The organism is Limosilactobacillus coleohominis (genome assembly GCF_016901675.1).
Taxonomy (GTDB): domain Bacteria; phylum Bacillota; class Bacilli; order Lactobacillales; family Lactobacillaceae; genus Limosilactobacillus; species Limosilactobacillus intestinavium.
Window position 1 is genome coordinate 1 of the sequence record NZ_JACJKU010000002.1, and the last position, 45,729, is coordinate 45,729.

The 45,729-nt window shown below is 40.5% G+C and carries 40 protein-coding genes and 1 other RNA gene; 10 read left to right on the forward strand and 31 right to left on the reverse strand.

Annotation, left to right across the window (positions count from 1 at the left end; all coding sequences use genetic code 11):
* The first annotated feature begins 107 nt into the window (after positions 1-107).
* Complete coding sequence (locus tag H5975_RS00250; RefSeq protein WP_178661300.1) at positions 108-764, forward strand: HD domain-containing protein; 657 nt, start codon at positions 108-110, stop codon at positions 762-764.
* Between the two features lie 31 nt (positions 765-795).
* Here the strand turns inward: H5975_RS00250 and H5975_RS00255 are convergent, their stop codons facing one another.
* Both H5975_RS00255 and H5975_RS00260 read right to left on the reverse strand, forming a co-directional pair.
* Positions 796-1,323, reverse strand: a complete 528-nt coding sequence (locus H5975_RS00255; protein ID WP_204784403.1) for a hypothetical protein — start codon at positions 1,321-1,323, stop codon at positions 796-798.
* Positions 1,323-2,198 (reverse strand): DegV family protein, encoded by an 876-nt coding sequence (locus H5975_RS00260; RefSeq protein ID WP_178661296.1) that lies wholly within the window; start codon positions 2,196-2,198, stop codon positions 1,323-1,325. The genes H5975_RS00255 and H5975_RS00260 overlap by 1 nt, the downstream gene beginning before the upstream one ends.
* Positions 2,199-2,382: 184 nt before the next feature.
* Between H5975_RS00260 and H5975_RS00265 the strand changes: the two genes are divergently transcribed.
* The gene (locus H5975_RS00265; RefSeq protein WP_204784404.1) at positions 2,383-4,071 is read left to right on the forward strand and encodes an NFACT RNA binding domain-containing protein; all 1,689 of its coding nucleotides are present in this window, start codon (positions 2,383-2,385) and stop codon (positions 4,069-4,071) included.
* 122 nt (positions 4,072-4,193) lie between these two features.
* On the opposite strand, the gene H5975_RS00270 is transcribed toward H5975_RS00265, so the two are convergent.
* From H5975_RS00270 to H5975_RS00290, 5 genes are read right to left on the reverse strand one after another with little or no spacing between them, the layout of a single operon-like run.
* A complete protein-coding gene (locus H5975_RS00270; protein ID WP_239459484.1) occupies positions 4,194-6,695 on the reverse strand; it encodes an ATP-grasp domain-containing protein in 2,502 nt (833 codons plus the stop codon).
* Complete coding sequence (locus tag H5975_RS00275) at positions 6,685-7,773, reverse strand: carbamoyl phosphate synthase small subunit (protein ID WP_204784406.1); 1,089 nt, start codon at positions 7,771-7,773, stop codon at positions 6,685-6,687. Before H5975_RS00275 ends, H5975_RS00270 begins: the two co-directional genes overlap by 11 nt.
* 46 nt (positions 7,774-7,819) lie before the next feature.
* Complete coding sequence (locus tag H5975_RS00280) at positions 7,820-8,752, reverse strand: RluA family pseudouridine synthase (RefSeq protein ID WP_304134241.1); 933 nt, start codon at positions 8,750-8,752, stop codon at positions 7,820-7,822.
* A complete protein-coding gene (lspA, locus tag H5975_RS00285; RefSeq protein ID WP_204784408.1) occupies positions 8,742-9,224 on the reverse strand; it encodes a signal peptidase II in 483 nt (160 codons plus the stop codon). The genes H5975_RS00280 and lspA overlap by 11 nt, the downstream gene beginning before the upstream one ends.
* Positions 9,208-9,618: an EbsA family protein gene (locus tag H5975_RS00290; protein WP_204784409.1), complete on the reverse strand. Its 411-nt coding sequence runs from the start codon at positions 9,616-9,618 to the stop codon at positions 9,208-9,210. The genes lspA and H5975_RS00290 overlap by 17 nt, the downstream gene beginning before the upstream one ends.
* Positions 9,619-9,650: 32 nt before the next feature.
* Between H5975_RS00290 and H5975_RS00295 the strand changes: the two genes are divergently transcribed.
* Positions 9,651-10,040: a ribonuclease HI family protein gene (locus H5975_RS00295; RefSeq protein WP_178661282.1), complete on the forward strand. Its 390-nt coding sequence runs from the start codon at positions 9,651-9,653 to the stop codon at positions 10,038-10,040.
* Positions 10,041-10,242: 202 nt separating this feature from the next.
* Here H5975_RS00295 and H5975_RS00300 read toward each other — a convergent pair whose 3' ends face one another.
* The 4 genes from H5975_RS00300 to H5975_RS00315 are packed head-to-tail and all read right to left on the reverse strand — an operon-like array spanning position 10,243 to position 15,815.
* A complete protein-coding gene (locus tag H5975_RS00300; RefSeq protein WP_204784410.1) occupies positions 10,243-11,988 on the reverse strand; it encodes an ABC transporter ATP-binding protein in 1,746 nt (581 codons plus the stop codon).
* Positions 11,981-13,732, reverse strand: a complete 1,752-nt coding sequence (locus tag H5975_RS00305) for an ABC transporter ATP-binding protein (RefSeq protein ID WP_204784411.1) — start codon at positions 13,730-13,732, stop codon at positions 11,981-11,983. Before H5975_RS00305 ends, H5975_RS00300 begins: the two co-directional genes overlap by 8 nt.
* 55 nt (positions 13,733-13,787) lie before the next feature.
* Positions 13,788-14,960 (reverse strand): MalY/PatB family protein, encoded by a 1,173-nt coding sequence (locus H5975_RS00310; RefSeq protein WP_204784412.1) that lies wholly within the window; start codon positions 14,958-14,960, stop codon positions 13,788-13,790.
* 6 nt (positions 14,961-14,966) lie between these two features.
* Positions 14,967-15,815 carry a DUF3737 family protein gene (locus tag H5975_RS00315; protein WP_204784429.1) on the reverse strand — a complete coding sequence of 283 codons (849 nt, stop codon included), beginning with the start codon at positions 15,813-15,815 and terminating at the stop codon, positions 14,967-14,969.
* A gap of 189 nt (positions 15,816-16,004) precedes the next feature.
* Here H5975_RS00315 and H5975_RS00320 point away from each other — a divergent pair, with 189 nt between their 5' ends.
* Complete coding sequence (locus H5975_RS00320; RefSeq protein ID WP_239473097.1) at positions 16,005-16,832, forward strand: aldo/keto reductase; 828 nt, start codon at positions 16,005-16,007, stop codon at positions 16,830-16,832.
* An 83-nt stretch (positions 16,833-16,915) separates the two neighbouring features.
* On the opposite strand, the gene H5975_RS00325 is transcribed toward H5975_RS00320, so the two are convergent.
* The 8 genes from H5975_RS00325 to H5975_RS00360 form a co-directional block, all read right to left on the reverse strand.
* On the reverse strand, positions 16,916-18,064 hold the full coding sequence (locus H5975_RS00325) for a THUMP domain-containing class I SAM-dependent RNA methyltransferase (RefSeq protein WP_204784413.1): 1,149 nt from the start codon (positions 18,062-18,064) through the stop codon (positions 16,916-16,918).
* A gap of 42 nt (positions 18,065-18,106) precedes the next feature.
* A complete protein-coding gene (locus H5975_RS00330) occupies positions 18,107-18,574 on the reverse strand; it encodes an NUDIX hydrolase (RefSeq protein WP_204784414.1) in 468 nt (155 codons plus the stop codon).
* Positions 18,562-19,734, reverse strand: coding sequence for an ATP-binding protein (locus tag H5975_RS00335; RefSeq protein ID WP_204784415.1), 1,173 nt, complete (start codon positions 19,732-19,734; stop codon positions 18,562-18,564). Before H5975_RS00335 ends, H5975_RS00330 begins: the two co-directional genes overlap by 13 nt.
* Positions 19,735-19,816: 82 nt before the next feature.
* Positions 19,817-20,290 (reverse strand): hypothetical protein, encoded by a 474-nt coding sequence (locus tag H5975_RS00340; RefSeq protein ID WP_239459486.1) that lies wholly within the window; start codon positions 20,288-20,290, stop codon positions 19,817-19,819.
* Complete coding sequence (locus H5975_RS00345) at positions 20,290-21,318, reverse strand: LysM peptidoglycan-binding domain-containing protein (protein WP_204784416.1); 1,029 nt, start codon at positions 21,316-21,318, stop codon at positions 20,290-20,292. The genes H5975_RS00340 and H5975_RS00345 overlap by 1 nt, the downstream gene beginning before the upstream one ends.
* A gap of 200 nt (positions 21,319-21,518) precedes the next feature.
* An RNA gene (rnpB, locus tag H5975_RS00350) (RNase P RNA component class B) lies at positions 21,519-21,895 on the reverse strand.
* A 31-nt stretch (positions 21,896-21,926) separates the two neighbouring features.
* Entirely contained in the window at positions 21,927-22,289 is a 363-nt protein-coding gene (gene gpsB, locus H5975_RS00355) for a cell division regulator GpsB (RefSeq protein WP_178661598.1), read from the reverse strand.
* Between the two features lie 108 nt (positions 22,290-22,397).
* On the reverse strand, positions 22,398-22,982 hold the full coding sequence (locus H5975_RS00360) for an SLOG family protein (protein WP_204784417.1): 585 nt from the start codon (positions 22,980-22,982) through the stop codon (positions 22,398-22,400).
* A gap of 83 nt (positions 22,983-23,065) precedes the next feature.
* On the opposite strand from H5975_RS00360, the gene recU reads away from it, so the two are divergent.
* Positions 23,066-23,701 (forward strand): Holliday junction resolvase RecU, encoded by a 636-nt coding sequence (gene recU / locus H5975_RS00365; RefSeq protein ID WP_178661602.1) that lies wholly within the window; start codon positions 23,066-23,068, stop codon positions 23,699-23,701.
* Positions 23,694-25,931, forward strand: coding sequence for a PBP1A family penicillin-binding protein (locus H5975_RS00370; RefSeq protein ID WP_204784418.1), 2,238 nt, complete (start codon positions 23,694-23,696; stop codon positions 25,929-25,931). The genes recU and H5975_RS00370 overlap by 8 nt, the downstream gene beginning before the upstream one ends.
* Before the next feature lie 30 nt (positions 25,932-25,961).
* On the opposite strand, the gene H5975_RS00375 is transcribed toward H5975_RS00370, so the two are convergent.
* From H5975_RS00375 to H5975_RS00430, 12 genes are all read right to left on the reverse strand, one after another.
* Positions 25,962-27,098: a lipolytic protein G-D-S-L family protein gene (locus H5975_RS00375; RefSeq protein ID WP_204784419.1), complete on the reverse strand. Its 1,137-nt coding sequence runs from the start codon at positions 27,096-27,098 to the stop codon at positions 25,962-25,964.
* A 90-nt stretch (positions 27,099-27,188) separates the two neighbouring features.
* Complete coding sequence (locus H5975_RS00380; RefSeq protein WP_204784420.1) at positions 27,189-28,208, reverse strand: lipoate--protein ligase; 1,020 nt, start codon at positions 28,206-28,208, stop codon at positions 27,189-27,191.
* A 20-nt stretch (positions 28,209-28,228) separates the two neighbouring features.
* The gene (gene lpdA / locus H5975_RS00385; RefSeq protein WP_204784421.1) at positions 28,229-29,635 is read right to left on the reverse strand and encodes a dihydrolipoyl dehydrogenase; all 1,407 of its coding nucleotides are present in this window, start codon (positions 29,633-29,635) and stop codon (positions 28,229-28,231) included.
* Positions 29,636-29,642: 7 nt separating this feature from the next.
* Positions 29,643-31,232 (reverse strand): 2-oxo acid dehydrogenase subunit E2, encoded by a 1,590-nt coding sequence (locus tag H5975_RS00390; protein WP_204784422.1) that lies wholly within the window; start codon positions 31,230-31,232, stop codon positions 29,643-29,645.
* A gap of 15 nt (positions 31,233-31,247) precedes the next feature.
* Positions 31,248-32,225: an alpha-ketoacid dehydrogenase subunit beta gene (locus H5975_RS00395; protein WP_204784423.1), complete on the reverse strand. Its 978-nt coding sequence runs from the start codon at positions 32,223-32,225 to the stop codon at positions 31,248-31,250.
* Positions 32,226-32,227: 2 nt separating this feature from the next.
* Positions 32,228-33,319 (reverse strand): pyruvate dehydrogenase (acetyl-transferring) E1 component subunit alpha, encoded by a 1,092-nt coding sequence (gene pdhA / locus H5975_RS00400; protein WP_204784424.1) that lies wholly within the window; start codon positions 33,317-33,319, stop codon positions 32,228-32,230.
* A 241-nt stretch (positions 33,320-33,560) separates the two neighbouring features.
* Positions 33,561-34,514, reverse strand: a complete 954-nt coding sequence (locus H5975_RS00405) for a DMT family transporter (RefSeq protein WP_178661618.1) — start codon at positions 34,512-34,514, stop codon at positions 33,561-33,563.
* A 139-nt stretch (positions 34,515-34,653) separates the two neighbouring features.
* Positions 34,654-35,655, reverse strand: coding sequence for a DUF1002 domain-containing protein (locus H5975_RS00410; RefSeq protein WP_178661620.1), 1,002 nt, complete (start codon positions 35,653-35,655; stop codon positions 34,654-34,656).
* 86 nt (positions 35,656-35,741) lie between these two features.
* On the reverse strand, positions 35,742-36,470 hold the full coding sequence (locus H5975_RS00415) for a DnaD domain-containing protein (protein ID WP_178661622.1): 729 nt from the start codon (positions 36,468-36,470) through the stop codon (positions 35,742-35,744).
* 85 nt (positions 36,471-36,555) lie between these two features.
* On the reverse strand, positions 36,556-37,854 hold the full coding sequence (gene asnS, locus H5975_RS00420) for an asparagine--tRNA ligase (RefSeq protein ID WP_178661624.1): 1,299 nt from the start codon (positions 37,852-37,854) through the stop codon (positions 36,556-36,558).
* A 29-nt stretch (positions 37,855-37,883) separates the two neighbouring features.
* Positions 37,884-38,402, reverse strand: coding sequence for a DUF5590 domain-containing protein (locus tag H5975_RS00425; protein ID WP_178661626.1), 519 nt, complete (start codon positions 38,400-38,402; stop codon positions 37,884-37,886).
* A gap of 47 nt (positions 38,403-38,449) precedes the next feature.
* Positions 38,450-41,293, reverse strand: coding sequence for a helicase C-terminal domain-containing protein (locus tag H5975_RS00430; protein WP_204784425.1), 2,844 nt, complete (start codon positions 41,291-41,293; stop codon positions 38,450-38,452).
* 200 nt (positions 41,294-41,493) lie between these two features.
* On the opposite strand from H5975_RS00430, the gene mvk reads away from it, so the two are divergent.
* From mvk to fni, 4 genes are read left to right on the forward strand one after another with little or no spacing between them, the layout of a single operon-like run.
* Positions 41,494-42,441 carry a mevalonate kinase gene (gene mvk, locus H5975_RS00435; RefSeq protein WP_204784432.1) on the forward strand — a complete coding sequence of 316 codons (948 nt, stop codon included), beginning with the start codon at positions 41,494-41,496 and terminating at the stop codon, positions 42,439-42,441.
* Positions 42,438-43,406: a diphosphomevalonate decarboxylase gene (mvaD, locus tag H5975_RS00440; protein WP_204784426.1), complete on the forward strand. Its 969-nt coding sequence runs from the start codon at positions 42,438-42,440 to the stop codon at positions 43,404-43,406. Before mvk ends, mvaD begins: the two co-directional genes overlap by 4 nt.
* Before the next feature lie 24 nt (positions 43,407-43,430).
* Positions 43,431-44,534: a phosphomevalonate kinase gene (locus H5975_RS00445; RefSeq protein WP_204784427.1), complete on the forward strand. Its 1,104-nt coding sequence runs from the start codon at positions 43,431-43,433 to the stop codon at positions 44,532-44,534.
* A 19-nt stretch (positions 44,535-44,553) separates the two neighbouring features.
* Positions 44,554-45,588 (forward strand): type 2 isopentenyl-diphosphate Delta-isomerase, encoded by a 1,035-nt coding sequence (fni, locus tag H5975_RS00450; protein ID WP_204784428.1) that lies wholly within the window; start codon positions 44,554-44,556, stop codon positions 45,586-45,588.
* Positions 45,589-45,729: the final 141 nt, after the last annotated feature.

The following is a 45,729-nucleotide window of genomic DNA, read 5'->3' on the forward strand; positions in this document are numbered from 1 at the left end:
ATTCATAAGTCCCTCCTCATCAAGATAATTATACTGAAAGGCTTGCGATTAAGGAATAGATGCTTTACCCTTAATTGTAATTATTAAAGAGAGGAAAGGTTAACATCATGGAACCAGCAGCACAATTAGATGCTGTCGAACACTACACTATTCAGAAGCTTGGGTCAGACCACACCGGTCATGGACTAGATCACATTAGACGGGTCGTTAAAATGACCAAGCGACTCGCCAAAGATGAATCAATCGATGAGTTCATTGCTATTGCGGCAGCTTACCTTCATGACACAATTGATGAAAAACTCGTCATGAGTGTCAAGGAATCACAAAATGAACTGCGGGAATTTTTGCGGAAAATCGATTTTACTCAAGAACAAATTAATCAAGTTATGGATATCATTACGAAGATGTCATTTGCTGACACCCTTGATGGTCAACGTCCAGAACTATCCCCTGAAGGACAAGTGGTTCAGGATGCTGACTGGCTTGATGCCATTGGCGGAATTGGGATTGTTCGTGCCATTTACTTTGGTGGTCAACACAGTGAGAGGATTTATGATCCATCAATAGCGCCGCGCCAAAACATGAGCCGGGATGATTATCGGAATTTAAATAACGAAACCATTATCAATCATTTCTATGAAAAACTACTCAAAATTAAGTCAATGTTGAATACTGCAGCAGCCCAAAAGGTCGCCCAACATCGTCAACAAGTGATGTTGGATTTTCTAGAAGAATTTAAGAGTGAATGGAATTCAGAATGTTAGATTCTAAAAAGGAGTAACGGACAAATCACCGTTACTCCTTTTTAACGTTCTCAGTATAGTGGCGAACTAACAATGTTAATGGTGGCACTAATAAACAATCCAATAATCCATTTAAGACGGAAGCTGGGAGCGCCATCTCAATAATTGCCAGAAACTCATCCCATTGATTAGTCATCATGATTGCTTGAATCGCAATTATTAATATCATGCCAATGAACTGGACACCACCAACTACTAATCCAAAGTTAATGGCCTGTGAGTGTTCCATATGAGTATTCAACGATGTACGCCACTTCAGCATTAATGAAAGAACAAGCATTGTTAGCAAAATTGGTATAAGGGTCCACCAATTTTGCAAATTAATTACTAACATTACCAAACCAATGATTACAAACGTAAGATACGACCAGCTGACACTCAATCCGAGACAAATTCCTGCTATAGAGATGCCAGTCAACTGGACATCCAGTGTTCCAGTTGGCATCGGGTAACGCCATTCTACAAAACTAAGCGCAACCGCTAGAATAGTTAAACCGATCCACCAGTTCCATTTTTTCATTATAGCGGCTTCTTTCTTGTATCTTGCATCCAGCCGAGCGCCAATGCCCCTTGGCCAAGGTGAACGCCAATAACCGGACCAAAGTAGCTTAATTCAAAATCAATATCAGGATGACTGCTTTGCAATTCATCCAGCCATTTTTGGCCTGCTTCTTCGGCAGCGGCATGGAAAATAAATGCACGCACTGGATAATCAGTCTTCGCAAGAGTTTCATCAAAAATTTGTTCAACCCGCAACTTGGCTTTCTTCATTGAGCGTACCTTTTCAAAAGCTTCAATCGCGTGATTAGGATTATCAAAAGAAAGCAATGGTTTGATCCGGAGAATTGATCCCACAAAGGCTGAAGCGTTTGACAGACGACCACCACGAACAAGATTTTGCAAATCATCGACCACAAAATCATCGTGAATCGTTGCCCGAAGTTGCGTAAGCTTATCAATAATGGTGTCAACGTCGTCTCCCTGGTCAATTAAAGTAGCCGCCTCGATAGCTAATTGCCCCATCAATTTAACGGTAATCTGGGAATCAAAAGGAATAATTCGAATGGTATCCTTCATTTGATCCGCTAACAATTGAATATTGTCAATAAAGCCAGAAATGCTTTTGGCTAAGTGAATGCTGATTACAGCTTCATAACCTTCATCTGCAAGCTTTTGATAAAGCTCCATCATTTCACCAATTGGTGGTTGAGAAGTACTTGGAAAGGTCTTAGAAGTCTTTAATTCACGATAGAATTCATCCGTCGTGATATCGACGCCTTCTTGATAATCTTTGCCATCAATCGTAAATGGAATTGGCACCACATTAATGTGATAATCCGCAATTTCTTTTGCGGTTAAATAAGCTGTACTGTCGGTAACAACCGCAATTTTCATGATCGGTCCTCCAAATGATTAAATTATGTGTCTTTTATAATTGCTCTTAATTTCTTATTTAATAATACTTTCAAAATTACCATATATTAGTTGATATGACAATCACTATTTAGCTTACAGTGTTTTACCTGATTCGTCAAAACAGGTATAATATTTATCAAACGCTCGCAAAGGAGGAAGCAGAATGACTTTCGATGGTTTTTTCACCCACTCCATGGTGAAAGAATTAAATGATACATTAACTTCGGGCAAGGTCATGCGCGTTAACCAGCCCTATCCTGCAGAAATGATTATGGTGGTCCGTGCTCACCGCCATAACTACTCACTGCTTGTATCTGCTAACCCAACCTATCCCCGAATCCAAATTACTAATATTCCATATCAAAATCCCGCTGTGCCAAGCAATTTTGCTATGACAATGCGTAAATACCTTGAAGGCGCCATTATTGAATCAATCGAACAAATTAGCAATGACCGAATCGTTAAAATTAATTTTACCAATCGGGATGAACTTGGTGACAACCAAAAACTGGTAATTTATGTTGAAATTATGGCTCGCCACAGTAACTTGTCCTTAGTTAGTGAGCCAAGCGGGAAAATTATTGATACCATTAAGCATGTCGGTTCTGATCAAAACCGGGTTCGCATCTTACTCCCTGGCGCACCTTTTGTGATGCCGCCTAAGCAAGAGCGCACAGATCCATACCTCCCTAACCAGAAGTATTCTGACCTGGTTAAACAAGATCAAGGCGATCTCAACAAATTAACTCGTGATTTACAACAAACATATCAGGGTCTGGCTTTCGATACTGCCAAGGAATTAGCCACTGAATTGGTAAATGCCGACAACCTACCAGCAGCGTATGAAGGATTCTTAAACAAGTTTAACAACCCAGACCCAGTTATTTACACTAACGAAAAGGGACAAACCAAATTTGCCCCATTTCCATTTGATGGAATCTCTGATGGTAAGAATCAGCATTTTGCAACATTAAGTGAGATGCTCGATGCGTTCTATAACCAAAAAGTTGAGAATGATCGTACCAAGGAACTTGCCGGTCAGGTATTGAAAGTCGTCAAAAACGAGTTAAAGAAGGATCGTAGAAAGGTTAAAAAACTGCACCATCAGTTAGAAGAAGCTGCAGATGCAGATTATTACCGAATCCGTGGCGAAATTCTTACCACTTATATGGGAAAGTTAAAACCTGGGATGACGGAAATCGAGTTGCCAAACTTCTATGATGATAATAAACCACTGAAGATTAAATTATCTCCAGAATTATCTGCTTCGCGAAATACTCAGAAATACTTTACGAAGTACGACAAACTAAAAGCGTCAGTTGCTTACGTTAATGAGCAATTAAAGATCACACAAGACGAAATTGACTATTTTGAAAATATCCTGAGCCAAATTGATATTGCTTCGCCTGCCGATGTTCAAGATATTAAGGTGGAACTACAAGAGCAAGGCTATATTAAGCAGCGGAATCGTGGTAAAAAGAAACGGAAAGTACGGGCTAGTAAGCCTGAGCAATTCCATACTTCAGATGGTACCCTTGTATTAGTTGGTAAAAATAACCTGCAAAATGATCGACTGAGTTTTAAGACCGCTAACAAGAACGAAATTTGGCTACACGTAAAAGATATGCCAGGGTCTCATGTTGTCATTAGAAGTACTGACCCTTCTGAACAAACCATTTTAGAAGCCGCACAATTGGCTGCATATTTCTCTAAGGGACGCAATTCTGACCACGTTCCAGTTGATTACCTGCGTGTTAAACAGCTTCATAAACCTAATGGTGCCAAACCGGGATTCGTAATATTCCGCGGACAAACTACAATCAACGTGACTCCACAAAAATTGAATCACTAGCATATTAAAATAGGGATCCAGCGTTCATTTTTTGAACGTTAGGTCCCTATTGTTGTTATGTTGTTATATAGTGGCATTCAATGTGTTCACTTAAGTCACTTTGTTATGAAACTTATTGTTTCCTAATCAATAAACTGCATTTCCGCTCCCATCACCTTGTTAGCAGTCGGTGTTTCTTTAATCTGTAAAGCACTAAATGGAAACAGTGCCCGGTAGACTGCTGTTTGGGTTTGGTTTGCTTGCTGCTTCATCGATTTGACTAACAATTTACCACTGAATTTATTCAACGCTAATCTGGTAATTACTGCTGGCAAATCAAGCTTCAATACTTTCGAAAGGAAAGCAATATCTGTTGCTGGCAGTGGACGGCACATTTCGATTTGATAATGATCCATTTCATCCGCCCTAATCAAGACTTGATATAAACCAGGTTTTTGCAGTATACGAACCCTTTGTTCACCAAGTTCTGTCACCTGTTTAGTGGCTGCAGGTGATGAAGTTGTAGGATAGCGTTTAGCAACCGTCCGATAGTTCATGTGATCATCAATTTGTAAAGCGGCAGTTATTCCTAATGGATAGACATACTGACCGTCAAATAGCGCATTATATTCCAATAATGGTTCTGTACTTACAACGTCTTCAATCTGATCCTCTGTTGGAATTGGCATTAATGTGATCGTATCACCATAATGCTCTTTCAAACGCTCATACAGTTCACTCTCGTTGGAAGCAATCATTAGCATTGTTGGTTGTTCCACCCTGATAATATCCGTGATCGTTTCCACTACTAGCGGCTCAATATATAGCTTGTCGACATACAAAGAAGACATGGCTGGCGAACTAGGATTATCATTCACCAAAATCGTTTTATTGCCATGAACTTTCAGCTCCTGCATTACCTTGCCGACAACATAATCATTAGCATTTCCATTTCCCAAATGGCGACCACCACTACCAATTACCAAAATCGAGTGATTACTTTCCTCCACACTTTCATTTTCTAATTCAAAAGTGGAATAAAATGCATTGGTATGTTGGTCATATTCTCCGGCAGACGGATCGATTTCTTTAAATGTCCGATTAATTTGGTGCTGGTCCCTTAATTTGGCAATATCAGCGGTTTCTTCACCCCATAACTCAGCAATTTTACCATCGCCTATTCCCCAATACTTGGCTTCTTTTAGCATCACAGGACTATCCTGCAATTTTAAAATTTCACTTTGAAGATCGATTAATCTTTTTAGTTGAGCAAAGTAATAGCTATCAATTTTGGTTAATTCAGCTAATTCTTTTTCTGAATAACCCCGTCGAATCGCCTCCAATAACGAATAGAGACGGTCACCTTCAGGATGAATCAGAAGTTGGTCCAATTGATCATCACTAATCCGTTGGATCATTTTAATATAGCCGTTATGCCAACCTGACTGATAGTCGGCCACTGACTTAATAATGGCTTCAATAAGGCTTCTGCCGATTCCAATCGTGCTCCCAATAGACTTCTTTTGGGTCCCCAGTTTTAATTTATGGGTACTTAATTGATTAAAAGGAAAGACAGGCATTCGGACAGCAGTACGATCCATTACTGGTTCAGTTACCGCTGTATGTTTAGTCAACCCATGATCAAGTCGGATATTACGCAACAATTCACCAGCATATAAATGGCCAACTACTCGACTGATTGGGTAACCAGTAGCAAGTTCAGTAAATGTGGTAATTCGGTCAAAGTAAGGGCTGTTTTTAATAACGTAGTACCGATTTTGCTCAGCATCAAAAGCAAATTGAACGTGATTAACCCCAACAATTCGTAATTTTCGGGTAATTGCAAAGGCGGTATTTCGCATATCCTGAATTTCCCGATCCAACAATGTTTGCGCAGGTAAGACTGCCATTGAATCTCCGGCATGAATCCCAATCGGATCAATATCTTCAGTCATTCCCAGCTGCATCATTGTTCCTGAAGCGTCTCTCATAACCAAAACTTCAATTTCCTTCAAACCGGCTAAACTTTGTTGAACAAGAACTTGTCCGCTACGAGATAATTGTATACCAGTACTAACGGCTTCCCGTAATTCATCTGGGTCCTGGACAATTCTCCGCATCCGCAAGGACTTAGGGAACACTGCTCGTACTACCACTGGAAAGCCTACTTCCCGCGCCATTTCAAGTGCGGACTGATAATTATCAAATGTAGCGATCTTCTTTGTCGGTGCATCTAATCTCCGCAATGTTTGGTTAAGCAAAACCGGATTATTAACTTGTCGAATCGTGGCTTCGGGAACTCCTGAAATTTGAATATCTTGCTCAGTTAAAATCCCTGATTCACTGACAGTTTGCATAATTTCAAACGCCCGTCGTCCACCAAGGGTTGGCACGATTACTTGTGGATGGTACTGGTTGATCAGCTTAATCACACTACGACTCGTCAATGGCAAAACATGCCGACAGTCAATTGCTTCAGTCGTATCAAGTGAAGCAGAAAAAGGATTATCATCGACCAGTACGGTCATGAACCCGCCACGTTTCATGGTTGAAGCAATTTCAAGAGTAGCATAATCTAACTCCCCACCTTGTTGAAAGTTGTCACTGCCAGCACCGATAATTAAAGCAGTTGGTTTAGTGGTCAAGGGCTTCATCTCCTCGTTGGTTCATTAAATCCATAAACTCGTCAAATAACGGATCCGTTTCATCTGGACCCGGAGCGCCATCAGGGAAAAACTGGACAGAAAAGGCAGGATATTTACGATGACGTAATCCCTGAACACTATTATCCAGCATGTCAACGTAGGTCACAAACAAATTTGACCGGTTCACACTATCCCGTTTAACTTCATAACCTTCACTTTGACTAGCATACACAATTTGGTCTGTAATAATCTCTTTGATTGGGTGATTCATTCCATGGTGTTCTACAGGCATTCTTTTTACATCAGCACCATTAGCTAAAGCAAACAACTCGTGCCCTAAACCGATGGCAAAAATTGGGACCTCATGCTCTTGCACCTCTAAAATCATCTTCAGAACACTCTTCTTCAAACTGTGCGGGTCTCCAGGACCACTAGAAAATACCACACCATCGGGGTCTAAACGCATAATTTCATCCGCCGTCGAAGTATACGGCAAAACCGTTACGTTGCATTTCCGACGGGACAGTTCCCGTAAAATACCATTCTTCAATCCAAAGTCAACAACCACAACCGTTTTACCGACATCTGGATTTGGATATGGCTTAGGAGTAGCAACCTGGGCAACCTGCTGATTTGTTAAAACCGTTGCATGTAATTGATCAAACGCATGATCATCCGGCACCGGAACAATACTCCCCCGATTAGGCTCATTGGCAGCCCTCAGTTTGTGGACTAATGCACGGGTATCAACATTTGTAATACCCGGAATATTCATTTGTTCTAAATAATGACTTAGTCCCTGGCGATGCTGATCATCAAATGCTGCCAAATCTCTAACAATGACTCCCTTGGCGGCAGGCACAATGGATTCATAAATATTTCGATGGATCGAAACGTTACCGACATTCGGCTGCGTAAAAACAATGATTTGATTATCATAGATGGGGTTAGTAATGATTTCTTGGTAACCAGCCATACTAGTGTTGAACACTACTTCTCCAAAAGTTACCGCCGGAGCACCAAAGCCTTCTCCAGCAAAGACTGAACCATCTTCTAAAATTAAATAACGGGCTGTCATAAAACTCCCACCTCTGTCAATTAATACCGCCACTATTGTACACCATTTACTTTTGGTCTGGTGGTAAATCTGTAGCGTCCAAGTGATGTAACATCTGTTCAAACCACTCTGGTAATGGTGCTTCAAAAAGCATCTCCTTACCAGTTACTGGATGTTTAAAGCCCAGTAAACGAGCATGCAAATATTGTCCATTCCCCTTCAGGGTTTTCCTTGGGCCATACAAAGGATCACCCGCTAAAGGATGACCAATGTATTGCATATGCACGCGAATCTGGTGCGTTCGACCTGTTTCAAGCCGACATGAAACTAACGTATAATGCTGGTACCGCTTCAAGACCTTAAAGTGAGTAACAGCGTGGCGACCATCCGCAACCACTGCCTGCTTTTTACGATCTTTTGGCGACCTTCCGAGTGGTGCATCAATAGTTCCCTGGTCCTCTTTGATCACACCATGAACTAATGCTACATATTCTCTCTTATTAGTTTTCGCTTTTAGCTGAGCAGCTAACGAACGATGAGCCTGATCATTTTTAGCCACCATTAACAAACCAGATGTGTCCTTATCGATCCGATGGACTATCCCTGGGCGAAATTCTCCATTAATGTGTGATAGTGGACTGTGATACAGCAATGCATTAACCAAAGTATGATTAGGATGACCTGCTGAAGGGTGAACGACCATCCCTTGGGGTTTATTAACCACTAATACGTCATCATCTTCATAAACGATATCTAAGGGAATGTTTTCCGGTTCCAAATCGATTTTTTGGGGTTCTTCTGGAATGACTTCCACATGATCGCCAACTTGTAATTTATATTTAGGCTTCACTGTGGACCCATTAACAGTAATATTGCCATCCTCAATCCATTTTTTTAATTGTGACCTGGAAACGTCACTCATGACCGTTGCTAGTGCTTTGTCAATTCTTCCAGTGAGTTGGTCATCAACCGTAATTTTTTGTGGTTGCTTATTTGTCACTTGGATCCTCATCCTTTTCCATTAATACAATTACTATTAAAATTAATACTCCAACTGTTAAACAGGTATCTGCAATATTGAATACTGGAAAATTCACTGGTAGTAATTCAAACATATCGACGACGTAACCAAAGCGTAATCGATCAATGAAATTACCAATGGTCCCCGCAAAAATTAAGCTTAAACTGATTTCCATCCAACGCTGGTCGCTAAACCGATGCATTAAGTAAACTAACGCAATAATTGCAATGACACTCACCACCGCAAAAAACCATTGTTTACCTTCCATTAATGACCATGCAGCTCCGTTATTACGTAAATTGGTCAAAGCCACGATGCCTGGTAAAAACTGCTTAAAGCCATTTTTAGGAACATTTACTGTGACCCACCATTTAACCAATTGGTCAACACCAATCAACACAATAATGAAGGTTAAGTAGCCCCACCAGCCGCGATTATTTTTCTGAATCATTAAGCACCCCGTCTTCTTTCAAAAAATGCTTAATTAAATTTAATGACCGCTGAGTAAAAGAGAAAGTCATTACTTCTCCATGGACGGTAATCGTCAGCGTGTGCTTAGTAAAGATTGGTTGACGAATATCTTTCACGGGTACTGACAAATATTCCTTAACCAACAAACGGTTAAAAACGAAGCGACTTGGAGAAATAACAACTGTTCGGCGGAAAATTTGCAAAGCAGCAAGGATCAAAAAAATTACAATAAACAAAGCCGTAATCCATTGAAAATGAGTAATTTCAAATGCGATAATAATACCGATAATCAAAACTAACAACGTCCAACTCCAATCAATAATTGCGGTTGTGAGATCTGGTTGGTAAAAAAAACGTTTTTGTTCTTCTTCCATAATAAACTCCTTTAAATAGTGAGGTTACGATAATGATTAAAATTTATACTGATGCCGCTACCAAAAACAATCCAGGGCCTACCGGGTTGGGAGCTCTAATTGTAGCTGATCACCGTCAGATCCAGTTAACAGATCATGTTGCCGAAGCCAGTAACCATACTGGTGAATTTTTGGCAGCGCAAATGGGGTTCGAATATCTGGTTAAAAACTTTCCTCATGATGAGTTAGTCTTATTTTTCACAGACAGTCGTTTATTAAGTGATGCAGTTGGCAAGAACTATTCCAAACATTATGCTGACCTATTAAAAGACTTAAACAAGTTAATGCAACCATTCGCAACAGTTGTCACCCAGTGGATTCCAGAAGCGCAAAATCATGGTGCACATCACCTTGCTAATCAAGCACTGCATCAAATTAAATAGCCACGTCTTAGTATAACAAAAATACTATCTGAAAAAGACTAAGTTTATTAAAATTATTGAGATCTAAAAGATTTGTGGACTTAAACCATCGTTTTGACAGCCGAATACTAAATAGAATAGGGACTTAACGCTCGGTAAAACGAACGCTAAGTCCCTATTATCAATTACAAAATCGTAATCTAATTTTGTTACGTCTTTTATGTTACTGATTTTCTTGCAATGCAACTAATTTAGCATAGTAGCCCTTTTGAGCCATTAATTCTTGATGATTACCACGTTCAATGATTCTTCCATCTTTAAGGACTAGAATTTGTTGGGCATTCTGAATGGTGGAAAGGCGGTGAGCAATTGCAATGGTAGTTTGTTGGGTAGATATTTTAGCCAAACTTTTTGTAATTGTTTGTTCTGTCTGCGAATCAATATTTGCCGTTGCTTCATCCATAATTAAAATCTCAGGATGGCGATACATGGTGCGGGCAAAAGAGATTAATTGACGTTGCCCAACTGATAAGTTACTACCGTTTTCGCCAAGAAGAGTTTGATAACCATCAGGAAGTTGTTCAATAAATTGGCCTGCATCAACTAATTTTGCCGCTTGGCGAATTGCCTGGTGATCCTGGCGATGGTCAAACATGGCAATATTATGCGCGATCGTTCCATAAAACATGTATTGCTCTTGGACCACCAGTCCAATTTTGTTTCGTAATTCACTTAATGGATAATCCCGAATATCTTGTCCATCAATTAGTATCTGGCCTTCTTGGAACTCATAAAAACGCATCAATAAATTAACAATTGAACTCTTACCGCTTCCTGTGTGTCCTACTAAAGCGACCATTTCACCGGGTTGCACAGTAAAAGAAATGTCCTTTAAAACAGGATGATGAGGATCATAGCCAAAAGTGACGTGACGAAATTCAATTTTACCAGGACCAATTTTAATATTTTTATTACGTTGTTGCGGCTGATTTGACGGTTGATCAATTAAAGCAAAAATTCGCTGGCCGGCAACCATTCCTTCTTGAAAGAAAGCAAGGTTTTCCATCACACTTGTTAATGGATTAAAGAAATTTTGCTGGTATGCAATAAAGGCGTAAACGACACCAGCAGCCACCGCTGAACTTTGACTTTGCCAACCGAAATATCCTAAGGTTGCTGTTTCCGCTAAGATAAACATTAAACTGACAATCGGATACAACAAAAATGAATCAAAAACAATTAACTTAGTCCGTGATTTAAAGTACTGATTATTTACTTTATCAAAATCGTTGTTTAATCGTTTCTGCTGACCAAATTGTTGGATAATTTCAATGCCCCTCAAGGCTTCGTTTAGACGAACGTTAATTTCACTTAATGTGGACCGAACCCTTTGATAAACGGGAACACTAACGTTCTGATATAGGAAGACTAACCCAATAATAGCAACTAGCAACACTACAGTTACCCATGCTAATGGCTGACTTACCATCATCATAGCAACAAAAGCTGATACTAGTCCGGCAACTGCTACAATCAGATTTAATATCAAACTCCAGAAGTTATAAAGCGTCTTGGTATCATTGGTAACGCGTGACACAATCTCGCCCACTGGGGTTTGATCATAATATTGCATTCCCATGGTATGGAGCTTAGCAAATAACTGCGTTCTGATCCGTTCCAAAGTTGCTTCCGAACCCACTGAAAAACTATACGCCTGCAAAAATTGGAAAATTGCTTTAACGCAAGTAATCAAAAAGTAGGTCAGCACAAAGCCACCAATCAGTTGAACGGTTGCAGATGATTGCCGCAAGTAATGATCAATAAAAAATTGAACCATCCGTGGTAACAGCAAATTAACTACGCTGACTAAAATGGCCATCAACGTTGCTAGCAAAAATTGCCACCAAAATGGTTGAACGGCTTTAAATAAACGCTTTAAAACTACTTTTTGATTAAGTTTATTATTCATTTAAGTCCTCCTCCAGTTGTTGATGACGTTTTTGCAATTGCAACGTTTCCTGATACCAACCAGGCTGTTGTGAGAGCTCACCAGGAGTTCCTTGTTGAACAATCGTCCCATGGTTCAGGACAATGACCCAATCTGCATTTTGAACAGTACTCAAACGACTAGTGACCATAATTACCGACTGGTCTCGGTGGTGACGTAAGTTCTGTTCAATGGTGGTTGCCGTTTGCGCATCAACTGCAGACAAGGGATCATCTAAAATTAAAAACGGCGTTGCTTTCATTAATGCACGTCCGATTGCAATCCGTTGCTGTTGGCCCCCAGATAGTGATACCCCCTGTTGACCAACTTCGGTCTCGTACTGGTCTGGCATTTGTTGAATATCTTTATCAATGGCTGCTTCTTGTGCTGATTTTTGAACTTGAGTTAACGGAGCGTTAATATCCTGGAAACGCAGGTTATCCTGGATATTAGTTGAAAATAAAAAACTGGTTTGGGGAACATAGCTAATGTTTGCTAAATAACGATCATGAGCAATTTCGCGGATATCATGTTTCCCCAGCTTAATGCTTCCCGTATAACGATCGAAATCCCGAATTAATAACCGCATCAAAGTAGACTTGCCACCTCCAGTGGGACCAACAATTCCAACCATCTCACCTGGTTTAACCTTGAAATGAATGTCATGCAATACCGGTTCAACTGAGTCTTCATACCCAAATTGATCCACGTCAACCGTTAAGTTAGCTGGAACGGAAATTTGAAGGTGGCTCTGGGGCTTTTGCCAATGATTTTTTTCGTTTAGTAAATGACTAATCCGATCATAACTTGCTCGACCACGCTCTAACGTATTAAAGAGTGTTCCAATTGCAAAAAGCGGCCAAACAAGCTCACCAAGGTAAGTCATCATTGTGACCAATTGTCCCACTCTTAACTGCTGTTTTATAACCATCCAGCCACCAACACCGATAGCAATTATATACGACAACCCCATAATGAGTGTTGTCGCTGGATTAAACAATGCATCCCAAAAATAAGCTCGCCGATTAGCATCAAAGGTTCTTTTAACATAACGATTAAAATCTTCTTGGTCAGCTTTTTCTTGACCTAATGATTTTAATACTCGCATTCCACTGACACTTTCTTGGGTTTTATTATTGAGATCCCCAAATGAAGCTTGGGCTTTACCATAAGACTCATGAATCTTGTTTCCTAAACGATTCGCGAGTACCACCAATAGTGGTAAAGGAATCAACGTCAAAAGCGTTAACCGCCAGCTGACAAACATTCCCATCGCAATAATCATTGATCCCCCAGTAATAATGGAATCGGCCAAAGTCAGGATCCCGTAACTAGCAACTTCACGAACTGCCTCGACATCATTTGTCGCATGTGCCATAAGGTCACCGGTGCGCCATTTTTGGTAAAAAGTGGGATCCATGTTTAAATAGTGAGCAAACAGTTGTCCACGGAGTTGGCGTTCTAACACGTATGAACTGCCGTATATTAGTCTTTGCCATGCAAATCGTAATAAGTATTGAGCAGCAGCAGCGATCAGCATTACTCCTACCCAAAAGGCAAGCCATCCTGAAGTAACCCGATGATCACTAATGGCATCAACAACATTACCGATTACTCGTGCTGGAATAACATTACAGATTGCTACCAAGATCAGCGCAATTACGCCGCCCAGATATTCTCGCCATTGTTCCTTAAAGAACCAGTTTAACTGCCTAAAAATACGCATATTGTTCCTCCAAAAAAAGAGGTTGGGTTTACCAGCTCAGCCTCTTTTAATTACATTATTTTTGTTGCCATTCCGCAATTCCACGCGCTAAGCGGTCAAGACCGCTGAGGACGGTTTTGGTTGGACATGCCACATTCATCCGCAAGAAATTATGGCCGTCACCACCATAAATATTACCAGCAGATAAAATCAAGCCAGTTTTCTCTTGAATAAATTTAGCTAAAGCATCAGAATCATCAGTTAACTTACGGACGTCAAGCCAAATCAAATAGGTTGCTTGTCCAGGAACAACAGTGATTACATCCGCAAGTTGATCATTAATAAAATCACTCACAACCTTACGATTATCCTGAATAGCATCTAAAACAGCAGTTAACCATTCAGAGCCCTTTTCATAGGCAGCAATCGTTCCCGGAATAGCCATTAAGTTTGGCTCTGCCAATTCTTCACTATTCAATCCTCGGCTCACTTGGGCACGTAAATTAGCATTTGGCACAATCACAGTAGCGGCATGCAAAGCGGCTACATTAAAGGTCTTACTTGGTGAGACTGCAACTTCGAGATCTTGAATAAGCTCTTCTGGTAAACTGAACATTGGTACATAACCCTGCTCATTAAATGTGAAATCACCATGAATTTCATCACTAAAGATTTTAACATGATACTTACGGCAAAGCGTGGCTAAACGAATTAACTGATCACGCGTCCAAATAATTCCAACTGGATTATGAGGATTACACAGAATCATCAAATTAGTCAACGGATCAGCAAGTTTACTCTCCAAGTCTTCCCAATCAATTGAATAGGAATGTTGTTCAACATCATAAACCAGGTCGCTTGATACCACATGGCGACCGCTATTCACGATTGAATTGTAGAAAATGTTATAGACAGGAGCTTGTACCAGCACATTGTCACCTAACGAAGTCAGACGCCGAACAGCTGATGAAATCGCTGGCACCACCCCAGTTGTAAAAATCATCCAATCAGTTTGGGGACGGAAATGGTGTTGCTTTTCATACCAATCAGCCACCGCATTAAAGTATTCGGCTGGAATGTCTTCATATCCGAATGCTCCCAGGGTCAGCTTATCCTTCATTGCTTCGATAATTGCCGGGCTGGTCTTAAAGTCCATATCTGCAATCGTCATTGGTAATTCGCCATCTTTAACGTCCCACTTTACTGAATTAGTATGTCGACGGTCTACCGCTTCCGGATATTCAGTCATAATCAATTACTCCTTTACATCTTGAATAATCGTAGTTGCATTTGGGTCAATTTCTGGGTCATCCATAATAATTTCATCAATTTTGTGAGCGTGAATGCGGCCACTAATCGGGTTCTTAACACTCATAACATTTGTTGTAATCTCTGCATCAATGTTTTTACAGTATTCAAAAGCAAGGTCAGTCCGTAATACTTTGCAGTTTACCAACTTGATCCCATCAAGGTAACAAAGTCCCTGATCACTTTCAATTGTGCAATTAACCAACGTTAAGTTTTTAGTATTCCAGGCTAAATATTCGCCACTAATCTTAGAGTCATAAATCGTAACATTTTCACAGTTCCAAAAAGCGTCTTTGGATACAAATCTGGAATTGTGAACCTCAATATTCTTTCCACCATCAAAACAATAGTTGCCAATCAGGTCTAAATTACCAATCCGAATATTGGAACTATTCATTCCAAAGTAGTCACCACGAGCTTGAACATTTTTGATATCAACATCATCACATGTCCACAGGGTCTCGTCTGCATCCGAAAAGTAAACGTTCTTTAATGTAACTTCTTTACAACGACGGAAAAGCTTTGGAGCTTGCAAATCAGAATCGTGAATATTAATGTCATCCGTATACCAAATTCCTGACCGGGACATTGTCTCGAAAATAGTATCATTAACTTCAATATGCTTTGAATACCAGAGTGGGTATTTCCAAGTAAATACTACCCCATCCAGTTTTAGGTCGTGGGTTTCTTTAAGTGGTGATTCACCCTTACCAAAAGTAGTATCAATAATTTCAGCGTTATGTTCTTTAAATAGTGGCCGTTCACCATCAAAATAGCCTTCATTAATTTGTTTCATCATATTCCTCTTTTTCAAAGTTAAATTATTTTTAGTAAGTAAAGTTTCCAAATATAAGTATAAAACTTTTGTAATGGTTAGTGAAATACGTTTTTTTCATAGTGGTTGATTCATTTTGATTATGGAACACTTCCAATTAATTGTTTATAATAACAATGACATTAATCGGTATAAAGGGAGCAAATATATATGCATTATCTCAACATTAATGGTGAAAAGCTATCAGAAATCGGTATTGGCAGTGCAGCCCTGTCAGGAGACATCGCAGCTGAACAAAAAGCCATTCGTTATGGACTTAGTCATGGTATCAACGTGATTGACACAGCTGAAAGTTATGGTAACAGTGAGGATGTTATTGGCGATGCCTTAAAAGGAATTGACCGTGATCAGTATTTTTTGATTTCTAAATTTTTGCCCCAACATGCAACACCACGCCTTCAACGAAAAAGTTTAGAAAAAAGTCTCCAACGATTAGGAGTTGACTACCTCGATTTATACCTTTTACATTGGCGTGCTAACGCAGATTTACGATCAACAGTCGAAGGACTCGAACAATTGCAAAAGGAAGGTCTAATCCGTTATTGGGGAGTATCTAACTTTGACCTATCTGATATGGAAGATCTCATGAACGTCCCGAATGGTGATCACGTTTTCGCAAATGAAGATTTGTATAACTTGACTAGTCGCGGGGTTGAATTTGACCTTCTCCCGTGGCAGCACCAACATCATATCGGATTTCTGAGCTATTCTCCATTTCATGCGGTTGGTTGGAACTTTATTCAACCAAACAGTGTCATTAAGCAAATCAGCGAAGAACATCAAGTCACTCCACAACAAATTATGCTCGCTTGGATAACTCGTAACCATAATGTCTTGCCCCTACCAAAAGCTTGTAAAATCCAACACGTTCAAGATAACATTGATGCTTTAGATATCACTCTCACTGAAAACGATTTAAAGCGTCTCGATCGAGTTTATCCTGCACCACAGCATAAAGTGCCTCTGGACAAAATCTGATTTTTAACATTCAAATTAACAGGCCATAAGCACTCGTTTGAGATGAGTGTTTATGGCCTGTTTAGGTATTGTTGATAATCTTATTAATCCTTCTTGGCAGTTCTAATTTTCTTACCCCAGTACTGGAATAAGTCTGTCCGTAAAGCACCGTTATAAAGTTTCCGACGTTTCGTCGCTGGTGCTCCATAATACCGTTCAAACTCCAAATCAGCCGTCAAAATGTACTTACTCCACGTCGTCATTGGTCGGTATAATTCGCCCATTTGGCGGTATAACTCATGGACGGTCTCTTTATCACCAAGTCGTTCACCATATGGCGGATTGGCGACAATCACACCATTGATTTGATCAGTATGCCAATCCTTAACAGCCAACTGTTTAAAAGTAATGTCGTGGGTTAGGCCAGCTGCTTGTGAATTCCGTTGTGCAATTTCAATCATATTTTGGTCAATATCATAACCATGAATTTCCAGTTCAACATCATAGTCAGCTTTAGAATCTGCCTGGTCACGAATATCATCAGGTAACCCCTCTGGGACCAAATTGGTCCATTGTTCGCAAACAAAAGACCTATTCACGCCCGGTGCAATATTATGGCCAATTAATGCAGCCTCAATTGGAATCGTTCCTGAACCACAAACCGGGTCAACAAACGGGTTGTCGGGGAACCAGTGAGCTAGTAATACGAGCGCTGCCGCCATATTTTCCTTTAAAGGAGCGCCACCCTTATCGCGGCGGTATCCACGTTTAAAGAGACTTTCACCAGTAGTATCAAGCGTTAACAAAACATGATCCTTATTAATAGCTACTTCCAGTGGGTATAAATTACCGGTTTCGGGGAGGTTTGTCCGACGATGATAAACTGCCATCATCTTTTCGGCAATTGCCTTTTTAGTAATGGCTTGAACAGTTGGCACATTGTGTAGCTGGGAACGGTGACTTTTCCCTTCTACCGGAAAGTTGGCATCTAGCGGGAGCAGTTCATCCCATGGTAGCCGTTTAGTCTGCTCAAATAATTCATCAAATGTTTTGGCATCAAATTCGCCCACCACGATTTTGATCCGGTCAGCAGTACGTAACCAAATATTAGTGGTTAACACATCCGCCATATTCCCTTCAAAACGAACCCGACCATTTTCGACCCGAGTATCGTAACCAAGCCGGCGCAGTTCTTTCCCAACAAGCGCTTCGATTCCTGATGCTGCTGTCGCAATTAGTTGATATTGTTTCACAATTGATAACCTCGTTTTGTGTAATAAAAGTATTGTAACAATTTAATTTGAAATCGCCAAATTCAAAACATAATTTCTGATAATTTGCCACATTTTATAATGTTGCTTATTAAAAAAGGCTGGATGCTCATTAATACTGAAGTACTTGATTTCTACTGTCTCAGTTGGTTTGGTTGAAAATTGATGTGTGCTAACCAATTCTACCAAGAAGAACGCATTGATCGGTTGAACTGGATCCCCATTGGGATAGGTATATTTGTCATCATCCTGCATCGCCAACAACTTGGTTGGTTTGACTAATAACCCCGCATCTTCCTTATATTCGCGCACAACGGTTTGGCGAAATGTTTCCCCATAAGCCATATAGCCACCCGGAAATCCCCAATCTCCGGTATCTGCACGATGTTGTAGAAGAACACGGTGGTGATCATCCAATAATGCTCCTGAGGCACAAGTCATGATTAACGGCATTTTACCAACGCGATCGCGCAACTCCTTTATATATGCCATGCAGCATTCTCCTTTCGATACCATCCCGGCATGTTCACTTGGGCTTTTTTAAAGGGCTCTAATCCAATTTTTACAAAGGCTTCCCCAACTTTCAAATCGGTGGCCGTCTGCTTACCTTTTAAATTTAAAGTCCTTTCTTCCTCTGAATCAGCTAGGTGATGAATGACGAGATTAGCAAATTGTGAACGCAAGCGATTTGGTAGATCTAAAGGAGACTGCGTAGTCAATATTAATGAAAGGTTCCCCTTGCGGCCTTCACGAGCTATTTGAAATATTCCATTTTTAAATAGTCGATCTTCGTTCGGTAAATAGCGGTGAGCTTCATCAATCACTATTTTTACTGGTAGGGTTGGGTTATGATGTAACCGATAATTCAGAACTTGTTTTAGCAACATCGAAATAAGCTCGCGTTGGCAATCTTCATAGTGTTTAAGAATGGATAAGTCGATCACAAGGGTCTTGTGAAGACTTGCCTGATTCAAAAACATTTGTAACACATAGCCTAATTCTATTAATGGCTTTTTTGAAGTCCGTCGAATCCCGAATAATGTTCGAAACTCTTGTCCCATCATTTTTTCTCGAAATTGACTGATGCCAAACCAAAGGTTCCTAATCAATTGCCGATCATACTGTTGGCCCATTAGTGAATAATCTGCTCGTTCATCCGTAAATGGGATGATCATTTCTTCTATAATCTGCTGAGGTAGCAGTTGGACAGGATAGCCTTTTGACCATGTACCCAACTGAAGCAACTTTTCTTGATAATCTTTAATCGGTATGTTTATTTTGGTCATTAGTTGTTGCTTACCAATGATATTTTGCATAATTTGCAGCGATGCAATTGCCCGGTTAACAAATGGTATTAATTCATTTTGCGTTCCCGTTAAACGAACCAACTGCTCACCATTCATTCGACCAACATCAAAATATGCATTATCCCCCAACCGGTAAACTGTTGCATTTGGCAACTGAGTGTATTCACCAGTCGGATCAAAAACAATGGTAGTCACGTTTTTAGCTTGTAGTTTGCTCAATAAAGCTAGGGTCGTGGTGGTCTTACCACTTCCGGTTTGTCCGGTAATTAGCAAATGATGCTTGGTAAGTTGCTGAACAGCCACTGGCCCTTGGTGGTCAGCCAAATTAATCGCAAATTCATCCATAGTCCTACCTCCAAGTAATTATCATCATTATGAACGAAGAAAACCAGAAAGACAAATCACCATCTTTCTGGTTTCATCATTGTTATTCTACTTTTTGGAAAGTAGTGTTTTTGTGGTCAATCCCTTGCCCAGCATTGGCAATTTTATATGTAAAACTACCTGCGTACATTTTATTACCAAGGACAAGCACCCGATTATATTGCCAGCGAGAATTTTGTCCTGACTGTGTCTTAGACAAAGTCATATGACTGCCCTTTGCTAAGTACTGCCAAGTACCATTCTTAGATTCTTTATTATAAATAGACTCGAAGTTACTATCGCTCTGATTAGCTTTCAACGCTTTCGATTTATCTGCAGTAACAACTACCCGGTCTGAATCCTTTGAAAAGGCCATGTATAACTTATTGTTACCATTTACACTAGTATATTGATAAACATGTCCTGGAACCGTGCTGGCGACGCGGTGAGTACAAAAGGCGTACCCCGCAACAAGGATTAGTAAAACGACAATAATAACTCCCCAAACTGTCTTAGCTTTCCGTGTCATTGTTGTCATTAGTCATCATCCTCATCAGCATCATAGTCGTCGTTGGTATCTTGTGATTGGTTACTGCTGTTGTCACTATCACTATCATCATTTTGGCTGCTTGAGTCTTTGTCATCGCTGGATGAACTGTTCTTATCCGACTTCTTCTTAGTGTACACAGAAACTTCCCCATCTTGATAGTCAACGTAAGCTTCGTCGTCATCATCACTCAGATGACTCTTAATTAGGGATTCAGCCTTCCTGATGCTCTTCTTGGTACCCTTTTGAACTAGTGAATTGATTTCATCAGTGTCATCATCCAAATCAACCGACTTCATACTGTCGGAATCATTATCATCATAAGCATTGTAAGAAACATCGTCACCATTACTACCAGCTGCTGTCTTCAGTTGCTTAGCCAGTTTGTTTGCATCCATATCTTCGTTCGAAGTTGATGAATTGTTGGACTTGCTGTGCTTACTGTGTGATTGAGTTCCTGTTGAAGAATTATCGTCATCATTATCAGTTGTAGTATTTGTGGTGGAATTATTAGTAGTAGTTGTATCACCATTACTGCTTTGGTAATTCTTAGTCGTTACCTTGGGGCTGACTACGAATGTGACGTTCTTAGGCCCATTGTTAATCGTAGTCTTTGAGATAACAACCAGGTTTGGATCCCCTTGTGGACGATAGTTTTGTGGAACATTACCATTCTTGTTTAAAATCAAGGTTTGCCCAGCGTAAATCAAATTAATATTTTGAATATGGTTATCATAGGCAATTTTAGCGACTGAGATACCTGTTGCGGCAGAAATTCCAGACAGAGTATCACCCCATTGAACGATATATTTAGTACCATTCAAATCATTAGTATTAATGTGTTGCATTACCATGTTATTACTGATTTGCTGTGGAGTATTTGCTACCCAGTTAGTGATATCAGCTTGTTCTTCAATGCTTTGTCCAGTAGTATTAGCCAAAACCGTTGGTGTGATCATTGCTGATCCTGCTAAAGCTGCAGTCATTAGTAAGGCCGTCAGCTGTTTTTTACTATTCATTACTTATTTCCTCCCAAAGTAATTCAGTTAACAATATTAATTTTAACGCTGTTTTTTGAACCTTTCAATCATTGAATTAATAAGATAATAACTATCATTGCAAACAGTGACTTAGTAAATTGAAAATTGGTGCCAATCTCTCATTCAGATTTTTTGAACAATAAAAAAAGCCCGGCGAACCGGGCACCTGATATGCAGATTTCTGTAGGCCATGTTTTGTCAAAGCATAATTATCAGGTATTAATTATGCAGTGGTAATCATCTATCTCAGTGTCTTAAGACACTCCCCTGGAATCACTTCAATTCGTTATCCAAAGCTCCCCTACCGTAAGTTTGGGTTTACCGCTTGAGGGGTTTACCGCGTTCCATCAGCATTGTTTCCAATACTGCTTCGTCACTGTGGCACTTTTCAGGAATACTGGGGCATAGTCGAAACCTTAGCCGCTTTTTCCGCCGTCACCGGATCACCGGTGCCCCGCCTTATCGTTTCAGCGAGCACAAACACTACGGGCATCGCAGCCCGTGCGAGCATGGACCTTCCTAACACGGCATACACCGTGCTCGATTACCCAAAACCTGCAAATATTGATCAGATTTTACGGATAAAATTAAAGAAGGTGTGAATCGTCATCGCCGTTATCAAGTTGAGAACCAAATACCCGACGTTCCAAGTTAGATAATCGCTTTAAGATATCCATATTTGTAGCGTTGGAAACTGGTTGGCTATTGGATTGAGCAGGTGCACCAATTGATGAACCAACTTCAACTTGACGATTTAATTCGTCAACCTTGGACTTTAAACGTTCATTTTCGTCACGCAGACTTTGAACTTCCTTGTTAAAAGTATCGTAGTCCTTAATAACATCATCTAAGAATGAGTCAACGTCATCAACGTCGTAACCCTTACCAATGCTTTTTTCTTTAAATTGCTTATGCAAAATATCTTGTGGCGTGAAATTAATATTATCCAACTTTAACACCTCAAATTTAAAAATTATCCGACAACGTAGATATTTTACCTAAAAACCAGCAGAATTACAAGGATGCAATTGAGATTATTCCAAAATCAGCACAAATTCTTAATAATCTGGATGCTCTTGTTCTGCCAGTTCAGTGGCTGCGTCTTGTAAATCATCAAAGGTGATCGTTTGAATTTCATAATCACGATGTTCCTGATATTTTCTAGCGGCGCGATAATCCCATGAAGGCTTGCTTGTCTGCTCACCTTCTGATTCGCGGTCAGGATCAAATATAATGAGGAGACTATCAGAATGATCCAGCATAAACTGCTGATAATTTCGTAACTGTTGCGGAGATTGATAGGGTTGATTACTGACTGGAGCATGAAAATCAACATTTTTTAGTGCTGTTGCTAGCTTTACTTGATTCTGTTCATTCCAGCGTTCAGCCACTTTAAGATAGGGTTCCATAATAGAGGTCTTTAATTGCGGATAATCTTTTTTCAATGTATTGCCAACTTCGATTGCCCAACGTTCAACTCCCATTTGAGGACCAGAAATGAGCCAAAATTCATCTTCCGATGAGTCTAAACGCTGCGTAAGTTCATTTTTTAATACATTTTTAATAACCTTGATTTTCGGATCATAATCCTTAAAAACAGCTAATTCATAGGAACTGTAACCTGTTATCCATAATCTCCGCACGATTTCACCCCATAATCTCATCTGGTATTTAATCATTATTTATTTCTTTGGTATAATAACATTTAATTGAGGGAGGAGCCACAATGAGTATTCATTATCCAAGCGGTCAAGGACCCGTTCATTTTCAAAAGCCACTGGTGAATAAAAAAACATCCCGATATCAGTCGACTTATAGTAAGCGGGGAATGTCCTTGGAAAAGGAAATTAATGAAAGCAACCAATACTACCTGGCAACTCATCAGGCAGTAATCCACAAAAAGCCGACCCCAATCCAACTTGTGAAGGTCGACTATCCGAAAAGGAGTGCGGCAGTAATTAGGGAGGCCTATTTCAGACGCCCTTCTACTACGGATTACAATGGCATCTATAAAGGGTATTATATTGATTTTGATGCAAAGGAAACCCGTAATAAGCGATCGTTTCCGCTTAAAAATTTCCATCAACATCAAATTAATCATCTGATGGCCTGTGTTGCACAAGGTGGAATTTGTTTTGCTTTTATTAAATTTACTACGTTAGATCTGTTATACTTATTGCCGGCTACCAAGCTCTTTGAATATTGGCAAGACCAAAAGAATGGCGGTAAGAGTTCTATTACCCTTGCAACCATTAAAAAGGATGGCATTAAAGTCGAATACGGGCTGAATCCCCGTCTGCAATATTTACCAGCAATTGACCAATTAATTGCCATCTATGAAAAAGGAGAAAAGCATGAATAATGATGAATTCCCTAGTCGTCGTCAAGATGACTTGGCGGAAAGCGAAGGTCGCGGACCGTTAATCAAAAAGATTTTTCTATGGGTCGTCGGGATCATCGTATTGTTAATTATTAGCGGTGCCGCCCTGTTCTTCTTTTGGGCATCAAGTGCACCAAAAATTAGTCGTAATGAATTAGCAAGTCAGTCGACAACTACCATTTATGATGCAAACAATAAGGTTGTTTCTCGGCTGGGTGCTCAAAAACGACAGTACGCAAAATCAAGTAAAATCCCTGACAATTTAAAACACGCAGTTGTTTCAATTGAAGACCGGCGTTTCTATAAGAATCATGGGGTTGATCCAACCAGAATTATGGGAGCAGCCTTAAATAACGTTTTCCATCGTTCTGATGGTACCCAGGGTGGGAGTACCCTAACCCAACAATTGGTGAAATTATCCGTATTTTCTACTGCTGCTTCTGATCGTACTTTTAAGCGTAAGGCGCAAGAAGCATGGCTGGCAATTAACGTTGACCGGAACTTCTCCAAAAATGAAATTCTTGAATTTTATATTAACAAGGTCTACATGGGTAATGGTGTCTACGGGATGAAGACCGCTGCTCAGTACTATTATGGTAAAGATCTGGACGAACTATCATTAGCTCAAATGGCAATGTTGGCCGGAATTCCTCAATCCCCAACGTATTACAACCCAGACGTTAAAGATACTCAACCAGCTACCATCCGGCGTAACCAAGTGTTGAACGCAATGGTTCGGAGTAAATACATTACTCAAGCACAAGCCGATTCAGCTAAGCAAGAGTCAGTTACTAAGGGATTAGATAGTTCACACGGTAATACCAAGACTAATGACGTTAACGTAAAAGAACCAGTTGTTGATGCCTATGTCAAAGAGGTATTAGCCCAACTTGAACAAAAGGGCTATAACCCTCAAACAGACGGTTTGCAAGTTCATACCAATATGGACCTTGGCGCTCAGCAAAAGTTGTATAACGCTGCTAATAATTCTGTTTCTTTCCAAAGTGACCAAATGCAGACCGGTGTAGCCGTTACCAACCCTCACAATGGTCAAGTGGTTGCCATGCTAGGTGGTCGTCATACGGGTAACACCATTTATGGATTAAACCGGGCTGTCCAAACCAACCGTTCATCAGGTTCCACTGCAAAGCCATTAATGGATTATGGTCCTGCAATTGAATACTTAAACTGGCCTACTTTCTATACTTTAAGAGATACTAAATTTACGTGGCCAGGAACTAATACTGAACTGCATGACTTTGATAACCAAACCAAAGGGACAATGACAATGCAAGATGCACTTGTTCAATCCCGGAACATTCCAGCTATTCGTGCTTTGCAAAAAGTTGGAATTTCTAGAGCAACAACCTTCTTAAACGGATTAGGAATCTCTCAAAAGAAGGCCTTTACGTTAAACAACGGGATTGGTTTATATGTTTCCCCATTACAAGTTTCTGCTGCTTATGCCGCATTTGCTAACGGTGGTACATATTATAAGCCTTACTACATTTCTTCGATTACAACCCAGGATGGTAAGAGCATTAACTACGGTAAGAATGGTAAGCGTGCAATGAGTAAAGCAACAGCCTACATGATTACTTATATGCTCAAGGGTGTTATTGATAGCTCAGATGGTACAGGAACAGCGGCTCACATCAGCGGTGTTCACCAAGCTGGTAAGACCGGGACTACTAACTATCCTTCTGGTCATAGTCAATCTGGCGTCATGGATTCTTGGATGGCAGGTTATACTAAGAACTATTCAGTTGCTGTTTGGACCGGATACGATCAACCAATGAAGAATTCCATTTCCAGTGCCTATGAACGTTCTGCAATTATGCTGTATCGGGCAATCATGGATTATCTGGATGGTAAAAACCACGCTAGTGATTGGAAAATGCCAGATACCGTTGAAGCAGTTCGTTATCGTGGACGAAAAGGACTGGTTGTTAAGGATTCCAAGTGGGCTCTTCAATACACTGCAATTGATGATAGTGACAGTAGCAATTCGGATTCTTCTGCAAGTTCAAGTTCTGATTCAGATCTTTCGTCCTCTGTCAGTTCATTCTTTGAAAGTCGTGGTCGTGATCATGAATCATCGAGTTCCGCTTCTAGTGCATCAACCAATGCTACTAGTGAAAGTAACAATAATACGAACAGTACTACGCCACCTTCGAATTCCACCTCACCTGCTGCAGGTGGTAATCAGTAATTAATTAAAAAAGTCGTTAACGCGTTTGCGTTAACGGCTTTTTTCATCTATTTCATGCTGAATTAGCGGAATAAACAACTTAGCAATTTGTCGACCCCCAGCTGGACTCAAGTGAAGATGATCGCCAAAATCGTATTGGTATCTTAGCTGGCCGGTATCATGATCAGTTAATAAAGTTCCACCATCAACTACTCCAGGCTGTTGTAAAAGGAAATGGTTGAGCAGTTGACGTTGTCGATCAATAATCTCTTCAGATGGTTGCAAGTTTGCTGTATCAAACATTCTTAATGGAGCAATGGTGGTCGTTAATAATTTACTTTTATTGAGACGACACTGATAGCGTAAACGTTGAAATCCTAGTGCCAACTGTTGTGGAGTTACATTTTGTTCAGCAATAAGCCGACTATAGTACGGCAATAGCAGATCATTCGTCCCAATTATTGCTAATGTGAGTTTACTATTTGTTTCTTGAAGCTGGTGACGGTGCAGAAGACTAATCCCAAAGGTTTCATAAAGCGGCTCCTCAACTGGTGCATCAAGCATCAGTTGATTGCCCGCAATTCCTGTTTGATACCAAACCAGCCGATTTGGAAATTGACGATTAAAATACTGAATTAGTGGTTCTGTAACCATGCCACTTTCTACCAAAGAGTCACCCGTAATTTCAATTTGAAATACCGGACGGTCAGTTTGGACCTCAAGGCTTTCTAGTGAAAACCAGCCTTTTCGAGAGTGCCAATGATTGTTGAATGAGGGCGCAGCTGATATTCCACGTGAAATGGTCGCATTCGTTATTCCAGGGTGATACGTAGAAGCAAAATCTGCATATGTTTGTGGTCGAGTGGCTTCCATTTGGATATATAACGATTGACCAGCATGAATTGGCATCAGCACTGGATCCGTAAAAAGAAATTGCCCCCGGGGAATCACAATCTGTTCCTGGTGATGACAATATATTTGATGACTGTTTTTAAATTCTGAATTATCCGCTAAAATCACTTTATCAAAGATCAGATTTTGGCGACCATAACGGTTGGTCAGTTTTAGTCGACAACAACTGCCAGCCAGACTAGTTGTGACCTTAATGCTTTGACGCAATTCAGAATAATGGAATGGTAATGCACTAAAATCATGAGTCAACTGGTAAAATCCTGGATACCACTGCATTACTATTCCTCCTTCTGTTTCATAGTAGCTCCTCGTTCATAACATAAAACGGTGTCGAGCCTTTATAAATAGTTCAACACCGTTGATTGATTAATGCTGTTCGGCAATCAAATTAACAACATCCGCGGGATCAATTCCCATAAAGTATTTATTTAGATCAAATTGATTCAAAGCCTGACGTAATGTCTGCGGATCATATTTTAAACCTTGCAATTCATTTTCAATATCATGAACGTCACCAGTGCCAAAGAAATCACCATAAATTTTTACATTTACGATTTTTCCTTTTTCAATTAACATCCGAGCGTCAATTGTTCCAGAAGTGAAGTGGTGACGTTTCTTAATGGTGAAAGCTGGTGATTTACCGTATACCCAATCCCAGTTTTTGTATAACTCTTGCTCAATTTTATCAATTGCTGCATTGTCAGCTGACGTTAAGTGATACTCATTTTGTTGAGCGGCCTTCAGTGAGTCAGTATGATAAATTTTCTTAATTAATTCATCACGAAACTCTTCCGTTGACAAATTTTGGTATTCAGGTTTTAAGTACTGCATAATATTTGTCACCCGTGACCGAACCGACTTAATCCCCTTTGAGGCAATTTTGTCTTTGGGGACATGAAGAGCATCAGCAACAGAATCAGTATTCACATTGTACATCAAGGTACCATGAGAAAATGCTTTACCATCTCGAGTATACATCGCGTTGCCAGAAAATTTCTTACCGTCCACAACGATGTCATTGCGTCCCGTGACTTTGGCCCCCGTACACCCCATTTCATGAAGGGCGTCCACAACTGGTTTCACAAGATCCTTAAAGTCACCAAACCGAATTTGATCAGCGGGAACTACAAAGCTGAAGCAAAGGTTTCCCATATCTTGATACATAGCGCCACCACCAGATAACCTTCTAGTAACTGTCACGCCATGCTCCTCACAATACTGCTGATTAATTTCTTCAAGCGTATTTTGGTTACGACCAACAATAATACAATCCTTTTCAATGTAAAAAAGCATAAATGGTGGTTTGATTTGCTGGCTGTTCATTAAGTATTGCTCAGTTGCTAAATTACTACGAATATCATGACTCTGCATTGCTAAATATTTCATAAATCTAAACTCTTTCCAAATTAAATATTAGTCGGCATTCCTAAGCCAACATCAGCACTATCCATAATTGCTTCAGATAGTGATGGATGAGGATGAACAGTTAGAGCAATATCTTCAACTGTTGCACCAGATTCGATTGCTAAAGTTAACTCACTAATTAGGTCTGAAGCATCCGCTCCGACAATCTGCGCTCCCACAACTTGCTGTTCATCGCTAGTAAAGACTAGACGGACGAACCCATCAGGAGAGTGCATTGAAACTGCTCGTCCATTAGCAGAGAACGGGAATTTAGCGGTTTTTACACTTAAACCTTGATCTTTGGCTTGAGCAGCCGTTAACCCAGTAGTTGCGATTTCTGGATCCACATAACATACCGCTGGCATTGCACGATAATCAACAACTGACTTCTGTCCTGCAATTGCTTCAGCAGCAATTTTCCCTTCGTAACTGGCCTTGTGTGCCAATGCCGCACCAGCAACAATATCACCAATCGCATAGATATGATTAATATTAGTTCGTCCTTGGGCATCCACTTTAATTAGGCCCCGTTGGTCTGTTTGAATACCAACCTGCTCAAGTCCGATTTCCTTGGTGTTTGGTTTGCGGCCAACAGTGACGCAAACATCATCAGCCATAATTGAATGCTCGGTACCGTCAAGACTGTATGTAACCTTTACGGAACCATCACCGTCTGTAGCACTTTTGGCCATTGCATTGGTAATAATTTTAACGCCTCGTTGCTCCAAACGTTTTTGTACAATTTTAACAATATCCTTTTCGTAATTTCTTAAAATTGCATCTGTTCCTTCTAAAATGGTTACTTTAGTACCAAAGTTGGCGTAAGCAGACGCAAGTTCACATCCAATATATCCTCCACCAATGATAATGAGGTTCTTCGGTTGCTGAGATAATTCCAATAGCCCTGTTGAATCAATTACACGACCCTGAAATTTAAATCCAGGAATTTCAATTGGATGACTACCTGTGGCAATAATCAAGTTTTTAAAAGTATATGTTTGTGCGACATCTTGGTGCATGACCCGTAAACTGTTTTGATCTTTTAAAAAGGCTTTTCCATGAATGACATCAATATGATTCTTTTTAAAGAGATAAGCAACACCATTCGTCATCCGTTGAACGACCGACCCTCGATATTTTTGTACTTTGTCCCAGTCGAGTTTAACTGTGTCAGCAACTACTCCTTCGCTGGCCGACCCCAGAGCTGTCTGGTAGTCATGGGAAACCTGAATTAAAGCCTTGGATGGAATGCATCCTACTCGTAGGCAAACGCCACCAAGTTTAGCATTGTCTTCAATCACTGTAACCTTTTGGCCCAATTCAGCCGCATGAACTGCGGCAACATACCCACCAGGTCCCGATCCGATGACCACCGTATCTAAATCAATTGGAAAATCTCCTACAACCATCGTTCTATCATCCTTCCATTAATAACAATTCTGGGTCCGCTAGCAGTTCCTTCAGCCGATTCATAGCACGTTGTGCTGTGGCTCCATCAATAATCCGGTGATCAACCGCAAGAGATAATTTTAAGATCTTAGCAATTTTAACCTGGTTATTTTCTACCACTGGTTCAGGAGCAATTTTACCCATGCCAAGGATAGCAACTTCTGGCCAATTAATTAGTGGTGTAAAGAACCCACCGCCAATTGAGCCAATATTCGTAATTGACATCCCAGTGTGTCCCATATCATCTGCACTCAATTTACCATCCTTAGCTTTGGCAGTATTTTGAAAGATTTGTTTAGCAATGGCAAAGAGACTCATTGAATCTGCATGTTTAACATTTGGAACAAACAGGCCGCGATCAGTATCCGTTGCAATACCGACATTAATATAATCACGGTAGTTAATTGCATGGTTATCCATATCAACAGTTGCATTGAAAACTGGGAATTCTTTCATAATCACCGCTAAGGCTTTGGTCATATATGCCATAAATGTTAAGTGTACGCCGTGTTCCTTAGCCAATTCTTTGTACTTCTTGCGGTGATCCCATAGCTTATCCACATTCACTTCATCAAATAAGTGGATCATCGGAATTTCATTAGCTGATTTAATCATTGCTTTAGCAGTGGCTTTCCGTACTGGAGTCATTTTTTCAGTGTGTGATGGCCAATCCAAATCAGCATTTACTTTTGGCTTTGCAGTGCTTACTGGTTGTTCATTGGCTGGTTGTTGATCAGCTGACGATGCCGGCTGATTCATGAAGGCTTCAACGTCAGTCTTCAGGATCTGCCCATGACGACCCGTACCCTTAACTGCACTTAATTGAACGTCATGATCGCGCGCAAACTTTCGAACAGCAGGCATTGCTAGTACAGGAACTGAATGGTCGGCTTGTGCAAGAGAATGGTCATTCGATGGTTGCTTACTGGAAGCAGCTGTTGAATCTTGCTTAGTACTTGGTGTGGGTTGTTTACTATCAACATTGCCCTGACCTTTTGCAACCGCTAACCTTACTAATGGTTGCCCGACCTGAGCTGTTTCATCTGCTGGTACTAAAATCTTAGTAACAGTTCCATCAACTGGGGATGGTAACTCTTCAACAGATTTATCATTTTCAATTTGTACCAAGTCTTCATCTTTCTTGATGGAGTCACCTTCTTGCACATGCCATTCGCCAACTTTGCCCTCAGCAATTCCTTCACCAATATCTGGTAACTTGAATTCATAGGTATCTTGATTCTGAGAAGTGGTACTTGCTGACGAATGAACTGTTGTTTCAGCTGATTCTTTATCAGCAACATTTCCTTGTCCATCAGCAACCGCAATTTCGACAAGCGGCTGGCCGACTTGAGCCGTTTCATCCGCTGGGACCAAAATTTTAGCAATTGTACCTTCTACCGGTGACGGTAGTTCTTCAACAGATTTATCATTTTCAATTTGAACCAAATCATCATCTTTCTTGATTTGGTCGCCTTCTTTAACATGCCATTCGCCAACCGTGCCTTCGGCAATTCCTTCCCCAATATCTGGCAATTTAAATTGGTATTTTTCACTCATCCTTTGTTCACCTCATTAAAAATTAACGGTTTCCTTAACAGCATTGACGATGTCCTGTTTATTAGGCAACCATACCGTTTCACCCTGGCTAAATGGGTATGGTGTGTCAGGAGCAGCAACTCGCTTGATCGGCGCATCCAGTGACAAAATGCCCTTTTCAGCAATTAACGCAGCTACCTGGGCACTCACACCAGCCTGTTTTTGTGCCTCTTGAACCAATACTACCCTTCCAGTCTTTCGTACTGATGATAAAATAGTATCTTCATCAAGCGGAGCAATGGTTCTTAAGTCCACAACTTCAGCATTAATCCCATCCTTTGCCAGATCAGCGGCAGCTTGCAGGCTAGCTTGAACCAAGTATCCGTATGTAATGATCGAGACATCCGTTCCTTCTCGCTTAACTGCAGCTTGGTCTAACGCAACGGTATATGCTTTATCAGGGACTTCTTCTTTAACTGACCGGTACAGCTTCATGTGTTCTAGGAAAATTACAGGATCATCGGAACGAATTGATGAAATCAAAAGTCCCTTTGCATCGTAAGGGCCACTCGGTACAACCACCCGTAATCCAGGAACCTGTGCAACCAATCCTTCAAAACTGTCGGAGTGCAGTTCAGGAGTATGGACACCACCACCAAATGGCGTCCGAATCGTTACTGGGAAGTTTCGTGAGCCGCCCATTCTGAATCGTTCACGGGCCAATTGTCCTGCAATTTGATCAAATGCTTCGAAAACAAAGCCCATAAATTGAATTTCTGGAACTGGCCGAAAGCCTTGCATTGCTAACCCATTAGCTAAACCAATAATTCCCGATTCTGCTAATGGAGTATCATAAACTCGTTCTGGCCCATACTTCTTTTGTAATCCATCAGTGGCACGAAAGACACCACCATTTTTACCAACATCTTCACCAAAAATTTGAACCTTGTCATCCCGACCAAGTTCCTCATCCAGGGCGTTAGTAATTGCTTTAATCATTGTTAACTTCGCCATGATTATTTGCCCTCCTTAGTTGAAATTTCATCAATTTGCTTTTGAATGGCTGGCGGTGTCTCTACAAATTCATTTTGCAGGTATTCCGTAACTGATTCAGCAGGTTGCGATTCAACTTCCTGAATTGCCTGATTAATTTCTTTTTCAACCTCTTGTTCGTAAGCATCTTCTTGATCCTGGTTCCAAATGCCCTTATCAGTTAAGAATTTCCGCATTCTGACTAGTGGATCTTTAGCGTGCCATGCATCTTCTTCTTCCTTTGTCCGGTAACGCTTAGGATCATCACCAGATAAGGTATGAGGACCATAACGATAGGTTAGTGTCTCTAACATGACTGGCCCGTTTCCAGCGATAATATAGTCACGAGCCTGCTTAGCAGCAGAATATACTGCCAGAGCATCCATCCCATCAACAACAATCCCTGGAATACCAACTGCGACCGCTTTTTGTGCCAAAACTGGGGCCGCCGTTTGCAGTTCACGAGGAACCGAAATCGCATACTTGTTATTTTGTACTACAAATAGTGCTGGGGCTTTAAAAGCACCGGCAAAGTTCATTCCTTCATAAAAATCCCCCTGCGATGTTCCACCATCACCTGTATATGTATATGCTAGAGCCTTAGCACCTTTCTTCTTTAAGCCAAGGGCAACCCCAGCAGTTTGAACATACTGGGCACCAATGATAATTTGTGGCGGCATCGCATTCAGTTCTTTTTCATATTTGTTACCGTTAACCATTCCCTTTGACCACATGAAGGCTTTTGCCAAAGGCAAACCATGCTTGACTAATTCAGGAACATCACGGTATCCGCCAAGGAGATAATCATCTTTGGTCATTGCAAAATTAGAGGCCATCTGACTAGCTTCTTCTCCAGCAGTCGGTGCGAAAAATCCTAACCTGCCTTGACGATTAAGCTTCGTTGAACGATCATCAACAATTCTTGACCAAATCATTTGCTTAAATAATTCAACCAGTTGCTCATCTGTTAAATCCGGCATCAAATCACGATTAACGATTTCTCCATTTTCATTCAATACTTGGAGAGTTTCATATTGTGGAGTGTGCTTTAATTTTTCAAAATCTAGTTGACCCATTGTCTGCACTTCCTTATAGTTCTATTTTGTATACGCTTACATTGAACATTCTAAACTTTTTTTCATATTATTCAATTTTGTGTATTGTTTCCCCAAGTTTAAATACACGTTTTCCCTATTAAATCAGGGTTTTGATTAAACCGGTAGCCAAATTTGTTCAGAACTAAACTTCTTCATTAATTCGGATAATAAAAAACTCCCAACGTTCAATCACCGAACGCTAGGAGTTTAAAGACATTAACTAGTAGTGAAGATCAACTTCATCTTCATTTAATTCTGCAGCTGGAACTGCACCGTTTTCACGACGTCCCCGTTGTAAGACATAGATCGCAAAAATTACGATTAAAATACCGATCCCTTCGACCAAGTTAATGTGTAAGTGGAAGAAAATCACACTTAAGATACTGGTCGTGATGGGCTGAACTGCATCCATAATACTAATCACATCTGATGGTGCAAGCCGTGAAGCATACAACAACAGTCCAAATGGAATAATCGTACCAAAAATCATTACTGTTGCTACTGAAGATACTAACGTCACCGTTAAATGTGGGGTGTTAGTCCAGAATGGGTGGAAACAATTAAAGAAGATTCCTGCAATCATTGTTCCCCAACCTAACACTACCAGTGGTGGGTTCTTCTCAGCGGCCTTACGAGGTAAAACCACATAAAATGCAGCCGTTACCCCTGAACCTAATCCCCAAAGCAGTGAAATAAATGGTACTGCTAAGTGAGTAAAATCACCACGCGTTATACATAAGAATACACCAATTAAGGCCAGAACAAAGGCAACTAAATCACTGCGCATTGGCATTTTACGTTGGAAAATCACTGAACCCAAAACAATAAATAATGGGGACAGATATTGGAGAATTGTCGCAGTTGAGGCATTCCCCGTTTGAATAGCGTAGTAAAAAGTTAATAGGTTCATCGCCAGACCAAAAATTGCGTAAGTAACAACGGAGATCAGGCTAGCCCGATCCTTGAAGACGCCAAAAATATTGCCGCGATATACAATCGCACTAATTATTAATAAAATCAGTCCAGTAAAAAAGGTCCGGGTGGACAGCATCCATGGTGCTGGAATTGCAAGATTTTGGGAAATTAGTTGCAGGACGGTTCCTGAAATTCCCCAACTAAATGAAGCAGCAGCTGCCCATGCGATCCCCTTGGTTACTTGATTATGATTTGTCACTCTCTTTCTCTCCTTACTCAAAAATATGGTTTATTCTAACATAAAATAAGTGAAATTCAGGCGAACAAAAGCGATTCATAATAAAAAAAGTTCCGTTATCAATTTAACGAAACTTTTTTAAGTTTATTGATGATTTTGCTTAATTAAAGAAAGATTGAATCCAAGCAATGAACTTTTGGAACCATCCAGACGCTTGTTGTTCGGCCTTCTTAGCAGAATCACTATTAGCCCATTCCTTAGCCTTATTCATCAAGTTACCGCTTGAGTTTTTAACGTTATTAATGGTATTCGAAACATTGTTAACGTATGACTTGCTGGATGAAATTGGGGAATTTTGGAATGTCACTAGTGAATTAACGATCTTATTTTGTTGTGACTTTGTGGTTTGATCATCAATTCCGCGACTCTTTAAAGCCCGATCCAACATGTTTTGGATATCTTGCTTTGTTGCCAAATCATTGTTATTTTGTTTTTTCTGCGCAATTTGTTTGGAGACATCCCCCACAGCAGCCATCAACTTACCAGCGTAGTTCTTATCATTACTGTTGGCATCGATTGCATCTTGTGTAGCATCCATGACGGAATTAGCAGCACTAGTATTTTGCGGGTTTAACTGGTGCCCATCCGCTGCGAATGCTTTATAAACCCCTGTCAAAGCAGATTCTCCAGATACAGGTCGGTTAGCGGTCACGTTAATTGTAATATCCGTCACCCCTGCCATCTGAGCAACCATGGCATACTGTTGAGCTGTTACCTTTGTAATATTCGATTTACCATTATACTTCCGAATATTGACCTTGACCCCAGAACCAGGATCAGTTGGTGTAATCGCTACTGATGAGATCATTGCCGCATTAGTAGTATTATCACTACCAATGTATTGCCGATAATCGTCAGCGGTTGCTGTTAATTTTTTGAAGTTTGAATCAACATCCATCGTATCATTCAGGTCAGTATACACACTCTGGGGAGCCCCTGCACCATAAACAACGTATGAAGATGTTAAAGTTGAAGTATTATTGTTGCTGGCAGAATTAGTGGTTTGCTGGTCTGCCATCACAGCTTGGGCAGGAACGATTGCGGCTGCCCCAATGGTTGTAGTTAATAACGCTAAAGCGATCACTTTAGTTGTAATTTTCATTGATGTATCCTCCACGATTTTAATTATGTTTATTATAACCTAATCGTTGTTATCATTTTATGAAGTCTACTATTTCTTAACTATTTTTAGTTTCCCTTATGTTTCTGATCTTTAAGCGAGTCGAGTTTAAAAATCGGAATTTGGTGGCCAGACGGCTGTGGGGTCGACTTGGACTGACCACTCGAATAATGATGCTGTTCATCAAATTGACGAAGTGCAGCTTGAACAGCCTGAGGAGTTTTCAAATTCTGATGATCCCAATTACTTAGAATTCGGTCCATATATTTAAAATTATACTTGCCGTTAAGCACTGTCTCTCGCAAGGCTAATTTAATGACTTCAATATCATAGTGGTCCTGGTCAATCCAATCATTAACAAGACTCATCTCGATTGGGTTAAGCATCCGTCCAAACTCCGTCTCCAACATCGTAAATAATTTTTGGCGTTCATTTTGAGTTTGTTTTTGTTGCTTAACATCTTCACCATTCTCCACCAAACGCGTCAATTTATGAATCAAAGGTGAAAAATCGTAGACTAGTGATTCTTTTCCATCATCACTCTTTTTCATTTTTTGAACCATCAACTTATCCTTAACCATTTGGTTAATGAGGTCATAAACTTGGTCTTCACTAGTTCCCAAGTGCTCTGCAATTTGTTTAACCGCTGGATCGCCTTGACCACGGTCAATGTATGATCGTAATTCTAAATAGACCATTAATTCTGATGTTGACATTCCAATTTGATGATAATGGTGCAGTAAAATATTACTAATGGACGTTGAACCGGCATTAATATATTTTTCAATAAAATCCATCAGCGTTCCTCCTTCAGTAAATCAGCAAATAAGGCCCCAATGACGTCGAAAAAGTCAGTGGAGCCTTTTTTATTGTAATTGTATATTAAGGGTAAAGACGGTTTAACATCCGTGGGAATGGAATGGTTGTCCGCAAGTGATCTTGGAGGGTTACCCAACTGATGAACCGTTCTAGTCCAAGACCAAATCCAGAGTGCGGAACTGAACCATACTTACGCAAGTCCAGGTACCATTCATAGTCTTTTTCATCAAGGCCCGCATCCTTAACAGCCTTTAATAAAGTATCATAATCAGTTTCACGTTCAGATCCACCGATGATTTCACCATAACCTTCTGGTGCCAGAAGGTCAGCACATACATAAACATCATCACGAGTTGGATGGTTCTTCATGTAGAATGGCTTAATGCTCTTTGGATAGTTTAAAACAAAGACTGGCTTGCTAAAGTGGTCAGCTAAGAATGTTTCTTCTGGTGATCCGAAATCGTCACCCCATTGAACATCCATGCCACTTTCTTTCATCAAATTAATGGCTTCGTCATAACTAATCCGTGGGTATGGCGTTTCTGTAAATGGACGAAGGGTTTCCGGATCACGTCCAAGAATTTGCAGTTCTTCACTGCAATCATCAATTAACTTCTGGATAAGAAAAGCAATGTACTTTTCTTGAACTTCCAGACTTTCATCTTGGTGCATCCAGGCCATTTCTGGTTCAATCATCCAGAATTCAATCAAGTGCCGACGAGTCTTTGACTTTTCAGCCCGGAAAACTGGACCAAATGAATAAACTCGATCTAAGGCTAAGGCACCGGCTTCTTCATATAATTGACCTGATTGAGACAAGTATGCATCTTGTTCAAAGTACTTTGTATGGAATAAGTCAGTGGTACCTTCTGGTGCATTCCCCGTCAAAATTGGTGGGTCGATCTTTGTGAAACCATTATCTGCGAAGAACTCATAAGTTGCACGAATTACTCGGTCACGAACCTTCATCATTGCCCAAGGCTTCTTAGAACGTAACCAGAGATGACGTTCGTCAAGCAAGAAGTCAATTCCGTGTTCCTTATTACCAATGGGGTAATCTTCACTTTCATCTACTGGTTGAATATCTTCAATTTGGATTTCATAGCCAAATTTAGAACGTGAATCTTCATGAATTTCACCAATAACATAGAAGCTGCTTTCTTGACGCAGATCATGTTTTGCCAAATCAAAGATTTCAGGAGCAACTTTATTCTTTAGCAAAACGCCTTGAAAAAAAGCAGTCCCGTCACGTAATTGCAAAAAGGCGATCTTTCCGCTTGATCGCTTGTCTGTTAACCAAACACCGATGCGCACCCGTTCGTTAACGTGTTGTGGTGCATCTTTAATCTTGATGGTTTCCATTATCTTTCCCCCTAATATTGAGATAACAATTATAGGTTATCAATTTGTTGGACGAATTGTCCAGTCTTAAAGTTAATTAAATCATAACATAAAGCACCTTTTTTATTAATATAGGTGACTTCCCAAACAACTTTACTATTAAAGTATCCTGGAGCTGACCGTAAAATCCGTCGTGGATTTTCTTTATTGCGCACCGTTGACAGTGCCTGTTGGCTAGTAATTCCTTTAGACTGCTTAATTACGCTAATGTTGCCGCCCTTTTCAGGAATCATTACCAAGACTTGTTGTCCATGACGATTTTTCCCCGTGACTGTGTAATAAGTTTTCTCACGATTATAAACATAAAAGCCATTCGGGTTGTTTACGTGAGCGTACTTTTTAGCCATTGCGTAAGCCTCATGTCGAGCCTGGCTTCGCGGATGATTTGCAATTGCAAATGAAATCCAAAGAACCAGAATGACGGCTAAAATGGTCAGTATCACGCGTCGGAATATTTTAATACCATTAATACGATTTTGTTTACGTTGAACGTCTCGCCGACTTTGCATGCGTCTTTCCTTCCTCAAACAAGTAAACTTTTGTTATTATACCAAATCTATTGGTTATTTGTATGCTGATGATCCTGTTTTAGAAATTTTTTTACCAGTTGAGCAATTTGGTTTGTTTCTACAGCACTCACCTTTAAATCATCTGGCAAGGCCTTAATAATTGTTTTTCCATAACGCCGGTGATCCAATCGTGAATCTAACACTACAGCAACCCCGTAATCATCAGGAGTTCGCAGTAGTCGACCAATTCCCTGTCGTAAACGGATCGTCGCTTTAGGTAATTCAGAACTATAAAATGGATTTTTACCATTCCGTTTTAGCAATTGGTGTTCAGCCTTGGTGAAGGCCTCGTCAGGCGCATCAAACGGTAACCGGGTCACAATCAGTAGTTGGAGCTGGTTATTTGGCAAATCAATTCCTTCCCAGAAACTGCTTGCCCCTAATAGAATTGAATTTGTTCCGGTGGCAAATTGCTTCAGGATCTTTTCACGACTGCCATTGATTCCTTGCGCCAATATATCCCGTTGATTGAATAAATCAGTTCGTCTGAGCAAACTATATACTTGCTCAATTGTCACCAATGAATTAAATAAAATCATAGTTTGACACTGATTTTCCTGAGCAATTCGATAAATACTCTGACTGAGGTAGTTAATGTAGTCATGATCATTGTCATCATTTGGCATGATGGCATCCTTTGCTATAAAAAGACGTGCATTATTTTGGTAGTCAAATGCAGGTGGGAACCGCTTGCTCTTGACATTAGTGGTATCTAAGTCTAGTTGCTGATATAAGTAATTAGAGCGACTCGAAGTAAATAATGTCGCACCAACAAATAGCTGCCGATAGAAATAAGCATACACATTTTCCCGCAAATAATGATTGGTCACCAGCAAGCCACCCATCAATCGCATTGTGCTGCGTTCACTAGATTGACGGACATTAAGCCAGTACACTGCAGAATCACTGTCATTACGTAACGTTTGAACCATCGAGCGTAACTGCTCATCAATTTTGAGTAAGACACTCATTTGGCTGGCAACCTGATTCATGATGTATCGATCGCTACTCAACCAACTATCCATCCGCGCCCGAAAGAGGTGTTCCAATGCTGTAAAATGCAATTTCAGGCTTGCCAATGCTTGCTCAAAGCGCATCATCAACGGCTCGTCTGGCGATAACAAATCCCTTAGTTGTTCATTATCTACTGGCTGTTCAATAAAATCTTCCACGCTATCAATGTTAACGTCTTTAAGGAATTTTCCATACAGTTCTTGTTGTAAATCTTCCAAGGATGCATGAACTTCAACTAGGTCATCACGCATCAATTCAATGTTGTAGTTTCCTAATGGTAGCTTGTCAAAAACCTGAGCAAGGGTCTGCTCATCATCACTTGAGATCAGCGTTTGCAACTGGTTAACAGTGAATGAAGCTTTTTGAAAGCTAATTTCATCGCGAGAATTTTGTAAAACACTTCTGCTCAGGTGCTGTGCCTCATCCACTACTAAATAGGTTAACGGACTAGTAGCACCTAGCTCTTGCGCATGAGCAACCAGGTATGAATGATTAGTAACGATAATGTTAGCGGCCGCAACTTTCTTTTGCCGACGCACTAAAAAGTCATCGCGAAAAAGCGGATCATCTTTGGAGAGCGATTGTACTCCGTGATGACGAATTTCTGTGAAATAAGGTGACCGTTGTGAATTAAGGTTTAATTCATCTAAGTCCCCGGTAGTCGTCTTCAATAACCATACTAAAATTTGCGCCTTAATAAGCTGAACCAATTGGGAATCTTCATGCACACTTAGTGAGTGGATAAATTTACTAAGGTTTAAATAGTGTGAGTTACCCTTCACTAGTACCGCTGACATTTTAAACGGCAGCACACTATTTAATTGATCCATCGGTTTTTGAATTAATTGGGTTTGCAAAATATTGGTTGCTGTACTAACCACAATTTTATGTTGAGGATATGTTAAATAACTCAACGGCAGCAGATATCCTAATGTTTTACCCATTCCCGTACCAGCTTCAATCACCAGTTGATTATTGCCATCACGGCTAAAGTGATTATAAATGGCGTTCATCATTTTAGACTGGGTTGGTCGATAATCTAAATGGTTTTCATAAAGGCGTTGCTTTTGTCGTTTAGTTTTCGGGTAAGCTTTCTTTTTTTGATCATCAACAACCAGTGGGCGTTCCTTATGAAGAGCCACTCCACCACTAACGTATAAATCGTCACTTAGCGGTTGATGATGTGCTTTTCGCCAATCTAATTCACGTTCAAACATGCGGGCTGTCTGAAATGGTAAGTTCAAATGCAAATCTACTAATTTTTGGAGTGTAATTGTTGGTAATTGCCGCAAACGTTTAATGAGGTCAACTAACAACACCCCCGTTGCTTCGGCATCGGATACTGCACTGTGCGGATGATCATGCTCAATATGAAGATAATTAGTTAGGTCTCGCAATCGATAGCTTTTTGCGGTTGGCATTAAAATTTGGCTGAGCGTTACCGTGTCGATGGCTGTAATCCTTAGAGGATCGCGTCCCACCCGTTCCAGTTCATGATTCAGAAATGGAAAATCAAAGTTAACGTTATGCGCCACAAAAATGGTGCCGCTTAATAGGCTTTCAACCGTCTGTGCAACATCATCCAAAAATGGCGCTTTTGCAACATCTTTATCAGTAATTCCAGTTAACTGTTGAACGCTACGGGGAATTTTCATTAATGGATTAATTCTGGTTTCAAATTGGTTGATTACTTTACCATCTTGAATTAAGACCAGTCCAATCTGAATAATCCGGTCACCATTTTTAAAACTGGTTCCGGTTGTCTCCAGATCCACCACTGAATAAACCGGCCCGCGTCTCCTTTGCTTAGTTTTCATTGTTAATAATCCCCTCTGGTCAAGTTAATTATTATGTGAAATATTTTCCGTAGAAGATACTGCTTTTATAATACTATTTAATTTGACTCTTGACCATTCCAAAGAATTATTAAGGTTGAACAAAGATTGGCTGTTTACAACAGTTTAATGTTAGAATGGTGGTTGGACTTTTTTTAGAAAGTGGGTTGAAATAATTGGCCATGCAAAAAATTGGAATTGGGAAGAGTCATGCCAAGATCATCTTAATTGGTGAACATAGTGTTGTTTATGGTCAACCGGCCATCGCACTTCCCCTCCCCAACGTGACCACCAAAGTCACAATTGCTGAAAATCATGAACAAGAAAAAATGATTCAAAGTCGCTATTTTAATGGTCCGCTCAATCAACTTCCTGAGCAAATGGCAGGAATTCGAAAACTAATTAGCCAGTTGGTAAACCATTTTAATGGAGCTGCGGATCATTGGACTGTTACAATTACTAGTGACATCCCTGCAGAACGGGGAATGGGCTCATCGGCTGCGTGTGCTGTTGCAATTGTACGTGCGATCTTTGATTACTATCAATCTCCATTAGACCGTGAATCACTATTAAAATGGGCCGACGTTGAGGAAGAAGTTACTCACCGTAGCCCAAGTGGTTTGGATGCAGCAACCGTTAGTTCCAGCAAGCCAGTTTGGTTCCATAAGGGTGAAAAAGGAACCCTCATCGATCTTAACCTCGATGCAACCATGGTAATTGGTGATACTGGAATTAAAGGCGCAACCCGCGACGCAATTACCGCAGTTAAAAATAGTTTAAGCAACCATTATGATGAAACTAACTCATTAATTGAACACCTCGGACAATTAACTAAAGATAGCAAGGAAGCTATCAGTAATAATGAGGTGGCTACACTGGGCCGTAAGTTGACGGCTGCTCATCATGATCTGGAAAAATTAGGGGTTAGTGATGAGAAATTAAACTTACTGGTTCAATCCGCACTCGATTCTGGTGCCTTAGGTGCAAAATTAACAGGCGGCGGTCGTGGCGGTTGTATGTTTGCCATTACCAAGTCTGCCCTTGGAGCGCGAAAAATTGCCAGTATCTTAAAAGAGCATGGTGCTACTGCTACATGGATTCAACCATTTAATAAAGGGGAAATATTATGAAAGTAACTGCCCGTGCACATACGAATATTGCACTTGTTAAATACTGGGGAAAAAAAGATCAGCAATTAATTATTCCACAGACTGATTCCCTCTCTTTAACATTGGACAAATTTTATACGGATACCACTGTTGAGTTTCAGCCTGAACTAAAGCATGACCAATTAGTAGTTGACGGCCAGGTGTTTGCCCCGAAGCAAATGAAAAAGGTTACGCGGGTTTTAGATCGAGTTCGTGAACTTAGTAATCAAACACTGTATGCATCAGTTAATTCGACGAACCATGTGCCAATGGCAGCTGGTTTAGCCTCTTCAGCATCCGCCTTTGCTGCCCTTGCATTATCAGCTAGTCGATCAGCTGGTTTAACGCTCAGTGGTCGTGACCTGTCTAGATTAGCACGTCGCGGATCAGGTTCTGCTACACGATCAGTCTTCGGCGGATTAGTAGAATGGCACGCCGGTCATGATGACCAAAGTTCATATGCAGAACCGATTATGGAAAACGTTGGCTTTGATATTGAAATGCTGGCAATTTTGATTGATACCAAGCAAAAAAAGATTTCCAGTCGAGGCGGAATGCAGTCCTCAGTAGAAACATCACCATTCTACCCAGCTTGGCGCGAGGTGGTGGCTCACGATATGGTCGCAATGAAGCAGGCCATTCAAAATCACGACATTGATCAAATCGGTCATTTAGCAGAAGAAAACGCAATGCGAATGCATGCTCTTACTTTATCAGCTGATCCAGACTATACATACTTCGATGGCGGCACTATTCAGGCGATGAACCTGATTAAAGGCTTGCGTAATCAGGGAGTAAACTGCTATTATACGATGGATGCCGGTCCCAATGTAAAAGTCATTTATAACCAGCGGGATCGTGAACGGATAATTAATGCTCTTGCCCCCTCCTTTGGTGTCAATAACTTGGTTGTTGCTCAACCTGGGCCAGGAGCGCACTTACTATAAAACGATTTGGAAGGATTTAAAAAATTGATTACAGAAAAAGCACCAGGCAAACTTTACATTGCAGGAGAATATGCTGTTGTTGAAAACGGCTTTCCGGCAGTTCTAGTTGCCTTGAACCAATTCGTCTCTTGTACCATTGAGGCATCAACCAATGGTGTGGGACAAATTATCAGTCATCAATACCAAAACAATGCTGTTCAATGGCATCGTCAAGGCGACCAAATGGTTGTCGACAAACGTGACAACCCGTTCTCATATATTCTTTCGGCAATTCAAGTTACCGAAGAATATGCTCGCACATTGAACAAACAGCTAGCTGTTTATGATCTTCATATTGATAGTGAATTAGACAGTGCTTCTGGTAAAAAATATGGTTTAGGATCGTCAGCAGCCGTTACGGTTGCCACTGTAAAAGCCCTTTGTCGTTTTTACAATCTACCCGTAGATAATGATAAAATTTTTAAGTTAGCCGCAATCGCCCACTTCTCTGTTCAAGGAAATGGTTCACTGGGTGATGTAGCAGCGTCCGTTTATGGCGGATGGATTGCATATCATTCATTTGATCGTCAATGGTTAGCAGAACAACGGAAGTTTTTAGACCTGACCACACTGTTGAGTTTACCTTGGCCCAATTTAAAAATTGAATCACTGAGTGCTCCAGCCAACCTCGCATTAGTAATTGGTTGGACAGGCAAACCTGCTTCAACTTCCCAATTAGTTGATAAGATTTCCCTTTTCAAAGCACGTGAACAAGATAAGTATCACCAGTTTTTAAATGCCAGCCGTGAATGTATCCAGCGCATGGTTGAAGGGTTCCATGAAGGAAACTTGAACACAATTAAACAGGAAATCCGTTATAATCGCTCCCTACTCCAACAACTCGGTGAGCGATCAGGAGTTCAAATTGAAACGCCAGTTCTGAAACAATTATGCCAAATTGCTGAAAAATTTGGTGGTGCTGCCAAAACATCCGGTGCTGGCGGTGGTGATTGTGGGATCGTCGCCATTGACGGTCACGCTGACCTCAACGCGATGATTGAAGAATGGACAAAGCAACACATCGAACATTTACCACTGTCCGTTCATTTTATTAACAATATTCATCGCTACACAATTAATCTGAAATAAACTGACGGGAGTATCATACATGAATGTGCAACATGCCAATCGTAAAAATGAACACCTATCATTAGCAGAAAAGTTCTATCAAAGTGCTCACCACATCGATCAATTTGATCAAATCCGATTAGTGCCTAATGCACTCCCTGAAATGTCCACTAATGAGGTTGATCTTAGCACAAATGTTGCTGGTCTTGACTTTCAGTGGCCTTTTTATTTTGAAGCAATGACTGGTGGTTCACCGCAAGCCAAAGTCATCAATAATGCTTTCTCAAAAGTTGCTCAACAAACCGGTTTAGCAATGGCGACTGGTTCCTTGTCAGCAATATTTCGGGTTCCCGAGTATAATGACTCTTTTTCAATTGTGCGAAAGAATAATCCAAAGGGACTTATTATTGCAAACTTAAGTGCGAACGCGACTGTAGAAATGGCACAAAAGGCCATTCAACTTATTGATGCTAATGCTCTAGAGATTCACCTAAACGTTGCCCAAGAAATGGTCATGCCTGAAGGAGAACGTAGTATCCATTGGATTGATAATATTCAACGATTAGTACAGTCCCTATCTGTCCCCGTGATTGTCAAGGAAGTCGGCTTTGGACTGAGTAAAGAAATAATTCAAAAGCTGCAAGCCATTGGAGTCCAAACCGTGAACGTATCTGGTCGCGGAGGAACTAACTTTATTCAAATCGAAGATCGTAGAAATCACGCGCATGATTTTAACGATCTGTACAATTGGGGATTAACTACTCCAGAAGCGCTCTTCGAATCCCACGCAGTCAATACCATTAACATCATTGCTTCCGGTGGAATTGCATCCCCACTTGATGTGGTCAAGGCTGGTGTACTTGGTGCCAAAGCAGTTGGTGTGGCTGGTTTCTTTTTACATCAGTACTACAAGAGCGGCGAGGATGGATTACTAGCTAGTGTCCATAACTGGCAAACAGAAATCACTCGCATTATGACCATGCTGGGTTGTCATCATTTTGCAGAGTTACCAAAAGTACCATACGTATTAAAACCTGAACTGCTTAGTTATGTTCAGCAACGGAACTTAAAATAAAAGGAATTGTGTCATTAGTCAGACTACAATCATTAAATACGAACAGCGCAGTACAACAATGGGGCCTAGCACTCGGTAAACCGAACGCTAGGCCCCTATTGTTGCTTGCGGGGGCGTGAAAACGAAGTCGTAAACGACTTC

Coding starts and splice junctions, on each gene's coding strand:
- mvaD (WP_204784426.1), top strand. CDS start 42,438: ATGAAAGTAACTGCCCGTGCACATACGAATATTGCACTTGTTAAATAC.
- H5975_RS00410 (WP_178661620.1), bottom strand. CDS start 35,655: ATGAAAATTACAACTAAAGTGATCGCTTTAGCGTTATTAACTACAACC.
- H5975_RS00340 (WP_239459486.1), bottom strand. CDS start 20,290: ATGACAACAATGACACGGAAAGCTAAGACAGTTTGGGGAGTTATTATT.
- mvk (WP_204784432.1), top strand. CDS start 41,494: ATGCAAAAAATTGGAATTGGGAAGAGTCATGCCAAGATCATCTTAATT.
- H5975_RS00320 (WP_239473097.1), top strand. CDS start 16,005: ATGCATTATCTCAACATTAATGGTGAAAAGCTATCAGAAATCGGTATT.
- H5975_RS00425 (WP_178661626.1), bottom strand. CDS start 38,402: ATGCAAAGTCGGCGAGACGTTCAACGTAAACAAAATCGTATTAATGGT.
- H5975_RS00255 (WP_204784403.1), bottom strand. CDS start 1,323: ATGAAAAAATGGAACTGGTGGATCGGTTTAACTATTCTAGCGGTTGCG.
- H5975_RS00295 (WP_178661282.1), top strand. CDS start 9,651: ATGATTAAAATTTATACTGATGCCGCTACCAAAAACAATCCAGGGCCT.
- H5975_RS00430 (WP_204784425.1), bottom strand. CDS start 41,293: ATGAAAACTAAGCAAAGGAGACGCGGGCCGGTTTATTCAGTGGTGGAT.
- H5975_RS00375 (WP_204784419.1), bottom strand. CDS start 27,098: ATGCAGTGGTATCCAGGATTTTACCAGTTGACTCATGATTTTAGTGCA.
- H5975_RS00300 (WP_204784410.1), bottom strand. CDS start 11,988: ATGAATAATAAACTTAATCAAAAAGTAGTTTTAAAGCGTTTATTTAAA.
- H5975_RS00315 (WP_204784429.1), bottom strand. CDS start 15,815: ATGAAACAAATTAATGAAGGCTATTTTGATGGTGAACGGCCACTATTT.
- H5975_RS00345 (WP_204784416.1), bottom strand. CDS start 21,318: ATGAATAGTAAAAAACAGCTGACGGCCTTACTAATGACTGCAGCTTTA.
- lspA (WP_204784408.1), bottom strand. CDS start 9,224: ATGATTCAGAAAAATAATCGCGGCTGGTGGGGCTACTTAACCTTCATT.
- recU (WP_178661602.1), top strand. CDS start 23,066: ATGAGTATTCATTATCCAAGCGGTCAAGGACCCGTTCATTTTCAAAAG.
- lpdA (WP_204784421.1), bottom strand. CDS start 29,635: ATGGTTGTAGGAGATTTTCCAATTGATTTAGATACGGTGGTCATCGGA.
- H5975_RS00260 (WP_178661296.1), bottom strand. CDS start 2,198: ATGAAAATTGCGGTTGTTACCGACAGTACAGCTTATTTAACCGCAAAA.
- asnS (WP_178661624.1), bottom strand. CDS start 37,854: ATGGAAACCATCAAGATTAAAGATGCACCACAACACGTTAACGAACGG.
- H5975_RS00290 (WP_204784409.1), bottom strand. CDS start 9,618: ATGGAAGAAGAACAAAAACGTTTTTTTTACCAACCAGATCTCACAACC.
- H5975_RS00415 (WP_178661622.1), bottom strand. CDS start 36,470: ATGGATTTTATTGAAAAATATATTAATGCCGGTTCAACGTCCATTAGT.
- pdhA (WP_204784424.1), bottom strand. CDS start 33,319: ATGGGTCAACTAGATTTTGAAAAATTAAAGCACACTCCACAATATGAA.
- H5975_RS00250 (WP_178661300.1), top strand. CDS start 108: ATGGAACCAGCAGCACAATTAGATGCTGTCGAACACTACACTATTCAG.
- H5975_RS00380 (WP_204784420.1), bottom strand. CDS start 28,208: ATGAAATATTTAGCAATGCAGAGTCATGATATTCGTAGTAATTTAGCA.
- H5975_RS00395 (WP_204784423.1), bottom strand. CDS start 32,225: ATGGCGAAGTTAACAATGATTAAAGCAATTACTAACGCCCTGGATGAG.
- fni (WP_204784428.1), top strand. CDS start 44,554: ATGAATGTGCAACATGCCAATCGTAAAAATGAACACCTATCATTAGCA.
- H5975_RS00275 (WP_204784406.1), bottom strand. CDS start 7,773: ATGACAGCCCGTTATTTAATTTTAGAAGATGGTTCAGTCTTTGCTGGA.
- H5975_RS00310 (WP_204784412.1), bottom strand. CDS start 14,960: ATGACTGAATATCCGGAAGCGGTAGACCGTCGACATACTAATTCAGTA.
- H5975_RS00370 (WP_204784418.1), top strand. CDS start 23,694: ATGAATAATGATGAATTCCCTAGTCGTCGTCAAGATGACTTGGCGGAA.
- H5975_RS00335 (WP_204784415.1), bottom strand. CDS start 19,734: ATGGATGAATTTGCGATTAATTTGGCTGACCACCAAGGGCCAGTGGCT.
- H5975_RS00330 (WP_204784414.1), bottom strand. CDS start 18,574: ATGGCATATATAAAGGAGTTGCGCGATCGCGTTGGTAAAATGCCGTTA.
- H5975_RS00265 (WP_204784404.1), top strand. CDS start 2,383: ATGACTTTCGATGGTTTTTTCACCCACTCCATGGTGAAAGAATTAAAT.
- H5975_RS00305 (WP_204784411.1), bottom strand. CDS start 13,732: ATGCGTATTTTTAGGCAGTTAAACTGGTTCTTTAAGGAACAATGGCGA.
- H5975_RS00390 (WP_204784422.1), bottom strand. CDS start 31,232: ATGAGTGAAAAATACCAATTTAAATTGCCAGATATTGGGGAAGGAATT.